Annotated in this window: 56 protein-coding genes and 1 tRNA gene (2 of these 57 cut by a window edge); 20 read left to right on the top strand and 37 right to left on the bottom strand. The window is 65.9% G+C overall.

Annotation, left to right across the window (positions count from 1 at the left end):
* Nucleotides 1–1458: the 3' portion of a class I poly(R)-hydroxyalkanoic acid synthase gene (gene phaC, locus MUB46_RS14515; RefSeq protein ID WP_261616655.1), read on the top strand. The gene continues 348 nt to the left of window position 1, outside the view; only the last 1458 of its 1806 coding nucleotides appear in the window; its start codon lies beyond the left edge, outside the window; the stop codon is at nt 1456–1458.
* Nucleotides 1459–1546: 88 nt separating this feature from the next.
* Nucleotides 1547–2389, top strand: a complete 843-nt coding sequence (locus tag MUB46_RS14510) for a DMT family transporter (protein WP_261616654.1) — start codon at nt 1547–1549, stop codon at nt 2387–2389.
* A gap of 35 nt (nt 2390–2424) precedes the next feature.
* On the opposite strand, the gene argC is transcribed toward MUB46_RS14510, so the two are convergent.
* The 4 genes from argC to MUB46_RS14490 all read right to left on the bottom strand — a co-directional run bounded on the left by argC (nt 2425) and on the right by MUB46_RS14490 (nt 5163).
* Complete coding sequence (gene argC / locus MUB46_RS14505) at nt 2425–3453, bottom strand: N-acetyl-gamma-glutamyl-phosphate reductase (RefSeq protein ID WP_261616653.1); 1029 nt, start codon at nt 3451–3453, stop codon at nt 2425–2427.
* Nucleotides 3454–3601: 148 nt separating this feature from the next.
* On the bottom strand, nt 3602–4087 hold the full coding sequence (gene rpsI / locus MUB46_RS14500) for a 30S ribosomal protein S9 (protein ID WP_261616652.1): 486 nt from the start codon (nt 4085–4087) through the stop codon (nt 3602–3604).
* Nucleotides 4088–4089: 2 nt separating this feature from the next.
* Nucleotides 4090–4554 (bottom strand): 50S ribosomal protein L13, encoded by a 465-nt coding sequence (gene rplM / locus MUB46_RS14495; RefSeq protein WP_261616651.1) that lies wholly within the window; start codon nt 4552–4554, stop codon nt 4090–4092.
* Nucleotides 4555–4749: 195 nt separating this feature from the next.
* A complete protein-coding gene (locus MUB46_RS14490) occupies nt 4750–5163 on the bottom strand; it encodes a PaaI family thioesterase (protein WP_261616650.1) in 414 nt (137 codons plus the stop codon).
* Nucleotides 5164–5339: 176 nt separating this feature from the next.
* Between MUB46_RS14490 and MUB46_RS14485 the strand changes: the two genes are divergently transcribed.
* From MUB46_RS14485 to MUB46_RS14470, 4 genes are all read left to right on the top strand, one after another.
* The gene (locus MUB46_RS14485; RefSeq protein ID WP_261616649.1) at nt 5340–5933 is read left to right on the top strand and encodes a hypothetical protein; all 594 of its coding nucleotides are present in this window, start codon (nt 5340–5342) and stop codon (nt 5931–5933) included.
* An 8-nt stretch (nt 5934–5941) separates the two neighbouring features.
* Nucleotides 5942–6775 (top strand): enoyl-CoA hydratase, encoded by an 834-nt coding sequence (locus tag MUB46_RS14480; RefSeq protein ID WP_261616648.1) that lies wholly within the window; start codon nt 5942–5944, stop codon nt 6773–6775.
* A 34-nt stretch (nt 6776–6809) separates the two neighbouring features.
* Nucleotides 6810–7346, top strand: a complete 537-nt coding sequence (locus MUB46_RS14475; RefSeq protein WP_261616647.1) for a CoA-binding protein — start codon at nt 6810–6812, stop codon at nt 7344–7346.
* Between the two features lie 102 nt (nt 7347–7448).
* Nucleotides 7449–8735 (top strand): O-acetylhomoserine aminocarboxypropyltransferase, encoded by a 1287-nt coding sequence (locus MUB46_RS14470; RefSeq protein ID WP_261616646.1) that lies wholly within the window; start codon nt 7449–7451, stop codon nt 8733–8735.
* A gap of 27 nt (nt 8736–8762) precedes the next feature.
* On the opposite strand, the gene MUB46_RS14465 is transcribed toward MUB46_RS14470, so the two are convergent.
* A complete protein-coding gene (locus MUB46_RS14465) occupies nt 8763–9893 on the bottom strand; it encodes a COX15/CtaA family protein (RefSeq protein WP_261616645.1) in 1131 nt (376 codons plus the stop codon).
* A 126-nt stretch (nt 9894–10019) separates the two neighbouring features.
* Here MUB46_RS14465 and MUB46_RS14460 point away from each other — a divergent pair, with 126 nt between their 5' ends.
* Complete coding sequence (locus tag MUB46_RS14460; RefSeq protein ID WP_261616644.1) at nt 10020–10259, top strand: DUF2842 domain-containing protein; 240 nt, start codon at nt 10020–10022, stop codon at nt 10257–10259.
* A gap of 412 nt (nt 10260–10671) precedes the next feature.
* Here MUB46_RS14460 and MUB46_RS14455 read toward each other — a convergent pair whose 3' ends face one another.
* From MUB46_RS14455 to MUB46_RS14440, 4 genes are all read right to left on the bottom strand, one after another.
* A complete protein-coding gene (locus MUB46_RS14455) occupies nt 10672–11346 on the bottom strand; it encodes a hypothetical protein (protein ID WP_261616643.1) in 675 nt (224 codons plus the stop codon).
* Between the two features lie 50 nt (nt 11347–11396).
* Nucleotides 11397–11687: a hypothetical protein gene (locus MUB46_RS14450; RefSeq protein ID WP_261616642.1), complete on the bottom strand. Its 291-nt coding sequence runs from the start codon at nt 11685–11687 to the stop codon at nt 11397–11399.
* 89 nt (nt 11688–11776) lie between these two features.
* Nucleotides 11777–12832, bottom strand: a complete 1056-nt coding sequence (locus MUB46_RS14445; RefSeq protein WP_261616641.1) for a polysaccharide deacetylase family protein — start codon at nt 12830–12832, stop codon at nt 11777–11779.
* Between the two features lie 154 nt (nt 12833–12986).
* The gene (locus MUB46_RS14440) at nt 12987–15257 is read right to left on the bottom strand and encodes a GumC family protein (RefSeq protein ID WP_261616640.1); all 2271 of its coding nucleotides are present in this window, start codon (nt 15255–15257) and stop codon (nt 12987–12989) included.
* Between the two features lie 184 nt (nt 15258–15441).
* Here MUB46_RS14440 and MUB46_RS14435 point away from each other — a divergent pair, with 184 nt between their 5' ends.
* The 4 genes from MUB46_RS14435 (at nt 15442) to MUB46_RS14420 (ending at nt 20083) form a co-directional block, all read left to right on the top strand.
* On the top strand, nt 15442–16002 hold the full coding sequence (locus MUB46_RS14435) for a polysaccharide biosynthesis/export family protein (RefSeq protein ID WP_261616639.1): 561 nt from the start codon (nt 15442–15444) through the stop codon (nt 16000–16002).
* Nucleotides 16003–16010: 8 nt separating this feature from the next.
* On the top strand, nt 16011–17141 hold the full coding sequence (locus tag MUB46_RS14430) for a glycosyltransferase family 4 protein (protein WP_261616638.1): 1131 nt from the start codon (nt 16011–16013) through the stop codon (nt 17139–17141).
* A gap of 84 nt (nt 17142–17225) precedes the next feature.
* The gene (locus MUB46_RS14425; protein WP_261616637.1) at nt 17226–18806 is read left to right on the top strand and encodes an undecaprenyl-phosphate glucose phosphotransferase; all 1581 of its coding nucleotides are present in this window, start codon (nt 17226–17228) and stop codon (nt 18804–18806) included.
* Complete coding sequence (locus tag MUB46_RS14420) at nt 18803–20083, top strand: O-antigen ligase family protein (protein WP_261616636.1); 1281 nt, start codon at nt 18803–18805, stop codon at nt 20081–20083. The genes MUB46_RS14425 and MUB46_RS14420 overlap by 4 nt, the downstream gene beginning before the upstream one ends.
* Here the strand turns inward: MUB46_RS14420 and MUB46_RS14415 are convergent.
* Together MUB46_RS14415 and MUB46_RS14410 are read right to left on the bottom strand one after the other, a co-directional pair.
* Nucleotides 20062–20865: a class I SAM-dependent methyltransferase gene (locus tag MUB46_RS14415; protein WP_261616635.1), complete on the bottom strand. Its 804-nt coding sequence runs from the start codon at nt 20863–20865 to the stop codon at nt 20062–20064. The genes MUB46_RS14420 and MUB46_RS14415 overlap by 22 nt on opposite strands.
* Nucleotides 20866–21151: 286 nt before the next feature.
* Nucleotides 21152–21229 (bottom strand) — tRNA-Pro (locus MUB46_RS14410).
* Nucleotides 21230–21407: 178 nt separating this feature from the next.
* Between MUB46_RS14410 and MUB46_RS14405 the strand changes: the two genes are divergently transcribed.
* Nucleotides 21408–21626 (top strand): hypothetical protein, encoded by a 219-nt coding sequence (locus MUB46_RS14405; protein ID WP_261616634.1) that lies wholly within the window; start codon nt 21408–21410, stop codon nt 21624–21626.
* Nucleotides 21627–21644: 18 nt separating this feature from the next.
* Here the strand turns inward: MUB46_RS14405 and MUB46_RS14400 are convergent, their stop codons facing one another.
* The 6 genes from MUB46_RS14400 to MUB46_RS14375 form a co-directional block, all read right to left on the bottom strand.
* A complete protein-coding gene (locus tag MUB46_RS14400; protein ID WP_261616633.1) occupies nt 21645–22256 on the bottom strand; it encodes a MerR family transcriptional regulator in 612 nt (203 codons plus the stop codon).
* Nucleotides 22257–22269: 13 nt separating this feature from the next.
* Nucleotides 22270–22596 carry an integration host factor subunit alpha gene (locus MUB46_RS14395; RefSeq protein WP_261616632.1) on the bottom strand — a complete coding sequence of 109 codons (327 nt, stop codon included), beginning with the start codon at nt 22594–22596 and terminating at the stop codon, nt 22270–22272.
* A 112-nt stretch (nt 22597–22708) separates the two neighbouring features.
* Complete coding sequence (locus tag MUB46_RS14390; RefSeq protein ID WP_261616631.1) at nt 22709–23686, bottom strand: beta-ketoacyl-ACP synthase III; 978 nt, start codon at nt 23684–23686, stop codon at nt 22709–22711.
* Nucleotides 23683–24747: a phosphate acyltransferase PlsX gene (plsX, locus tag MUB46_RS14385; RefSeq protein WP_261616630.1), complete on the bottom strand. Its 1065-nt coding sequence runs from the start codon at nt 24745–24747 to the stop codon at nt 23683–23685. The genes MUB46_RS14390 and plsX overlap by 4 nt, the downstream gene beginning before the upstream one ends.
* Before the next feature lie 138 nt (nt 24748–24885).
* A complete protein-coding gene (locus MUB46_RS14380; protein WP_261616629.1) occupies nt 24886–25428 on the bottom strand; it encodes a YceD family protein in 543 nt (180 codons plus the stop codon).
* The gene (locus MUB46_RS14375) at nt 25425–25988 is read right to left on the bottom strand and encodes a ubiquinol-cytochrome C chaperone family protein (RefSeq protein ID WP_261616628.1); all 564 of its coding nucleotides are present in this window, start codon (nt 25986–25988) and stop codon (nt 25425–25427) included. The genes MUB46_RS14380 and MUB46_RS14375 overlap by 4 nt, the downstream gene beginning before the upstream one ends.
* Before the next feature lie 122 nt (nt 25989–26110).
* On the opposite strand from MUB46_RS14375, the gene MUB46_RS14370 reads away from it, so the two are divergent.
* On the top strand, nt 26111–26593 hold the full coding sequence (locus MUB46_RS14370; protein ID WP_261616627.1) for an outer membrane protein assembly factor BamE: 483 nt from the start codon (nt 26111–26113) through the stop codon (nt 26591–26593).
* 114 nt (nt 26594–26707) lie between these two features.
* Here MUB46_RS14370 and MUB46_RS14365 read toward each other — a convergent pair whose 3' ends face one another.
* From MUB46_RS14365 to MUB46_RS14285, 17 genes are all read right to left on the bottom strand, one after another.
* Nucleotides 26708–28828, bottom strand: a complete 2121-nt coding sequence (locus tag MUB46_RS14365; RefSeq protein WP_261616626.1) for a sodium-translocating pyrophosphatase — start codon at nt 28826–28828, stop codon at nt 26708–26710.
* A 186-nt stretch (nt 28829–29014) separates the two neighbouring features.
* Nucleotides 29015–30232 carry an MFS transporter gene (locus MUB46_RS14360; protein ID WP_261616625.1) on the bottom strand — a complete coding sequence of 406 codons (1218 nt, stop codon included), beginning with the start codon at nt 30230–30232 and terminating at the stop codon, nt 29015–29017.
* A 59-nt stretch (nt 30233–30291) separates the two neighbouring features.
* Nucleotides 30292–31311: a thiamine-phosphate kinase gene (gene thiL / locus MUB46_RS14355; RefSeq protein ID WP_261616624.1), complete on the bottom strand. Its 1020-nt coding sequence runs from the start codon at nt 31309–31311 to the stop codon at nt 30292–30294.
* Entirely contained in the window at nt 31311–31808 is a 498-nt protein-coding gene (gene nusB, locus MUB46_RS14350) for a transcription antitermination factor NusB (RefSeq protein ID WP_261616623.1), read from the bottom strand. Before nusB ends, thiL begins: the two co-directional genes overlap by 1 nt.
* Nucleotides 31805–32269, bottom strand: coding sequence for a 6,7-dimethyl-8-ribityllumazine synthase (gene ribH, locus MUB46_RS14345; RefSeq protein ID WP_261616622.1), 465 nt, complete (start codon nt 32267–32269; stop codon nt 31805–31807). Before ribH ends, nusB begins: the two co-directional genes overlap by 4 nt.
* The gene (locus tag MUB46_RS14340) at nt 32266–32877 is read right to left on the bottom strand and encodes a riboflavin synthase (protein ID WP_261616621.1); all 612 of its coding nucleotides are present in this window, start codon (nt 32875–32877) and stop codon (nt 32266–32268) included. Before MUB46_RS14340 ends, ribH begins: the two co-directional genes overlap by 4 nt.
* An 8-nt stretch (nt 32878–32885) precedes the next feature.
* Entirely contained in the window at nt 32886–33989 is a 1104-nt protein-coding gene (gene ribD, locus MUB46_RS14335; RefSeq protein ID WP_261616620.1) for a bifunctional diaminohydroxyphosphoribosylaminopyrimidine deaminase/5-amino-6-(5-phosphoribosylamino)uracil reductase RibD, read from the bottom strand.
* An 18-nt stretch (nt 33990–34007) separates the two neighbouring features.
* Entirely contained in the window at nt 34008–34490 is a 483-nt protein-coding gene (gene nrdR / locus MUB46_RS14330; RefSeq protein ID WP_261616619.1) for a transcriptional regulator NrdR, read from the bottom strand.
* A 33-nt stretch (nt 34491–34523) separates the two neighbouring features.
* Nucleotides 34524–35837, bottom strand: a complete 1314-nt coding sequence (gene glyA, locus MUB46_RS14325; RefSeq protein WP_261616618.1) for a serine hydroxymethyltransferase — start codon at nt 35835–35837, stop codon at nt 34524–34526.
* A gap of 173 nt (nt 35838–36010) precedes the next feature.
* Complete coding sequence (locus MUB46_RS14320; protein ID WP_261616617.1) at nt 36011–36301, bottom strand: DUF6898 family protein; 291 nt, start codon at nt 36299–36301, stop codon at nt 36011–36013.
* Nucleotides 36301–37629: a L,D-transpeptidase family protein gene (locus MUB46_RS14315; RefSeq protein WP_261616616.1), complete on the bottom strand. Its 1329-nt coding sequence runs from the start codon at nt 37627–37629 to the stop codon at nt 36301–36303. Before MUB46_RS14315 ends, MUB46_RS14320 begins: the two co-directional genes overlap by 1 nt.
* Nucleotides 37630–37931: 302 nt before the next feature.
* Nucleotides 37932–38444 carry a transcriptional regulator LdtR gene (gene ldtR / locus MUB46_RS14310; protein ID WP_261616615.1) on the bottom strand — a complete coding sequence of 171 codons (513 nt, stop codon included), beginning with the start codon at nt 38442–38444 and terminating at the stop codon, nt 37932–37934.
* A gap of 122 nt (nt 38445–38566) precedes the next feature.
* On the bottom strand, nt 38567–39472 hold the full coding sequence (mmsB, locus tag MUB46_RS14305; RefSeq protein ID WP_261616614.1) for a 3-hydroxyisobutyrate dehydrogenase: 906 nt from the start codon (nt 39470–39472) through the stop codon (nt 38567–38569).
* Between the two features lie 31 nt (nt 39473–39503).
* Nucleotides 39504–39923 carry a DUF6163 family protein gene (locus tag MUB46_RS14300; RefSeq protein ID WP_261616613.1) on the bottom strand — a complete coding sequence of 140 codons (420 nt, stop codon included), beginning with the start codon at nt 39921–39923 and terminating at the stop codon, nt 39504–39506.
* Nucleotides 39924–40988, bottom strand: coding sequence for an enoyl-CoA hydratase/isomerase family protein (locus tag MUB46_RS14295; RefSeq protein WP_261616612.1), 1065 nt, complete (start codon nt 40986–40988; stop codon nt 39924–39926).
* Nucleotides 40985–42124, bottom strand: a complete 1140-nt coding sequence (locus tag MUB46_RS14290) for an isobutyryl-CoA dehydrogenase (protein WP_261616611.1) — start codon at nt 42122–42124, stop codon at nt 40985–40987. Before MUB46_RS14290 ends, MUB46_RS14295 begins: the two co-directional genes overlap by 4 nt.
* A gap of 110 nt (nt 42125–42234) precedes the next feature.
* Nucleotides 42235–43731, bottom strand: coding sequence for a CoA-acylating methylmalonate-semialdehyde dehydrogenase (locus tag MUB46_RS14285; protein ID WP_261616610.1), 1497 nt, complete (start codon nt 43729–43731; stop codon nt 42235–42237).
* A gap of 88 nt (nt 43732–43819) precedes the next feature.
* On the opposite strand from MUB46_RS14285, the gene MUB46_RS14280 reads away from it, so the two are divergent.
* The 5 genes from MUB46_RS14280 to MUB46_RS14260 all read left to right on the top strand — a co-directional run bounded on the left by MUB46_RS14280 (nt 43820) and on the right by MUB46_RS14260 (nt 50139).
* Nucleotides 43820–44743 carry a LysR family transcriptional regulator gene (locus tag MUB46_RS14280; protein WP_261616609.1) on the top strand — a complete coding sequence of 308 codons (924 nt, stop codon included), beginning with the start codon at nt 43820–43822 and terminating at the stop codon, nt 44741–44743.
* Nucleotides 44744–44979: 236 nt separating this feature from the next.
* Nucleotides 44980–46008: a porphobilinogen synthase gene (hemB, locus tag MUB46_RS14275; protein ID WP_261616834.1), complete on the top strand. Its 1029-nt coding sequence runs from the start codon at nt 44980–44982 to the stop codon at nt 46006–46008.
* A gap of 88 nt (nt 46009–46096) precedes the next feature.
* On the top strand, nt 46097–47332 hold the full coding sequence (locus tag MUB46_RS14270; RefSeq protein ID WP_261616608.1) for a threonine ammonia-lyase: 1236 nt from the start codon (nt 46097–46099) through the stop codon (nt 47330–47332).
* A gap of 155 nt (nt 47333–47487) precedes the next feature.
* Nucleotides 47488–49326 (top strand): SLC13 family permease, encoded by a 1839-nt coding sequence (locus tag MUB46_RS14265; RefSeq protein WP_261616607.1) that lies wholly within the window; start codon nt 47488–47490, stop codon nt 49324–49326.
* A 45-nt stretch (nt 49327–49371) separates the two neighbouring features.
* The gene (locus MUB46_RS14260) at nt 49372–50139 is read left to right on the top strand and encodes an arginyltransferase (RefSeq protein WP_261616606.1); all 768 of its coding nucleotides are present in this window, start codon (nt 49372–49374) and stop codon (nt 50137–50139) included.
* A gap of 16 nt (nt 50140–50155) precedes the next feature.
* Here the strand turns inward: MUB46_RS14260 and panC are convergent, their stop codons facing one another.
* The 3 genes from panC to parC form a co-directional block, all read right to left on the bottom strand.
* Nucleotides 50156–51031 (bottom strand): pantoate--beta-alanine ligase, encoded by an 876-nt coding sequence (gene panC, locus MUB46_RS14255; RefSeq protein ID WP_261616605.1) that lies wholly within the window; start codon nt 51029–51031, stop codon nt 50156–50158.
* Nucleotides 51031–51933: a 3-methyl-2-oxobutanoate hydroxymethyltransferase gene (panB, locus tag MUB46_RS14250; protein ID WP_261616604.1), complete on the bottom strand. Its 903-nt coding sequence runs from the start codon at nt 51931–51933 to the stop codon at nt 51031–51033. The genes panC and panB overlap by 1 nt, the downstream gene beginning before the upstream one ends.
* A gap of 147 nt (nt 51934–52080) precedes the next feature.
* Nucleotides 52081–54363: a DNA topoisomerase IV subunit A gene (gene parC / locus MUB46_RS14245; RefSeq protein ID WP_261616603.1), complete on the bottom strand. Its 2283-nt coding sequence runs from the start codon at nt 54361–54363 to the stop codon at nt 52081–52083.
* Nucleotides 54364–54447: 84 nt separating this feature from the next.
* On the opposite strand from parC, the gene MUB46_RS14240 reads away from it, so the two are divergent.
* Nucleotides 54448–55554 (top strand): hypothetical protein, encoded by a 1107-nt coding sequence (locus tag MUB46_RS14240; protein ID WP_261616602.1) that lies wholly within the window; start codon nt 54448–54450, stop codon nt 55552–55554.
* Nucleotides 55551–56125, top strand: the 5' portion of a protein-coding gene (locus tag MUB46_RS14235) for an FUSC family protein (protein WP_261616601.1). It continues 457 nt past the right edge of the window; the window shows 575 of its 1032 coding nt (coding positions 1–575); the start codon lies at nt 55551–55553; the stop codon falls past the right edge of the window. Before MUB46_RS14240 ends, MUB46_RS14235 begins: the two co-directional genes overlap by 4 nt.

Here is a 56125-nt window from a genome sequence, read left to right as displayed (position 1 = left end):
GCCGCGCCCGAGTGGCACCGGCACCCGATGTTCGACTTCCTCAAGCAGGCCTATCTGCTGACGGCGCGCTGGGCGGAAACGCTCGTGGAGGAGACTCAGGACATCGACGAGCACACGCGCCACAAGGCGCGGTTCTACGTGCGCCAGATCGCCAACGCGATCTCGCCGTCCAACTTCGTGCTGACCAATCCGGAGCTGCTGCAGGAAACGCTCGAGTCCAACGGCGACAACCTGGTGCGCGGCATGAAGATGCTCGCCGAGGACATCAAGCTGGGCAAGGGCGAGCTGAAGATCCGCCAGTCGGACCCGGCCGGTTTCGAGGTCGGCAAGAACCTGGCGCTCTCGCCGGGAAAGGTGGTGTTCGAGAACGAGCTGATGCAGCTCATCCAGTACGCGCCGGCGACCAAGACGGTCTACAAGCGGCCGTTCCTGATGGTGCCGCCGTGGATCAACAAGTTCTACATCCTCGATTTGAGACCGGAGAAATCGCTGTTCCACTGGCTCGTCGAACAGGGCCACACGGTCTTCTGCATCTCCTGGGTCAATCCCGACGGGCGGCTCGCGCGCAAGTCCTTCGAGGAATACATGAAGGAGGGCATCCTCACCGCGCTCGACGTGGTCTGCGACATCACCGGGGAGGACAAGGTCAATGTCGGCGGCTATTGCGTCGGCGGGACGCTGCTGGCGGCGACCCTCGCCTACCTGGCCGAGACCGGCGACACCCGCTTCGCCAGCGCCACCTTCCTGACCACCCAGGTCGACTTCACCCATGCCGGCGACCTGAAGGTGTTCGTCGACGAGGCCCAGGTCCGCGCGGTCGAGGAGGACATGGCCGATCGCGGCTATCTGGAGGGCCGGCGCATGGCGACCGCCTTCAACCTGCTCAGATCCAACGACCTGATCTGGCCCTATGTGGTCAACAACTACCTGCGCGGGCGCGCGCCCTTCCCCTTCGACCTGCTCTACTGGAACTCCGATTCCACCCACCTGCCGGCGGCGAACCACAGCTTCTACCTGCGCAACTGCTACCTGGAGAACCGGCTGTCGCGCGGCGAGATGGAAATCGCCGGGGTGAGGCTCGACCTGAAGAAGGTGAAGATCCCAGTCTACAACCTGGCGACAAAGGAAGACCATATCGCGCCGGCGAAATCGGTGTTTCTGGGCTCGCGCTGCTTCGGCGGACCGGTGCGCTTCGTTCTGGCCGGATCGGGTCACATCGCCGGCGTGGTCAACCCGCCGGACAAGAGGAAGTATCAGTACTGGACCGGCACGAAGCCGGCCGGCGAAATCGATGCGTGGCTGGCGAAGGCGAAGGAGCACCCCGGATCGTGGTGGCCGGACTGGCAGGCGTGGGTCTCCAGGCTAAGCAAGGAACAAGTCAAGGCGCGCGCGCCGGGCAACCGGAAATACAAACCGATCGAGGACGCCCCCGGCCGCTACGTCAAGGTGAAGAGCTGAACGCAGGCCTCCCCTGCGCGCAAGACATTTGTGACAGTTTGATGACGACGGTATAGGTTAGCGCGACCTCGTCTTTCGCGCTCGTGCCGTGTCCCTCTCCGTCGCCCTCCTCGTCCTGCTGTCCGCCGTGCTGCACGCAAGCTGGAACGCGATCGTCCGTATCAAGGGCGACCGGCTGGCGGTGGTGACGCTGCTGGCCACCTTCGGCGCGCTGATCGCCCTGCCCGGCGTCGTGCTCCTGCCGTTTCCCCCCGCCGACGCATGGCCGTGGCTGATGGCGTCGATGCTCCTGCATATCGGCTACAACGCCTTCCTCGCCAACGCCTACCAGCATGGCGAGCTCGGCAAGGTCTATCCGCTGGCGCGTGGCACCGCGCCGCTGATCACGCTGGTTGCGAGCCTGTTCATCGTCGGCGAGGCGCTGGGGCCGCTGAAAGTGCTCGGCGTCATCGTGCTGGGCGTCGGCATCATCGCCCTCACCTTCGACCGCGGTCTCAGGGTGCTGATGGAGGCGCCCAAGGGCGCCGTCTACGCGCTGACGACCTCGCTGTTCATCGGCGGATACACGATTTCGGACGGCCTCGGCGCGCGGACGGCCGGCGACGCGCTCGCCTATACCGCCTGGCTGTTCGTGCTCGACGGCTTTCCGCTGCTGTTCTACGCGGTGCTTGTGCGCGGGCGCGGCGTCGGCGCGATGTTCGCGGAGAACTGGAAGGCCGGGCTCCTCGCCGGCGCCCTGTCGATCGTCGCCTACGCGATCGTCATCTGGGCGATGACGGTGGCCCCGATCGCGCTGGTCGCCGCCCTGCGCGAGACCAGCGTCGTCATGGCGGTTGTGATCGGGGTCGTTTTCCTGGGCGAGAAGCTGACCACGGCGCGGATGCTGTCCGTCGCCGTGGTGCTTGCCGGTCTGGTCCTGCTCAGGCTTTGAGACGGCGCATCCGCCGTCTCACGGGCACCGCCATATCACGGAAACAGGGGAACCTGCTCCAAGCCGGTCGTCTCCGGCAGTCCCAACATCAGGTTCATGTTCTGGATCGCCTGGCCGCTGGCGCCCTTCACCAGGTTGTCGAGCACCGAGATGACGATGGTGCGGCCCGGCTGACGGTCGGCGACGACGCCGATCAGGCAGTGGTTGGAGCCGCGCACATGCCGCGTCGCCGGCACCTTGCCGTAGGGCAGCACGTGGACGAAAGGCTCGTCGGCAAACCGTTCCGCCAGATGGGCATGGATCGTGTCCGCCTCACCCTTCAGATAGGTCGTTGCCAGAATGCCCCTGTTCTGCGGCAGAAGATGCGGTGTGAAGCTCGCCACCACCGGCCGGCCGGCGGCCTTCGACAGCTCCTGATCGATCTCGCCCATGTGACGATGCCCGGCGACCGAATAGGCGTGGAAGCCTTCCGACACCTCGGTGAAGAGATTGGCTTCCTTTGCCGCCCTGCCAGCCCCGGAGGCACCCGACTTCGCGTCGATGACGATCCAGTCCGGATCGGCGAGCCCCGCCTTCAGGATCGGGATCAGCGGGATCAGCGCGGTGGCGACGTAGCAGCCGGTGTTGGCGACGATCCGCGCGCCCTTGATGCTGTCGCGATAGAACTCGGGCAGACCGTAGACGACCTGCTTCTGCAGCGCCGTCTCGGCGTGCTCGTGGCCGTACCAAGTCTTGTATGCCTCCGGATCCTCGAGCCGGAAATCGGCCGACAGGTCGACGACCTTGAGCCGCTCCGGCAGGCCGGCGATGACCTTCTGGGTGGTCGCGTGCGGCAGCGCGCAGAACACCGCGTCGACGCCCGACCAGTCGACCTCGTCGATGGTGGTCAACGGCGGCAGGTCGAGGATCGCAAGATGCGGGAAGACGTCCGCCATCGCCTGGCCGGCCTTTCGGTCGGCGGTCAAGGCGGCGATCTGCAGGGACGGGTGGCGCGCGATCAGGCGGACGAGCTCCGCTCCGGTGTAACCGCTGGCGCCGAGGATCGCGACCTTCGTCATGGTCATGTCTGTCTCCGTTTCCTGCATCGCATTCCAGGCCCACGCTCCGGTCTTGCGGGCCATGAAGCCAAGGACGATGGATTTTTCTGCCGTAAAACAAGAAGGGCGCCCCGAGGGCGCCCTTCCGATAGCCTTGCGCTGCCTGCCCCGCGGGTCAGCGCTTCGAGAACTGGAAGCTACGGCGGGCCTTGGCCTTACCGTACTTCTTACGCTCGACGACGCGCGAGTCGCGGGTCAGGAAGCCGCCCTTCTTCAGGACGGACCGCAGTTCGGGCTCGAAGTGGGTCAGCGCCTTGGAAACGCCGTGCCGCACCGCGCCGGCCTGGCCCGACAGGCCACCGCCCGTCACCGTGCAGACGACGTCGTACTGGTTCTGCCGGTTGGCCGCGACCAGCGGCTGCTGCAGCACCATGCGCAGCACCGGGCGCGCGAAGTACTTCTCGAAATCGCGGCCGTTGACCGTGATCACGCCGGAGCCCGGCTTGATCCAGACACGGGCGATCGCGTTCTTCCGCTTGCCGGTGGCATAGGCGCGGCCCTGCGCATCGAGCTTCTGCTCGTAAACCGGGGCCTCGTTCGCCTCGCCCTGTCCAAGGGCGCCGCCGAGCTCCTCGAGCGACTGGAGTTCCTGCTCGCTCATGGTCACTGGCTCCTGACGTTCTTCGAATTGAGGGAGGCCACGTCGAGGGCGACGGGCTGCTGCGCCTCGTGGGGATGGTTCGGGCCGGCATAGACCCGGAGGTTCTTCATCTGCTGACGGCCGAGCGGTCCGCGCGGCAGCATGCGCTCAACGGCCTTCTCGACCACCCGCTCGGGGTGCTTGCCGTCGAGGATCTTGGCCGCGGTGCGCTCCTTGATGCCGCCGGGATAGCCGGTGTGCCAGTAGTAGGTCTTGTTGTCGCGCTTGCGGCCGGTGAGCACCACCTTGTCCGCGTTGACGACCACGACATTGTCGCCGCAATCGACATGCGGGGTAAACGTCGCCTTGTGCTTGCCGCGAAGCCGGGTGGCGATCAGCGCGGCGAGACGGCCGACGACGAGACCGTCGGCGTCGATCACGACCCACTGCTTTTCCACCTCGGCCGGTTTCGCCGAATAGGTCTTCATGAATTCACCTGTCGGATGAAGCGTCCACCGGACCAAGGCCGAGGAGCGCATGCAAAACGACGCCTGTCCAAGGCGCCTCTATCGGGAAGGGTATGTATCTTTCGGACGGATCGCGGTCAAGTTCTTATTGCCCGGATGTCGTGAAAATTCACCAACAAACACAACGCCTTAGAAATACGGTAACATATTACCGCATTATTCGCTGGGGATCGAATAGGTCAGCACCGCATGCGACACCATCTCGTCGGAGCCTTCGGAGAAAAGCGCCACCTCGCCGACGGCGAGCCGCTTGCCGAGCTTGATGATCGTGCAGTCGGCCAGCATGTCGACAGGGGCGGGCTTTCTCAGGAAATTGATCGACAGGTTGGTGGTCACCGCCAGCGCGACCGGGCCGATATTGGCGAGAAGCGCCACATACATCGCATAGTCGGCGAGCCCCATCATCGCGGGGCCGGAAATGGTTCCGCCGGGGCGAACATGCTTGTCGTGAAAGTCCATCCGCACCACGGCGCCGAGCGGGCGCACGGATTCGATCCCGTAGGATTTTCCACCGTGCTGCATCTGCGGAAATTCACTGTCCAGAAAGGCTTCGACGTCTCGCGCCGTCATTCGCAGTGGCGTTTCGCCGACGTCCGCCATAGGATTGCCCCGCTTTGCTGTCGAAGTCGTCCGGCCCCTGCTTTGCCATGCCGGTCGGCACCGCGGCAAGGGCCGGCGGCGCCCGCGCCGTTCAAAACGATCGGATTTGAACCAGAAGAACCGGCACAGTCCAGGATCCCTATAAAATGATCGTCCTGCTCCGCAGACTCACCTTCGCGCTTGCTACGGTTACCGCCAGTTTCGGACTGCTTTCGCTTGCCGCGCCCCAGCCCGCCAGCGCGCAGACCCAGCAGCTTCCGGCACAGGTCCAGCTCACGCCGGAGCTCGTGGAGGGCTTCATCGGCAGCTATCCCGAACTGGATGCGCTCGGCCAGCAGCTCGAGGCGAAATACGGCCAGGCGGACGTCGACCCGGAGGATCCGTCGAGCGTGGTCGCCGGATACGCGCAATACGCCGATGCCCGCGCGCAGATGGAAGGCATCATCCAGAACCACGGCATCGCGTCGATCCAGGATTGGGTTCAGGTCGCCTATTCGGTGATGCTCGCCTATTCGTTCGCCGAGCGCGGCGAAGGCGGCGGCAGCGTCGACAGCGAGATGGCCGAGGCGATCGACCAGATCAAGAACGACAAGTCGATCCCCAAGGAGCAGAAAGACCAGCTCATCGGCATGCTCGAACAGCAGATGGCGCAGATCAGCCAGCTGCGCCCGCCGGCGGGCAATATCGAGGTCGTCGCGCAATACGCCGACCAGATCAAGCAGATCGCCGACTCCGAGTAGCGCGGGTCATGTCGACAGCCGAAACGATCGACAAGGCTACCGACGGATCCTCGGACGCGCCGCTGCTTATCCGCCGCGAGGATGCCGTCACCGTCCTCACCCTCAACCGGCCGGCCGCGCGCAACGCCCTGGCCGAATGCCTGCTCGACGCGCTGGCGGCCGCCTTCGCCGACCTGCACGACGACGCGGAGACGAAGACGGTCGTGCTGACCGGCGCGCCGCCGGCCTTCTGCGCGGGCCACGACCTGCGCGAGATGACCGAGGCGCGGGCGCAGGCCGACCGCGGGCGGGCCTATTTCGCGACCATCTTCGCCAAGTGCAGCGCCGTCATGCAGGCGATTGTCGCCTGCCCCAAGCCGGTCATCGCCGCGGTCGACGGCATCGCCACGGCGGCGGGCTGCCAGCTCGTTGCGACCTGCGACCTCGCGGTCGCCGGCGCCGGCGCCCGGTTCGCCACGCCCGGCGTCAATATCGGTCTGTTCTGCTCCACGCCGATGGTGGCGCTGACCCGCAACGTGTCGCCGAAGCACGCCATGGAAATGCTGCTGACCGGCGAGATGGCGGACGCGGGCCGCGCCGAGGCGATCGGTCTCGTCAACCGGGTGGTGCCCGAAGGCCAGGCCCTCGAGGCGGCGATGGCGCTGGCGCGCCTGATCGCCGACAAGTCGCCGCTGACGGTGAAGACCGGCAAGGAAGCCTTCTATCGCCAGCGCGAGATGCCGCTGGCGGACGCCTACGCGTACACCGCCCGGGTCATGACCGAGAACATGCTGGCGCGGGACGCGGAGGAAGGCATCGGCGCCTTCCTCGAAAAACGCAAACCCGTCTGGACCGGGTCGTAGTCCTCCCCCCCCTCCCATGACCTCCGCAGTGGCCATGAATCACGATCGCTATTCCGACGACTACATCCGCGGCATCCTCGACGAGTGCAAGGTCATCGCCATGGTCGGGGCCAGCGCCAATTCCATCCGGCCCAGCTACTTCGCGATGAAGTACCTCCTGGAAAAGGGCTACCGCGTCATCCCCATCAATCCCGGCCAGGCCGGCAAGGAAATCCTGGGACAGACGGTCCATGCCAGCCTCGCCGACGTTCCCGAGGCGATCGACATGGTCGATATCTTCCGCGCCTCGGAGGCGGCCGCCGCCGTCGTCGACGAGGCGCTGGCGCTCAGCCCGCTCCCGAAGGTCATCTGGATGCAACTTGGCGTACGCAACGACGCGGCCGCGGCGAAGGCGGAGGCCGCCGGACTGAAGGTCGTCATGAACCGGTGCCCGAAGATCGAGTACGGCAGACTGTCCGGAGAGATCGCCTGGGCCGGCGTCAACCGGGGTACGGTCTCCAGCAAGCGTCCCACTTTGTCCGTGGGAGGAATTCAACGTATGGCCTTGAAAAAAGATGGGAATCTTTCCTAGCAGGAATGAATTGACGCCCCTGCGGCAACTGTCCAGTATTCATATCAGTATCTGCCCGGCCCGATGTTTGCCGGCGCGGAAAAATCACCATGAGGGAAGACGATGAGCGAAGAACACGTGCCGGGCTTCAACACCCTTTCAATCCATGCGGGCGCCCAGCCCGATCCGACGACCGGTTCGCGCGCGACGCCAATCTACCAGACGACCTCCTTCGTGTTCGAGGACGTCGACCATGCCGCGTCGCTGTTCGGTCTGCAGGCCTTCGGTAACATCTACAGCCGCATCGGCAATCCGACCTGCGCCGTGCTGGAAGAACGCATTGCCGCGCTCGAAGGCGGCACCGCCGCGCTCGGGGTGGCTTCTGGCCATGCCGCCCAGGTGCTGGTGATGCACACGCTGCTGCAGCCGGGGGACGAGTTCATCGCCGGGGGCCAGCTCTACGGGGGGTCGATCAACCAGTTCAACCATTCGTTCAAGAAGTTCGACTGGCACGTGGTCTGGGCCGACTCCACCGACCCGGCCAGCTTCGAGAAGGCGGTGACGCCGAAGACCAAGGCGATCTTCATAGAGTCGGTCGCCAACCCGGGCGGCGTCGTGGTCGACATCGAGGCGATCGCCCAGGTGGCGCGTCGCGCCGGTGTGCCGCTCATCGTCGACAATACGCTGGCGACGCCGTATCTGTGCCGGCCGTTCGAGCACGGCGCCGATATCGTCGTGCACTCGGCGACGAAGTTCCTCGGCGGTCACGGCAACTCGATCGGCGGCCTGATCGTCGACGGCGGCTCCTTCAACTGGATGCGTGAAGGCCGCTATCCCACGCTTTCGGAGCCCTGCGAGTCCTATCAGGGCATGATCCTCGGCGAGACCTTCGGCAACTTCGCCTTCGCCATCGCCTGCCGCGTGCTCGGCCTGCGCGACCTCGGCCCGGCCCTGTCGCCGTTCAACGCGTTCATGATCCTGACCGGCATCGAGACGCTGTCGCTGCGCATGCAGCGCCATTGCGACAATGCCCAGGCGGTGGCCGAATACCTGTCGAGCCATCCGAAGGTGGCGTGGGTGTCCTATGCCGGCCTTGCGGGCGACCGCTATCACGCGCTTCAGCAGAAGTACTGCCCGAAGGGCGGCGGCGCGGTGTTCACCTTCGGCGTGAAGGGCGGATACGACGCCGGCGTTAAGGTGGTGTCGAGCACCAAGCTGTTCTCGCACCTGGCCAATATCGGCGACACCCGCAGCCTGATCATCCATCCGGCCTCGACCACGCACCGCCAGCTCTCCGACCAGCAGAAGACGTCGGCGGGCGCCGGTCCGGACGTGATCCGGCTCTCGGTCGGCATCGAGGACAAGGAAGACATCATCGCCGATCTCGACCAGGCCCTCGCCTCGGCCTGATCGAGCCCCTCCACACCGGCGAATTGCCTAGCCCCTCTGGATCTCCTCCAGAGGGGTTTCCTTTGCGCTGGCACCGGGCATCGGCTGTGGCGCGCCCACCGGGTGGCGCAGGCCGTAGTAATGCACGGTGGCCATGGCCAGCACGATCAGGGCACCGGCCTGGTGGGCGAGCGCGATCAAGATGGGCACGCCCATCAATAGCGTCGCGATGCCCAGACCGGCCTGCCCGAAGGTGAACCCCGCCAGATAGACCGCGCGCGCCGGCGCCGGCCCCTCGCCCGCCGATCCGAACGTGTCGATGGCGTGGAGGAAGGTCACCAGCATCAGCAGATACGCCAGCATCCGGTGGTCGAACTGCACGGTGGTAATGTTCTCAAAGACGTTCAGCCAGGCCGGCGCCTGCATCCAAAGGCCGTCGGGGATGAACCGGCCGTCCATCAGCGGCCAGGTCTGATAGGTCAGCCCCGCGTCGAGGCCGGCGACGAGGCCACCGAGCACGATCTGCAGCAGCACGAGGACGACGATCAATCCCGCGGTCGTTCGCAGGCGGCGCGGACTTATCGCCTCCGCCGGACGCTCGCGCAGGCTTTCGGCAACCCAGATCAGATAGGCGAAAATCGCCGAGGCAAGGACCAGATGGGACGCCAGCCGGTACTGGCTGACCGAGACGCGCTCGACGAGACCGCTCGTCACCATGTACCAGCCGAGCGCGCCCTGCAGGCCGCCGAGCACGAAGGCGCCGACGAGCCAGGGCACCAGCCGCCGTTCCACCCGTCGCGTCGCCAGCAACCAGACGAACGGCACGAAGAAGGCGACGCCGATCAGACGGCCGAACTGACGATGCGCCCACTCCCACCAGTAGATGGTCTTGAACTCGTCGAGGCTCATCCCCTTGTTGACTTTTTCGTATTGCGGGATCTGCCGGTACTTCTCGAAGGCGTCGATCCAGTCGGACTGGCTCATCGGCGGCAGCGCGCCGGTGACGGGCTTCCACTCGGTGATGGACAGGCCGGACTCGGTGAGCCGCGTAGCGCCGCCGACGATCACCATGGCGAGGACGAGAAACGCCATGAACCACAGCCAGTAGCGGATGAAGGGACGCGCCGCGCGCTGCCGGGGGGTAGCGGTCTCGGCCGCCGCGATGTCGGAATTCGCCATGGTTCAAATCACCGGTTGGTTCTCTTCGCCGTTGGGCCTAGTTAGACCGTGATCGACAAAGCGGCAACCGGCCGAAGCGGTGGCGTGATCTCACCTCGCCATTCGGGCCGAAAGCGAAGGAAGACGATGGGCTACCGGACAAGACGCTGGATCGGCGTGGCAGTGCTGGCGATATTCGTGCCGGTCTACGTGCTGATCGCGATGGAGGTCGGCGCGCGCTATATCGATTCCCTGAGCGGCGTGATCCAGTTCGTCTACTACCTCGTCGCCGGCTTCGCCTGGACGCTTCCCGCGATGATGCTGATCAAATGGATGCGCAAGGTGCCGCGGCCGCAGAATCGCGTCCGCGAGGATTTCAGGCTCTGAGGCCTTAACGCACCGACGACGCGCGTACGGTTACGTAGCCACTGCCCCAACTACATCACCGGCCGGCGGCCCTGTTCCTGCCCCGCCCCCAATTATCTCGACAAACCACGGTCAGGTCTGGTTGCGATGCGCCGCCAGTCCTTCAACTTTGCGAGCATGTCTTCGATTCCGGGAGCCTGCTTGTACAGGGTCCTGGAGTCATTGCTTGTCCTGGAGTCATCGCTTGGCGCGTTTCGGCCTGACCGCCGCGGGATGCAGGCTTGATGCGCGCAAGCCGGGCCTCAGTGAGCCAGAAACAATCAGACATGAACGATTCCTCCTACCTACTGGAATCGCGGGGTTCGCAGGAGGGGAATCCCAACAGCCAGTCCGTTGCAGTGCTGAAGTCGATGACAGCCATCGGATGGCCTCCTCAACCGAATCGGGAAGTCATTTCAGACTGCCAAGCCGCGTCGACCCGAGGCATCGCCCACCGCACAACACCGCCGACCCAGACGAAACCGATGAGACCGCCGAGATAGACATTCATCGTCCCGCCCGGCGCTATGAAGCCAGTCGATCCGAAGACGGTCACGGTCTCGATCGCCTGTTCAAGAAAGAATACTGAGCTGAGCCACAACAGCCATCGCGGAATGATCGGCCGGGAACCGAGCCCTAGAGCGGCGATCGCCGCGGCCATTGCCGTCGTCGATCCATTGATCAAGGGTCCCCAATAGGCGGTTATGCCGAAGATGGACCGGGCGGCAGCCGGGTCGAGGTTCTGCGGGTGAAATGCCAGTCCGGCCCAGAACCAGCCCTGAACCTGGGCTGTCAGCGCGTATCCGAGAACACCGGCAAAGAAGATATATCCATTTGCACGCGGAAGCAGGGCTGCGACCTGGCCGGCAAAGATAGCAAGGCCAAGCGAGAAAAAAGCAGACGTCCAAGCATAGATACGCGCCCTGGTGCCATTCTCTGAAAACCATTGCACGATTTCCTGCCCGCTGGACTCAATCGTCGGAAATCCGCTGCCGAGCGCAACGAAGCCGGCGACGTAGAAGGCAGCGGTGAGCAGGATGTTTATCAGCAGAATTCGTGATTGTGTCATTGGGGCATTTCTCGATCTTTATCGTCGATCCCCGTTCGACCGGATCAGAACTAATGGGTCCCGAACCTAGCCCCACGAATGGCCCTGGCAATAAACAACGCAACAACACCAAAAACGGCCACTATAATCGGGAAACCAATCAAATCCATAAATAAACCCAAAAGGCTTATATTTCCACCAGAGAGCGCATTGCCTCCAGTATTTGCTGTTACCGCATATGCCACCACAACAGACGCTATAAATATCATTATCACTGATGTTTTTATTCTCTTACCAATGACCCCATAATAAATTCCGAGGATTACCGGGACCATCGATGCAATGATGGAAAGAATGTACATTCCGCCATCCCTAATTAAATAGACCCGTCTAATTCGCATTCATTCGCAATGCCACATTGCGGCAATTATGCTGAAAGTCCAACCATGGACTACGCCGCATCGACCTTGCGGAAGCGGTTGAACAGGGCGAACGGCGCGCCCGTCAGGAACAGATCGAGATAACGCAGCGACTGGTAGTCGCCGTTCAGCGAAACGCGCGGCAGCGCGGTCAGGTGGTGGCCGTGCTCGGGGTACAGGACGCCGGGACGCGTCGTCACCGCCGTGGCGAAGCCGAGGCGGTCGGCGAGCGCGAATTCCCGCGGGCCGGCCGAGCCGGCGTCGCCGTAGGGATAGGCGAAATGGCACGGGCGGACACCGGTGTGCTCGCCGATCAGGCGGCGGCTCTCGGCCATCTCGTACTCGACCTGGGCATCACTCAGCTTGGCCAGCGCGGAATGGGTGACCGTGTGCGCGCCGATGGTCACCAGCGGATCGCCGGCAAGCCAGGCGATCTCCTCCCAGGTCATCGATAGGTCGCGCACGGCCGCGGCCATGTCGATGCCGGCGCGCGCGGCGATATTGCGGACGGTCGCCCGCTTGCCCTCCTCGTCCATGGCGCGCAGGCGCCAGTAGACCGTCTCGTAGGTATCGTATTTTTGTTCCAGCGTTTCGCAGGAAAACGTCTCGCTGCCCTCGGCGGTGGGCACTTCGATGGACCCGGCTGCCGCGATGGCGAATTCGAGCGCCAGCCACCACATCTCGGCGGTGCCGTCCGGCATGCAGGTCGCCACATAGATCGCCATGGGCACGTCGTGGCGCTTGAGGACCGGGTAGGCATGCTCGAGATTGTCGCGATAGCCGTCATCGAAGGTCAGGCAGGCGAAACGGCGATCGCTCCCCTCCCCCTGAAGCCGGGCGTGCGCCTCGTCCAGGCTGACGAGATCGAGACCGGCGGCGCGGATGCGCACGACGACGGCCTTGAGGAATTCCGGCGTGATGGTGAGAATGCGGTTCGGGGCGAAGGCCGGCGGCGCGCCCGGAACAACGTTGTGCAACGTGAAGATGATCCCGGCGCCACAGGTGAGCGGCGCCAGCGCGCGATGCGCGCCGGTATAGTACAGCGTGTCGAGGCCGGCCTTGAAGATGGCCGTCTTGCGCCGGTTCATTCCTGGGGCTCTCTGCGAGGACTCGATCCCAACGCGCCCCAAAATGCCGCGCAATTGCTAAGCATTGCTTGATGCGGAAGGCTCAAGGGTGCTCGCAGTTCGGCAGCATGCGGCCGGGCCATGCCGCCCACGCCGCCCCCATAGCGATCACGGTCTAAGCCGCCGTGCGCTCCGGATCGTCGCCGTTCTCGGCGATGGTGATCACCTCGACGCCCTCCACGCCGGCGGCCTCGAGGCGATCGCGGGCGCGACGCGACGCGGTTTCGCCGACCGCCCCGTTCGACAACAGCAGGGCGAAGTCGGCACGGGCGGCCAGCAGCCGCGCCTCGCCATGGCGGATGACGGCCGGCGCCAGCACGAACACCACGTCATAGGTGAGCCGCAGCGCCTCCAAAACGGTCTCCATCCGGTCGGAGGCCAGCAGGATCAGCGGATCGGCGACGGTCGTGCCCGCCGCGATGGCGTGGACCCGGGAATATTCGTCGCGCCGGATCACCGTCTCGAAGGCGGCGTTGCCCATCAGCAGGTCGCCCAGGCCCAGCGTCCCGTCTTCGGGTTTTTCCTCGGCGCCGGCCTTGTCGTCGGCCCCCGCCTTGTCCTCGGAGAAGGCCGTATCGACCACGACGACACGCCGCCCCTGCCCGGCGACGTCACGGGCAAGCCGCATGGCGAACGCCTTGGTGTCGGGCAGGTCGCGGACCGCTGTAACAAGTACCGTGTGGGCGATGTCACCGGACGAGTTCAGCAGGATGCGGTCGCGAATACCGTCGAGGCCCGTCTTCCTCGCCCCGCCGACGAAACCCGTCAGCGCCGGTTCTTCGGCGACCGCGCGCGGCGCCTCCTTGTCCGATTCGCGGTCCTTCGTCCGGCGCTTGCCCGGACCGGGCCCCGGGCCTGTCCCCGGTCCGGTGCCGGACGGTCCGCCGACCGGAGATCCGGCGGGACCGCCCCTGACCGGCACAGGCAGGCTCGTCGCGCCGACCGGGTATTCTCCGACCGAACGGAACAGCTCGAGGGTGATGACGATGCCGCAGGTCAGCACGAGACTGCCCAGGAAGGCGGCGAGCAGGGTCGCCAGCGTCTTGGGGAAATACGGTTCGGACGCCGGCGCGGCCCGTGAAATGAGGCGGGCGTTAGCGGGCAACGACTCAAGATCCCCGCGCGCGGTAGCGTCGCGATAGCGCGCCAGCAGCGATTCAAGCAGATCGCGTTCCGACTTGGCGTCGCGCTCGAGCGCGCGCAGCGCGACCTCGTTCTCGTTCGACTGGGCAGCCTTCGCCTTCAGGGCCTCGAGATTGGCGAGAAGGTCCTGCTCGCGCTCGGCGGCGACGGCGGCGTCGTTCTCGGCAGCGCGGGCATATTTCATCGCTTCGTCGCGAATCTGCTTGCGCAGGTCGCCGAGCTGGGCGTTGAGCTGCAGCATGCGCGGATGGCGGGGGCCGAGCGTCGTCGACAATTCGGCGATCTGGGCGCGCAACTGCACCTGCTGCGACACCAGCCCCTGGATCAGCGGCGAGTTGAGGACCTCGCTCGACTCGATCGGACCGCCGGATTCGAGCATCTCGCGGATCAGCCGCGCCTTGGCCTGGGCCTCGGACTTCAGGGCCCGCGCGACCGCAAGCTGCGACGTCAGTTCGCTCAGCTGCTGCCCGCTCAGCGTCTGCGGCTGGGTGGCGCCACGCAGCGTGGAGAACAGGCCGTGCTCGGTGCGATAGTCCTCGACCTTGCGCTCGGCCTCGTCGACCTTGGTGCGCAAGGTATCGACCTGGCTCTTGAGCCAATCGCTGGCCTCGCGCGTCGCGTCGCGCTTGGCCGTCTTCTGCATGTCGATGTACCCGTCGGCGATCGCGTTGGCGATCCGCGCGGCAAGCTCCGGGTTCTCGGACGCGAATTCGACCGCGATGACCCGCGACTGCTCGACCTGGTAGACGGTCAGGCGCTCGTAATACTTGTCGAGGACCTTTTCGTCGTTGGTCATGCCGGCCGGATCGCGCGCGATTCCGAACAAAGACAGGATCCTCGAGAATACCGACGGCGCGCTGTCCGGATTGAATTCAGGCAGCGAGCCCAGATTCAGGTCGGTGATGATCTTGCGGCTCAGGTCGGCCGACAGGAGAAGCTGAACCTGGCTGCGGATCGATTCCTGGTCGAGCAGCGTGCGTTCTTCCACCGTCGCCGACGGCCGCGTGTAGGCGGTCTCCTGATTTTCGACGAGCACCTTGGCGGTGGAGCGGTAGAGCGGCGTCACGCCCGACAGCCAGAGAACCGCAAGCGCGGTGGCGACGATCACCGGCAGGACGATCCACAACCGGGCCCGCCACAGCGCGGAGACGAGCCCTCCGGCCGAGACGCCGGACGGCATACCGCCGGCCGAAACGGGCTGGCCGGCCATCGGCATGTCGGCAAAGCGGCTTTGCGCGGGCATTTTGGATCGAATCCCCAATCAATCGTGTCCGACCTTCGATCCCATAAGGTAACTATTGTGTTAATATTTGGACCGGAGCCCCCGTAACGCCGGGCTTTCGGGCCCTGTCGAGTTAAGCTTTCTTAACCCTGCGCGCTTACCAATCGGAAACCATAATCATCGAACCCACCCCGCGGGGGCGACTTTGCGCGCGTTTCTTTCCATTGTTATTGCCATCTGTCTGGCAGCCCTGACGGGCTGCGCCAACCCACCGAAGGTCGACGAACGCTTCGTCGCCGCGCTGAACGCGCCGTACCGGCTGGATTCGGGCGACACGCTGCGCATCATGGTGTTCGATCAGCCCACGCTGTCCAATACCTATACGGTCGACAATGCCGGCAACATCTCGATGCCGCTGATCGGCGACGTCACGGCGCGCGGCCTGACACCCCAGGACCTACAGTCCTCGCTGACCAGCAAGCTGAGCGCCGGGTTCCTCCGCAATCCGTCGGTGTCGGTCCAGGTCGACGCCTACCGGCCGTTCTTTATCCTCGGCGAAGTCGGCAATCCCGGGCAGTTCCCCTATGTCGCCGGCCTGACGGCGCGCAACGCCATCGCCATCGGCGGCGGTTTCACCGCGCGCGCCAACCAGACCATGGTGGAAATCTCGCGCAACTATAACGGCACCCTGGTGCAGGCCCGCGTGCCGTTGGATCATCCGATCCGTCCCGGCGACACCGTCCAGGTCCTCGAGCGCTGGTTCTGACGGCGTCGATGGCCATCGGACCGCTGCGGATCGTCCATTGCCTGCGCGCCCCGGTCGGCGGGCTGTTCAGACATGTTTGCGACCTCGCCGAGGCCCAGGCCGAACGGGGGCACCTGGTCGGGCTGATCGCCGATGCGACCACCGGCGGCGCGGCGGCCACGGCGCGCTTCGAACGGCTGGAGCAAGTCTGCAAGCTGGGAATCACGCGGTTCCCCATGTCGCGGCTGCCCGGCCCCGGCGATCTCGCGGTGGCGCGCCGCATCGGCAGGCTGGCGGCGGAGCTGAAGCCGGACGTCCTGCACGGCCATGGCGCCAAGGGCGGCGCCTACGCACGAATCGCCGGCACGCGACTGAGACAAAGCGGGGCCAGGCCGATACGCGCCTACACGCCGCACGGCGGCAGCCTGCATTACGGCAAGCTCTCGCCTGCCGGTTTCGTGTTCCTGGCGGTCGAGCGCCACCTCGCCTCGCGCACGGACGTGTTCCTGTTCGAAAGCGAATACGGGCTCAGGACCTTCTCCGAGAAGGTCTGCCCGCCGCCGGGCATCGTGCGGGTGGTGCATAACGGCCTCGCGCCGGACGAGTTCACGCCCGTCGTTGCAGCGGACGACGCCGCCGATTTCGTGTTCATCGGAGAACTTCGCGCCCTGAAGGGCATCGACACGCTTCTCGAAGCGCTGGCACGGCTCGCGCCCGGCAGCGACGGACCGACGGCCGTCATCGTCGGGGCCGGCGCGGACGGGGACAAGCTGCGCATGGCGGCGGAAACCCTCGGGCTTGGCGCGCGCGTGCGATTTCCCGGCGCCATGCCGGCGCGCGAGGCGTTCCGGCTCGGGCGCTGCGTCGTGGTGCCGTCGCGGGCCGAATCCCTGCCCTATGTCGTACTCGAGGCCGCCGCCGCCCGCCTGCCGATCGTCGCCACCAATGTCGGCGGCATACCGGAGATCTTCGGCGCCCAGGCCGACCGGCTCGTCCCGCCGGACGATCCCGAACGGCTCGCCGCGGCGATGGGCCGTATCCTGAGCGATCGGAACCGGGCGGACGACGACGCCAGGGCCTTGTCCGAGGACGTCGCGGGGCGGTTTTCGCTTGCCGGAATGACCGACGCGATCCTGGAGGCTTACGTTACGGAGACGTGACTTTTTCGATTAAATCTTCCTAGACACTTTCGCGCTAGGAGGGGGGCAAGGTGCAAAAATCCCTCCGGCACGGACGTTTAAGTAATGAGTTCTTCGAGTACCAGGCCGATTGGCGCGCCGACCTCCGGCGCGGACGCTCCGTCCATGGAGGCGGATGCCAGCGGCAAGGCAAACGGGTCATCGACCAGGACAGGCAACAGAGCGCCGAAGCCGCTCAGCGCCGAAGCGATCAGGGTCGCGGAAGAGCGCGTCGACCCGGCCATATCGACCATCGTCATCACGGGTGTCGCCCGCGTCGTCGAATTCTTGCTGATCATCGCCGTCGGCTTCGCCGCCCAGCTCCTGTACGTCTATCCGGAAGAGGGCATGCCCGCTCTCTATCCGCTGGCGATCCTGCTCGGCGCCGGGCTGTCGATCATGGCGTTCCAGGCGGTCGACATCTACACGCCGCAGGCGCTTCGGACGTTCCTGCGCCAGAACAGCCGGCTTCTGGTCGGCTGGGTCGGCGTCTTCGCCGTCCTGGCGCTGATCGCCTTCTTCCTCAAGCTCGGCGACTCGTTCTCGCGCGTCTGGCTGGGCCTGTGGTTCTCGGTCGGTTTCCTGTCGCTCGCCCTGTTCCGTGTCGGGCTTGCCCTCCTGGTGCGGCACTGGACGCGCAGCGGCCGGCTGGAGCGGCGCGCTGTGATCGTCGGCGGCGGCGAGCCCGCCGCCAAGCTGATCGAAGCGCTGAATGCGTCTCCCGATTCCGACATCCGGATCTGCGGCATCTTCGACGACCGAAGCGACGACCGCTCGCCGGCGGTGGTTCGCGGCTATCCGAAGCTCGGCACCGTCGGCCAACTCGTCGAGTTCGCCCGCCGGACGCGCGTCGACCTTCTGATCGTGGCGCTGCCGATCAGCGCGGAGAAGCGCGTGCTCGAGATGCTGCGGACGCTCTGGGTGCTGCCGGTCGACATCCGGCTGAGCGCACACACCAACCAGCTCCGCTTCCGGCCGCGCTCCTACTCCTACATCGGCAACGTTCCCTTCATCGACGTATTCGACAAGCCGATCGCCGATTGGGACTACGTGCTCAAGTGGCTGTTCGACCGCGTGATCGGCACGATCCTGCTGATCCTGGCCCTGCCGGTGATGGCGTTGGTCGCGCTCGCCATCAAGCTCGACAGCCCGGGCCCGGCGCTGTTCCGCCAGAAGCGCTACGGCTTCAACAACGAGCTGATCGAGGTCTTCAAGTTCCGCTCGATGTACACCGAGCAGTGCGATCCCACGGCGATCAAGCTCGTCAGCAAGGGCGATCCGCGCGTGACCCGCGTCGGCCGCTTCATCCGCAAGACCAGCCTCGACGAGCTGCCGCAGCTCTTCAACGTGCTGCGCGGCGGGCTGTCGCTCGTCGGCCCACGCCCGCACGCGCTGCATGCCAAGGCCGCCGACGAACTCTATGACACGGTCGTCGACGGCTATTTCGCGCGCCACCGGGTCAAGCCCGGCATCACCGGCTGGGCCCAGGTCAACGGCTGGCGCGGCGAGACCGACACGTCGGAGAAGATCCAACAGCGCGTCAAGTTCGACCTCGACTACATCGAGAACTGGTCGGTGCTGTTCGACCTCTACATCCTGCTGCTGACGCCCTACTCGCTGCTGACCAAGAAGGAAGGCGCGTATTGACGGCACCGGCCGGCCATACGGCGCCGGTCACCGAGGCGCGGACCGATCGCTGGGAAAGGCGCGACAGGCTGCTGGTGCGCCCCATCCTGTGGGGAACGATCGCGTCGAGCTTTCTCGTTCTCTTCGAACCGTCGCCCTACGAGTTCACGTTCCTGGTGCTGTGCTGGGCGGTGCTGGTGCGCGGCGTGTCGTTCCCGCGGTTGCTGGCGCCGGCGTTCCTGTTCCTGGTCGTGGTGTTTTCCATCGGCGGAATCACGTCGGTGATCCAGGTCGCCCATGACACGGCCGCGATCCGCTACGTGGCGATCTCGATCTACCTGGCGATCACCACGATCATCTTCGCCACGCTCGTCAGTGAGGACCCGGTGGGCCGGATGGCGATCATCCGCAACGCCTATATCGTCGCCGCCGTCTGCGCGGCGACCGCGGGCATCGTCGGCTATTTCGACATCGGCGGCACCCGCGACGTGTTCACGCTCTACAATCGGGCGCGCGGAACGTTCAAGGATCCGAACGTCTACGGTCCGTTCCTGATCTTTCCGGCGCTGCTGCTCGTTCAGGACCTGCTCACCCGAAACGGCAAGCGCCTCGTCTTCGCCGCGCTGCCGCTCGCGGTGATCCTGATCGGCCTGCTATTGTCGTTCTCGCGCGCGGCCTGGGGCCACTTCATCGTCTCTAGCCTGATCATGGCAGGGCTGATGTTCCTGTTCGCGCCCTCGCCGCGCTTTCGCATCCGCATGGGAATCGGCGCCATAGCCGGCGTGATGATCTTCGCCGGCCTGATCGTCGCGATCATCGCCGTACCCCAGGTCGGTAAGGTGTTCGAGGTACGCGCCGACCTGAGTCAGAGCTACGACGTCGGCGAAACCGGCCGCTTCGCCACCCAGGCGCGCTCGTTGCCCGACGTCATCGCGCGGCCGTTCGGGCTGGGCCCGTTCGCGTATTCGAAGCGGTACAAGCAGGATCCGCACAACGTCTACCTGAACTCGGTCGCGTCGTACGGGTGGATCGGCGCGCTCGGCTACATCACCTTCGTGGTGCTGACCTGGCTGGTCGGCATCCGCTTCGCCTTCGTGCGCACACCGTGGCAGCCCTACCACTTCGCCGCGCTGGCGACCTTCCTCCCGCTATCGCTGCAAGGCTTCATCATCGACACCGACCACTGGCGGCACTTCTTCCTGATCGCCGGGCTGCTGTGGGGCATGTCGGCCGCGGCCCTGCCGTATCGGCAGGCCGCGATCGGCGCCCGGCCGGGCTACTTGCGTGCGGCGATATAGGCGTAGCTGGTCAGGAAGCGCCAGTCGCGCGCGGCCGCGACGCGGTTCATCAGGTTGTCGATCTGTCGGACAACGGGAATGCGCTCGAAATAGTCGTGGTAGTAGAACGGCACAACGACCGCCTCGCGGAAGCCAACCTCTTCCAGCATGGGCCGGAGCTTCTTCTCGCTGCCGAAAGTCCAATCGTAGTAGGCGGGAAACTTCGGATCCTCGTCGTCGGTGCGATGCGGGTAGAGCATCTTGACGATCTTCTGCGACACCCATTCGGGGATCGCCATGTTGGCCACGTAGGGCAGCGCGTAGAGCGTCGGCACGAAGGCGATGGCGACGCCGCCGGGGGCCAGGATCTCGTTGAGGTTGGACCACGCGCGGCGGCCGTCCTTGACGTGCTCGAACACCATCCGCGAGAAGGCGAGATCGTAGGATCCGCGCTGCACGCCGGTGTCGGTCAGATCGCCGGCTATATCGAAACGGGCCTTCGCGAATTCCTCTGGACCGTTGTCCAGTTCCTCCTGCGAGATGTCGTTGATCGTCAGCTCGATTCCGAGCGCGGCCGCCTCATCGGGCGTGAACAAGGGATCGCGGCCGCCGCCGATCTCGACCAGCCGGCGCAGCCCGAACGCGCGGGACAGGGCCTCGATCGTCGGCTTGTAGTTGTCCCAGGCCCACTCGGAGCGGACATCGGGATCGAGCCTGGCAAAGAACCCGCCCAGCGACGTCTCGTCCCCTGCGGCGCGGCCGGCGGACAGCCGTGTCGCGGCGATCGGTTCCACATGCGTCATGGTATCGGGTCCTTGGTTGGGCACCGTTCACGGCGCGGCCTCATCTCAACGTGACCCTACGCAGATACACCGGCGACAACTAACAGATTGCAAACGCTTGGTTAATCGACGCGAAACCGGTGCTCGTCCGCGCCTGAACGCGAACCAAAGGCTGAACTTAACGTGGGTGATTTCGTAGGTGGATTGCAGGGCTATAGGCGCTGATGTTCGCCTTTCGCATCTCCTAAGAGATGCCTGCTCGCCAAAACCAATGGATTGGAAAAACCAAGGGAAGAAAAGGGTTTGATGGTCGGAGCGGGGAGATTTGAACTCCCGACCCCTTGTCCCCCAGACAAGTGCGCTAACCGGGCTGCGCTACGCTCCGACTGCCATCAAGGCCCTGCCCTTCTAGCGGTTCGCGACGCTTGCCTCAAGCCCGTCTCGCGATGCAAGGCCTCGCAATACACAGATGACGGTCTTCCAGGCTGCTTTCAAGCGTGCGGATTGGCCAAGCGGCACGTGCGACGCTAGGCTCGAACGCACGCAACGACGGGAGAACGCCGATGACCGATCACCCGCACCACCTCTATTCCGCCTGGGAGGACGCAATCAAAGGCCTCGACGAGGCCGTCGAGGCGTTCCGCACCGCCGTTGGCGGAATACCGGGCGATCTCGACGACAAGGATATCGCCGTTCTTGCCGGCGAAGTGTCGAAGCGCAAGAAGGCGGCGTACGAAGCGTGGGAAACCTATGTCAACGCCGCCGGATTCGGACGGATCTGAGATCCCGGCGGCACACGATCAGGTCGCCGATTCGAGAAGACGCTTGCATTCGATCAGCTCGAACAGCGCCGCCTTGAGCTGACGGATCTCCTCCGGGGCCAGGCCGGCGCGGGGCGCAGGCGCCGCGGGCGCGGAGGCGGGGTCGCCCGCGCGGGGCTGCGGTGCCGCGGCCGGCGGCGCCTGCGGCGGTGCGGGCGCGCGGGGCTCGGCAGAGGCGGTCTGGGCCACTGGAGGCTGGGCTACTGGAGGCTGCACCGGGGGCCGCGGCGCCGGGCGCGGCCGCTCCACGGGTTCCGGTTCGGGCAATGCGTCAACCGGCGCCTGCGGCGGGGTCGCCTCCGCCGACTCGGCCTCGCCGATCTCCCAGATCGACGCGACGTGGCGGACGCCCTGCTCCTTCAGAATCCGCTGGACACCCTTGATGGTGTAGCCCTCGCCATAGAGGAGATGGCGAATGCCCTTCAGCAGATTGACGTCCTCGGGACGATAGTAGCGCCGGCCGCCGCCGCGCTTCATCGGCTTGATCTGCGCGAAGCGGGTCTCCCAGAAGCGCAGGACGTGCTGCGGCACGTCCAGCTCCTCGGCCACTTCGCTGATCGTGCGGAAGGCCTCGGGCGACTTTTCGGTCATGTCGGGATCCGGCTCAGTCCGCTGTGTCGGATATGTCGGATATGTCGGCGCCGTTGTTGATGCGCTGCTTCAGGACGGCACTCGGCTTGAAGACGAGGACGCGCCGCGGCTCGATCGGCACTTCCTCGCCGGTCTTGGGATTGCGGCCGATGCGCTCGCCTTTCGCGCGCACGACAAAGGAGCCGAACGAAGACAGCTTCACCGTCTCCCCCTGCTCCAGGCAATCGGCGATCTCTGAGAGCACCAATTCGACCAAATCGGCCGATTCCGTCCGCGAAAGGCCTACCGTCTGATAGACCGCCTCGCAGAGATCCGCTCTCGTGACCGTCTTTTCCCCCATCTGCGTACGCTCCACATAACCGCCGCCGCGTCGGCTACGTCCCTGAACCGAAAACGCTATTAGCTCTAACGGCGCGGGTCAACCAACACAATCGGCAAAGTATCTTGCTGCGTCACCAGCGCAACAGTGCCGCACCCCAGGTCAAGCCGCCGCCCATCGCCTCGAGCATGACAAGTTGACCCTGTTTCAGACGTCCATCGCGTTTGGCAATGTCGAGCGCCAGCGGAATCGAGGCCGCCGACGTGTTGCCGTGCTTGTCGACCGTGATGACGACCTTGTCCTCCGGCCAACCGAATTTCCGGGCCGTCGCATCGATGATGCGCTTGTTGGCCTGGTGCGGCACGAACCAGTCGATGTCCTGCGCCGCCTTGCCAGCGTCGGACAGGGCGCCGTCGATCACGTCCGAGACCATGCCGACGGCATGGCGGAACACCTCGCGGCCCTGCATGCGCAGATGGCCCACGGTTCCCGTCGACGACGGACCGCCGTCGACATAGAGCTTGTCCTTGTGGCGACCGTCGGAGCGCAGGCGCACCGACAGGACGCCGCGCCCGTCCGGATTGGCGTCGTCCTCGACCGCCTCGAGGACGATGGCGCCGGCGCCGTCGCCGAAGAGGACGCAGGTGGTGCGGTCTTCCCAGTCGAGGATTCGCGAAAAGGTCTCCGCCCCGATCACCAGCGCCTTGCGGGCATTGCCGGCGCGCAGCATCGCATCGGCGGTGGCCACGGCATAGACGAAGCCGGAGCAGACGGCGTGCACGTCGAAAGCCGACCCGTGCTCGATGCCGAGATTCGCCTGCACCGTGACCGCGGTCGCGGGAAAGGTGTTGTCGGGCGTGGCGGTCGCCAGCACGATCATGTCGATCTCGCCGGGCGCGATCCCCGCATCGTCGAGCGCCGCGCGCGCGGCATGGGTGGCGAGGTCGGAGGTGACTTCGCCGTCAGCCGCGATGTGGCGCTCGCGAATGCCGCTGCGCTGGACGATCCATTCGTCCGAAGTGTCCACCATGCGCGATAGCTCATCGTTGGTCATCACGCGCGCCGGGAGATAGGACCCGGTGCCGCGCACCACGCTACGCAAGACTTTCACGAATCGACCACCTCGGCTTGTTCTGCAGCGACGACGGCCCTGTCGCGGTCGTAGTGACCGAGGCCGTCCTCGATTTTCTTCATAAGTCCGTTCCGGGACAGGTGATAGCCCAGCGCGACGGCGGCGGAATAGCCCTCCGCGTCGGTACCGCCGTGGCTCTTGATGACCATGCCGTTGAGCCCGAGGAAGACACCGCCGTTCGACTTGCGCGGGTCCATCTTTTCCTTGAGCGTGTCGAAGGCCGCCTTGGCGAACAGGAAACCGATCCGGCTCAACAGGCTGCGGCGCATGCCCTGGCGCAGGTACTCGGCGATCTGCTTGGCGGTGCCCTCGGCGGTCTTCAGCGCGATGTTGCCGGTGAAGCCCTCGCAGACCACGACGTCCACGGTGCCCTTGCCGATATCGTCGCCCTCGATGAACCCGGCATAGTCGATCGGGATATTGCCTTCGCGCAGGATCTGGCCGGCGGCGCGGATGTACTCCAGGCCCTTGACCTCCTCGACGCCGATGTTGAGCAGGCCGACCTTCGGGCGGTGGACGCCGAACAGGGCCCGCGCCATCGCCTCGCCCATGACGGAGAAACCGACCAGCTGCTCGGCGTCCGAGCCGATCGTGGCCCCGACGTCGAGGACGATGCTCTCGCCGCGCAGGGTCGGCCAGATCGCCGCCAGGGCCGGGCGTTCTATGCCGGCCATCATCCGCAGGCACAGTTTCGACATGGCCATGAGGGCGCCGGTGTTGCCGGCCGATACCGCGACATCGGCCCTGCCCGCCTTGATGGCCTCGAGCGACAACCACATGCTGGAGCGCCGGCGGCCGTGACGGAGCGCCTGGCTCGGCTTGTCGTCCATGCGCACGGCCACGTCGGTGTGCTCTATGGTCGATACCGCCGCCAGGGCCGGGTGCGCGTCGAGAACCGGACGAATCATGGATTCGTCGCCGAAGAACAGGAACTCGCTGTCGGGATAGCGTTCCCGCGCCAGCGCGCAGCCGGGAATGACTACGGACGGGCCGAAGTCACCACCCATGGCGTCGATCGAGATGCGTACCGGAGAGACCATCAGGCTTTATGCGCGAAGACCGTTTTGCCGGCCACTGCCGGAGCAGCAACCCTCGGCGCAAGAGGCCCCGGACAATAGCGGTTTAGGCCGTTGAAACAACCGCTTTCTTGCCACGCCTTCCATCCCCGGTGGAACCGCTCAGTTCTCATCGTGCTTGTCACGCAGAGCGGCCAGTGAAGCAAATGCGCCACTTTTCGCCTCCTCTTCGTCGTTGCCCGCCTTGTTTCGAAAGATGGCACCCGGTTTCCGCGGATAGGGATCGAGACCGAGCGCGAGATATTCGCTGACCAGGGCGCCGACATCGACGCGGTCGTGAACCAGCGGTTCGACGTCGATATCGTGGATTTCCGCCGCTTCGGCGGTCTCTTCTTCCGGCCTCGGCGCGACATCGGGCGCGAAAAACGATTCCACGTCCTCGTGAACCGGATTCTCGAAGGGCTCCAGCGAGACGACGCAGGTCTGCACGATGCGGGCATCGACGGTGCCGCGCACGGCAAGCCCGCGGCCGCGCCAGTGCGTCACCGTCAAGCGGGCCGACATCGACAGGACCGAGGGGCTGTCGAGATATCGCGCGATCGCGGCACGCTCGTCCTCCGTGGCGTCGATCGTCACCGCCAGGCCACCATCGGGAACCTCGTCGCGCGTAACCACGACGCTTATGGGATACGATTTCGAGGTCATTCTGCCCTTTCCCGATCCTCGACCGCAGACGTCGGGATCGCGGGCCAGTCTATCCGCCCGGCGGCAAGCGCGTCACCGGAAGTTTTCATCAGCGCCTCCGCGCTGGCGACGACATAGGCCGCCATGGCATCGAGGCTGGCCTGCGCGGCCGGTCCCGCGAACAGGTTCCGCTCGAGTGCGGCTTCCAGTCCTTCCGCACCGGCCGCATCCAGGGCCGCGTCGTAGACGCCCGCACGGCCGTAGAATGCCTCCACCATCGAGCGGATGCGCTTGGGCACCGCCATGTCGCTGACGCCCATCTCGCGCAGGTTCCGGTCCATGTCATCAAAAAACAGGTCGATCAGGGCCTGGGCACGCGACCGACCCTCTGCGCCCTCCCCGCGCAGGCGGCGCATGACCAGGACGACATGCAGCACGATCATGTCGAAACGGCCTTCGGCGGTGTCGGCGATGCCGATGCCCTGATAGAATGCCGGCTGCCGCGCCTGTGCCACGATTGCACCATAGAGGCCATAGGGACGGTCGTCCGATCGGATACGTTGGAGCAGCTTACGAAACATGTCCGGCGTCCTTCCGCGCCTCGGGCGCTCGTGTCAACGGGTTGCATTCGGCTGACCTCCGAGCTAGGTCAAACGCCCGCCGCCGGTAATTGCACGGTTGTGCTCCTGGGAACAAGAACACGATGCGACATCCTGAATCTGAACGGTTTCCGACCCGCGCCACACTTCGCGGCCGGCTCCTGATCGGCGCAGCGCTCTGTGCCGCCGTCGTCGGCCTGTCGGCGTGCACCACCTTCACCACCGTCCAGCGGCACGGATACATCGTATCGCAAGACCAGCTCGACCAGGTACCGGTCGGCTCCTCCAAGGAGCAGGTCGACTTCGTGCTCGGTACGCCGTCAACGACCGCGACCTTCGGCAACGAAGTCTACTACTACATCTCGCAGACCACCGAAACGACCGCGTTCCTGGCCCCCAAGACGACCGACCAGGGGATCCTGGCGGTCTACTTCGATGAGGACCGGCGTGTCGAGCGCTTCGCCAATTACGGTCTGGAGGACGGGCGCGTGGTCGACTTCATCGCCCGCAAGACGCCGACGACGGGCGCGGAAGCCTCGTTCCTCAAGCAGATCTTCTCCTCGGCCGTGGGCGAGGAGATCGAATAGCGTCCGGCGGCGCCGGGCCTTCGCCCCTACGCACCCGATCGCGACCCCGATCGCGAAATAAAAAAAAGCCCCGCGGAGGCAACCTCCGCGGGGCTTCGTTTTCGTGTCGGGCCGTCAGTGCGCCAGGACGGCGAGCAGCAGCAGCGCGACGATGTTGGTGATCTTGATCATCGGGTTCACGGCCGGACCGGCAGTGTCCTTGTAGGGATCACCCACCGTGTCGCCCGTCACCGCGGCCTTGTGGGCTTCAGAGCCCTTGCCGCCGTGATGGCCGTCCTCGATGTACTTCTTGGCGTTGTCCCAGGCGCCGCCGCCAGCCGTCATGGAGATGGCGACGAACAGGCCGGTGACGATGACGCCGAGCAGCATGGCGCCGAGCGCCGAGAAGGCGGCCGACTTGCCGGCGATCCAGTCCACCACGAAGAAGACGAACAGGGGCGAGAGCACCGGCAGCATCGAGGGGATGACCATCTCCTTGATGGCAGCCCGGGTCAGAAGGTCGACGGCGGCACCGTAGTCGGGACGCTCCGTGCCCTCCATGATGCCCGGCTTCTCGCGGAACTGACGGCGCACTTCCTCGACGATCGCGCCGCCGGCGCGGCCGACGGCCATCATGCCCATCGAGCCGAACAGGTACGGCAGCAGGCCGCCGAAGAACAGGCCGACGACGACGTACGGGTTCGATAGCGAGAAATCGAGCACAACGCCCTCGAAATACGGGAACTCCGCCGGATTGCCGATGAAGTAGTTCAGGTCCTCCGTATAGGCGGCGAACAGCACCAGCGCGCCGAGGCCGGCAGACCCGATGGCATAGCCCTTGGTCACCGCCTTGGTGGTGTTGCCGACCGCATCGAGCGCGTCCGTGGTCTTGCGCACGTCCTCGGGCAGATCCGCCATCTCGGCAATGCCGCCGGCGTTATCCGTGACCGGGCCGAAGGCATCAAGCGCAACCACCACGCCGGCCAGCGCCAGCATCGTGGTGACCGCGATCGCGATCCCGAACAGGCCGGCCAGCGAATAGGTCACGATGATGCCGGCGATGATGACGATCGCCGGAAGGGCGGTCGCTTCCATCGACACGGCGAGGCCCTGGATCACGTTGGTGCCATGACCGGTGACCGAGGCGTTGGCGATCGACTTCACCGGGCGATAGGTGATGCCGGTGTAGTACTCGGTGATGAAGATGATCAGCGCCGTGACGACGAGGCCGGCGATACCGCACAGGAACAGGTCCATGCCGGTGAAGGACAGGCCGCGGCTCGTCGTCAGCACCGTGTCCATGCCGAAGAAGTACGACGTGATCGGATAGAGCACGATCGCCGACAGGATGCCGGTCCCGATGAAGCCCTTGTAGAGCGCGCCCATGATCGACTGGTTGGAGCCGAGACGGACGAAGAAGGTGCCGATGATCGAGGTCACGACGCAGGCGGCGCCGATGGCCAGCGGATAGAGCATCGAGGCTCCGAGGACCGCGGAGCCAGCAAAGAAGATCGAGGCAAGCACCATGGTGGCCACGACCGTCACCGCGTAGGTCTCGAACAGATCGGCGGCCATGCCGGCACAGTCGCCGACGTTGTCACCGACATTGTCGGCGATGGTGGCGGGATTGCGCGGATCGTCCTCCGGAATGCCGGCTTCGACCTTGCCGACCAGGTCGCCGCCGACGTCGGCCCCCTTGGTGAAGATGCCGCCGCCGAGCCGGGCGAAGATCGAGATCAGCGAGGCGCCGAAACCGAGGGCGACGAGCGCGTTCACGATCGTGCGGTCCTCGAGCGACAATCCCATGACCGAGGTCAGGATCAGGAAGTAGATGGCCACGCCGAGCAGCGCCAGACCGGCGACCAGAAGGCCGGTGACGGCGCCGGAGCGGAACGCGATCGCGAGGCCCGCGGCAAGGCTCTGGCTGGAGGCCTGGGTCGTGCGCACGTTGGCTCGTACCGATACGAGCATGCCGATAAAGCCGGCGAGGCCCGACAAGATCGCCCCGATCGCGAAACCGATCGCGACAGGGATCGAAAGAAGCCAGGCGACGATGACGAAAATGACGATACCGACGATACCGATAGTCGTGTACTGGCGCGTCAGGTAGGCCTGAGCCCCCTCCTGAATGGCACCAGCGATTTCCTGCATGCGCTGATTACCGGCGTCCGCCGCCATGACCGACTGAATAGCCCAAACGCCATAGACGATCGACAGGGCCCCGCAGGCGATAATCACCCAGATAGCCATAGTCATATGCCCAATCCTGTTTGACTGATTGTCTTCGAAGATGAACGGGCGCGCTGCTTCGCCGAATTGCCGTCTGAACTGTACAAAGTCTCCGCCCCCGTGACCTATGGTCGCGGCGACCATTGCCAGAAAAGCGCTGACTTAGCAACCGAGCGGAAGGTCTTACAAAAGCGGAAGGTCTTATAAAACAGACTATGCGGTAGGTCGCCGATCACCGGCCCACCAAAGCCAGGCCAGCGCGACGAAACACAGGGCGACGACTGGAAAGATCACGATATTCAGCGTGTTCCAGCCGTAGGCATTGAGGATCGCCCCGGCGGCGAGCGACGCCACCGCCTGGAAACCGAAGACCAGGAAATCGTTGAGACCCTGCACGCGCGTGCGTTCCTCGGGTTCGTAGGTCTCGGTCAGCATCGCGGTCGCGCCGATGAAACCGAAGTTCCAGCCGACCCCGAGCAGGATCAGCGCCCCCCAGAAATGGGCGAGCGAGATGCCCATGATCGCGACGATGCCGCAGCCGACCAGCAGCAACAGGCCAACCGCGATGACCCTTTCATGGCCGAACCGCGCAATCAGCGTGCCGGTGAAGAAGCTCGGCGCGAACATGGCGATGACGTGCCACTGGATGCCAAGCGTCGCGTCGGTCTGGCTGTGGTCGCAGGCGACCATGGCGAGCGGCGTGGCCGTCATCACCATGCTCATCAGTCCGTAGCTGGCGATCGCGCAGATGACGGCGACGAGGAAACGCGGCTGCGAGACGATCACGCGCATCGGACGGCCGCCATGTGCCGCCTCAGCAACTATCGGCTTGGGGATCCTCAGGAATCCCAGGATGACGATCACCGCGCAGGCCAGCACGATCTGCGCCAGGAAGGCGCCGGCGAAGGGGATCGGCGCCAGCGCGTCCTTTGTGAAGATGACGATCTGGGGACCGATGATACCCGTGATGACGCCACCGGCAAGCACCCAGGAGATCGCCTTTGGCCGGAACGCCGCGCTGGCGGTATCGGCGGCGGCGAACCGGTATTGCTGGACGAACGAGCCGCCCATTCCGGTGAGGGCCGTCCCCATGCACAGGAGCCAGAACTGACCGGAAACGACGGCGTAGGCCGCGGTCGCGCCACCTATCAGGCCGCCGAGCGCGCCGATCTGAAAGCCCGGACGGCGGCCGATCATGCGCATCAGATGCGCGGCCGGAATGGAGCCCATCGCCACGCCGATGATGTAGAAGGCGACCGGAAGCGTGGCCAGCGACTTGTCTTCGCCAAGCAGGTAGAAACCGGCAAGGCTCGACATCGCGACGACGATCGGCGCGGAGGCGCCTCCGACCGCCTGCGCGGCGGCCAGCACCAGCGCGTTGCGCCGCGCCGCACCATCGTCGAACTGGTCCGTGATCGAGATGCTGGTCATGACTTCCCCGGATCGGACACGCAAAACGACACGCCGATGCCCAGACGTCAACCAACAATTCAGGGACCCGAATATGTCGCTCCGACATGGCTGAAGGCGCGATGGCCGAATTGCATCGGCGCGCCTTCGGTATCCAGGAAGACGGGGCGCTCTCCGCCTTCGACGACTTCTCCGATATTCCGGACGGGAACTCCCGCCTCGGCCGCCGCCGCCTCGAATGCGGCGGCGTTATCCGGGGAAACCATGCAGAGGATCTCGTAATCGTCGCCGCCGGTCAGGCACAGCGCCAGGAGCGCCGGATTGTCTTGGACCGCCGCGGCCGCCGCTACGGACAGCGGGACGGTTCCCGCCTGAATACGCGCGGAGACGCGGGAAACGGCGCACAGTTTGTCGAGGTCGCCAACAAGGCCGTCGGACACGTCCAGGGCCGCCGTCGCGAACCGGGCCACGGCCGGCGCCAGGACGACGCGCGGCTGCGGCAGGCGATAGCGCGCGCGCAGGAAGGCCCGTTTGTCGTCGTCCAGGCCGGAGATCCTCGGATCGTCCGTGGCGACCAGGAGCCCCAATGCCCCGTCGCCGATGGTGCCGGAGACATAGACGCGGTCGCCGGGCCTCGCGCCGGCACGGCGCACCATGCCGCCCTTTTCGACGCTGCCGAAGGCGGTTATCGAGACGAGAAGCGTGTCGGCGCGGATCGTGTCGCCGCCATAGACGGAAATCCCGTATTCCTCTTGGTCTGCGGCGAGCCCTTCGGCGAAGTCCCGCACCCAGTCTTCCGTCCAGTCGGGACCGAGCCCGAGCAGCACCAGATAGCCGTCCGGCGTCGCGCCCTTGGCGGCGAGATCGGAGAGGTTGACCCTGAGCGCCTTGCGGGCGACCACGCCGGCGGCCTCGCCACTCAGAAAGTGGTGGCCTTCGGCGATGCCGTCCTTGGTCAGGACGAGATCGGTTCCCGGAGGCGGCGAGAACGCGGCGGCGTCATCGAGCAGCTGAAAGGCGCCTGGCGCCGTCGCCAAGGGGCGAAAGTAGCGCGCGATCAGGCCGTGTTCGTCGCCTTCCGGCGCACCGGGACCGCTCATCAGCCCCCGCTTCCGGCGAGCTCCTTCGCCCGTTCGCGCCGTGCGATGGAATCCAGGATCGCATTGACAATGCCGGGCTCGTCGCCGTCCTCGAAGAAAGCCTTGGCGATGTCGACATACTCGCTGATGACCACACGCGGCGGCACGTCGCGGCGCTCGATCAGCTCATAGGCGCCGGCGCGCAGCACGGCGCGCAACGTCAGGTCGACGCGCTTCAGCGGCCATCCCTTCTCGAGATGCGTGTTGACGTCGGTGTCGATGCGCCGCTGGAGCTTGACGACGCCCGAGACGAGATCGCGGAAGAACTTCACGTCGGCGCCGATCAGCTTGTCGCCCTCGATTTCGCCGCCGAGCCGATGGGCCTCGAATTCGGCCAGCGTCGCTTCGAGGCCGGAGCTTGCGACATCCATCTGGTAGAGGGCCTGAACGGCGGCGAGACGGGCGGCGCCTCGTTTGTTGGCCTTGGAGACCGGTCGTTCGACGCGCGCGGTATTCACCGGTTGTCACCCTGTAGGCTGCGGCGGACGCCGATCATGGCCAGCGCGGCGCGCGCGGCGAAGCCGCCCTTGTCGCGACCGTCGATCGCGGCACGCGCATGGGCCTGCTGGGCATTCTCGACCGTCAGGATACCGTTGCCCAGGGCGAGCCGGTGCCCGACCGCGAGATCCATCACCGCGCGGGCGGAATCGTTCGCCACGATATCGTAGTGGCTCGTCTCGCCGCGGATGACGCAGCCGAGAAGCACAAAGCCGTCATAGGCCGCGGGCTCGAAGCGCTTGCCAGCCTCGACGGCCATCGCCAGCGCCGCGGGGATCTCCAGCACACCCGGCACCCAGATGCGCTCGACGCGCGCATCCGCCTCTTCCAGGGCAGCCATTGCGCCCGTGCGCAGGCTCTCGGCGATATCGGGATAGAACACCGCCTCGATGATGAGGATGCGCGGTCCGTCGTTGGTCATTTGTCTTCCGTTTCCTTGAGCCGGGCGACATAGCGCGCCATCAGGTCAACCTCCAGGTTGACCTTGTCGCCGATGCCGCGTTCGCCCCATGTCGTAACTTGCAGCGTATGTGGAATGAGCGTCACCCAGAAGCGATTTTGCTCGACGCCGTTGACGGTGAGCGATGTTCCGTCGAGGCAGACCGAGCCCTTCTCGGCGATGAACCGATGCAGCGGCGCGGGCGCCTCGAAGGTGAAACGGGTCGCCTCCCCGTCGGCCTCACGGCCGATGATCGGCGCGACGCCGTCGATATGGCCGGTGACGATGTGGCCGCCGAGCTCGTCGCCCTGCCTGAGCGAGCGCTCGAGGTTGATGCGCGTTCCCGGCTTCCAGCCACCGACCGTGGTGCGCGCCAGCGTCTCGCCCGTCACGTCGACGGTAAAGACGGTCCATCCGTCCGCCTCGGTCGCCACCGAGGTCACGGTCAGGCACGGTCCGCCGCACGCGATCGAAGCGCCGAGCGCGATCGAGTCGGCGGGGTAGGAACAGCGAATGGCAAACCGGCTGACGCCGTCGTCGTCCTGCCGCGAAACCACCTCGCCCCTATCGGTCACGATACCCGTGAACATCCGCGCTCCTAACCCGTCCGTATGTAGGTCGACATCACGTCGTCGCCGAGCGACACCCGGTCGACGGGCCTGTATGCCCCGTTCGCGCGGATCGCGGCAAGGGCCGGTCCGGCCGGCACCCCATTCGCTCCGATGTCGACCGCTCCGTCGTAGATCACGGCCTCGTCGATCATGCCGGCGTCCGCAAGGCTCGTGGCCACCGTCGCGCCACCCTCGACGAGTACACGGGTGATGCCGTGCTCCGCCAACACGTCCAACGCGGCGCCGATGCCGCCGTCCGACGGCAGCAAGACCGCGCCACGCCGCTCGAGCCCCGCCCTTCGGGCCGGGTCGGCTGTCTCGCGCGACATCAGCCAGACCGGTGTTCCTCCGGCCTCGTCGAGCATTTTCGCCGTCACCGGCAAGCGCAGATCGGTATCCAGCACGATCCGCACGGGCGACCGGTCCTGCATTCCCGGCAGCCGGCAGGTCAGCGCCGGGTCGTCGGCGAGCGCCGTACGAATGCCGATCAGGATGGCGTCGTTCGTCGCGCGCAGCATGTGGGCCGATGCCCGGGCGCGCGGCCCCGTTATGGCGACCGGCACACCGCCGGGCCCGGCGATCATGCCATCACGGCTGACGGCGAGCTTCAGCGTGACCCAGGGCCGGCCCTCGCGTACCCGCGTGAAATGACCGACATGGACCGCGCGGGCTTCGTCCGCGCCGATGCCGACCACGACGTCGATGCCGGCGTCGCGCAGCGCCGCGTGGCCGTGACCGCTCACACGGGCATCCGGATCCTCGACCGCCGAAACCACGCGCGTCACCCCCGCCGCGATCAGCGCGTCGCTGCAGGGCGAGGTACGTCCGTGATGGGAACAGGGCTCGAGCGAGACATAGCAGGTCGCCCCACGCGCGCGATCGCCGGCTTGCGCCAGCGCCTCGGTCTCGGCGTGCGGGCGCCCGCCCTTGCGCGTCCAGCCGCGGCCGATGATGACCGGGCCGGCGGCCTCATGGCGTACGATCAGGGCGCCGACCGCCGGATTGGGCCAGGTGCGCCCCAGTTCACGGGCGCCCAGCCTTATCGCGGCGGCCATCAGGCGCGCGTCGAGATCGGAAGAGTATTCGACCATCGGGATTTCCCGCGGGCATCACACCGCGGAGTCGTCCTCCATATCGCCGCCATGCCCGGACAGCGCATCGACAAACTCCTCGAAATCCTTGGCTTCCCTGAAGTTCCTGTAGACGGACGCGAACCGGACATAGGCGACGTCGTCGAGCGAGCGCAGGCCCTCCATGACCAGCTTGCCGATCGTGTCGGACGAAATCTCGCTCTCGCCCTGGCTTTCCAGCCGGCGGACGATGCCGCTGACCAGCCGCTCTATCCGCTCTTCCTCGACCGGGCGCTTGCGCAAGGCCACCTGTACAGACCGGACCAGCTTGTCGCGATCGAAGGGAACCCGGCGGCCCGTCTTCTTGAGCACCGTCAACTCACGCAGCTGCACCCGTTCGAACGTGGTGAAGCGGCCGCCGCAATCGGGACAGACGCGACGGCGACGGATCGCGGCCGAGTCCTCCGTCGGCCGCGAATCCTTCACCTGCGTCGCCAGGCTTCCGCAATAGGGACAGCGCATTCCTGTCCTCCGCCCTTCCGTTGGCCCGTGCGGTCAGTCTTCGTAGATCGGGAACCGCCGGCACAGGTCGAGCGCGCGGGCGCGCACCGCCTCCTCCACCGCGGCGTTACCGTCTTCGGCATTCGCCTTGCGAAGCCCCTCCAGCACGTCGACGATCATAGCGCCGATGTCGCGGAATTCCGCAACACCGAAGCCACGCGTGGTGCCGGCCGGGCTGCCGAGGCGGACGCCGGAGGTGATCATCGGCTTTTCGGGATCGAACGGAATGCCGTTCTTGTTGCAGGTGATGTGCGCGCGGCCGAGGGATTCCTCGGCGACCTTGCCGGTCAGGCCCTTGGGGCGCAAATCGACCAGCATCAGATGGGTGTCGGTGCCCCCGGACACGATGTCGAGGCCCGCCCCCTTCAGGTGATCGGCAAGCGCCTTGGCGTTGTCGACGACATTCTGCGCATAGACCTTGAACTCGGGCTTCAGTGCCTCGCCGAATGCAACGGCCTTGGCGGCGATCACGTGCATCAGCGGCCCGCCCTGCAGGCCCGGGAACACGGCCGAATTCACCTTCTTGGCGATGTCCTGGTCGTTGGTCAGCACCATGCCGCCGCGCGGCCCGCGAAGGGTCTTGTGGGTGGTGGTGGTGACCACGTGGGCGTGGGGGAACGGGCTGGGATGCACGCCCGCGGCGACGAGCCCGGCGAAATGGGCCATGTCGACCATCAGATGGGCGCCAACCGCGTCCGCGATCTGCCGGAACTTCGCGAAATCGAAGATGCGCGGATAGGCCGAGCCGCCGGCGATGATGATCTTCGGCTTGTGCTCCTCGGCCAGGCGCGCGACCTCGTCCATGTCGACCTGCTGGTCGTCGCGGCGCACCGTGTAATGAACGGCATTGAACCACTTGCCAGACACGTTGACCGGCGATCCGTGGGTCAGGTGTCCGCCCGCCGAGAGGCTGAGCCCCAGAATGGTGTCGCCCGGCTTGGCGAGCGCCATGAACACGGCCTGGTTGGCCTGCGAGCCCGAGTGCGGCTGAACGTTGGCGAACGCGCAGCCGAACAGGCGCTTGGCGCGGTCGATCGCGAGGTTTTCGGCGACGTCGACAAACTGGCAGCCGCCGTAGTAGCGCCGGCCGGGATAGCCCTCGGCGTATTTGTTGGTGAGAACCGAGCCCTGAGCCTCGAGAACGGCGCGCGAAACGATGTTCTCGGATGCAATCAGCTCGATTTCGTCGCGCTGACGACCGAGTTCGCCGCGAATCGCCTCGGCCAGTTCGGGGTCGGCATCGGCAACGCCGGCGCCAAAGAAAGCGCGGCTCGCGGACGTGAAATCGGACGGCTGGTTCACCGACATTGGCAGAATTCCCGGTTCTCGAGGGTGAGAGGAACGTCGCCGGCCGCGACTAGATCGGCCGGCGATCTCGCCTGCGCAATACCACAGCTTGTAGGGACGGCCAACCGAGGATGCGGCGCAGGGAGACAGCGGAACCGGTCCGCGAAGCGTCGCGAACCAGACAGGCGTTCAGGCTAAGCGTATCGGGAACCGTCGGGTTTCCCGGTCGGATCGGGACGGCTGGTGCCGTCGTCCGCCGATGCGGCAAGACGCCGCTTCAACTTCCGCACGGCCAACTGGCCGATGTCGTCCTGCGAGACATTGGCGGGACCGAAAACAACGACCTCGACGCCCGTTTCCGCATCGATCGCGGCCACGCGCATCTGGCCGCTCAAAAGGCTGTATTCGAGGTAGATCTCGCCCCTTTCCGGGGCGGCGGACCCACGGCGCGCCGGCGTGCCGGCGCCTCCGCGGCGAACGGCCATCAGATATCGGACGCCAGCGGCGCGCCAGGACCGTCCTGGTCGTAGATGTCGGGACGGAAATGCACGACGCCATCGGACGTGGCCCAGGCGGTGATGTAGGCGAAATAGATCGGCGTCGCCTTTCTCAGGCTGACGTCGATGCGTTCGCCCGAGCGCACCACCGCGTCGATCTTGGTGCGCGACCAGTCGCCGTTGGGCTGCAACAGCCAGTCGACGAGCTGACGGACGTTCTGGACGCGCACGCAGCCTGATGAATGGAAGCGGGCGTTCTGGCCGAACAGGGTCTGCTGCGGGGTATCGTGCAGGTAGACCGCGTGCTGGTTGGGGAAATTGATGCGGATCGAGCCCAGCGAGTTCTGGTCGCCCGGATCCTGCTTGAGCATGTAGTCGACGGCCTCGTTGGTGTTCCAATCCACCTGCGAGGGGTCGAGCTCGTCGCCCTTGCCGTTGAGAATGCGGATCTTGTAGCGGGTCAGATAGTCGGGATCCTCCCGCATCTTCGGGATGATGTCCTTGCGGATGATGCTCTTGGGCACCGTCCAGTAAGGATTGAAGCTCACGTAGAGGACTTTCTTGGTCAGGATCGGGGACTGACGATCCTTGCGGCCGACGACGGCGGTGTGGCGCGAGGCGACAGTGCCGTTCTCCACCGCTTCCACTTCGGCGGCGGGGATGTTGACCATGACGTAGCGGTCGCCGAGATCGGCCGACATCGCCTGGACCCGCACGAGATTGGTGCGGAGCTGGGTGATGCGGACGTCGACCGGCACGTTCAGCTCGGCCAGCGTCTCGTCGCGCACCATGCCGTCGGGCAGCAGGCCATGACGGGCCTGGAAGCGACGGACGGCGGCCTCGACATAGGTATCGAACGTGTTCGACACGCCGGCGGCGGCATTCAGATCACCGGAGGCGATCAGACGCGCGCGCAGCGCCGCGACGTTCTTGTGCGACAGGCCGACACGCAGGACCTGGCCGCCGGGGACCTGGCCCCAGCCGCCGCGTCCGGCAATTGCCATATAGGTGTCGATGGCGGTCTGGATGTTCGCGACGGTCTGTGCGCTCAGGGTCGGCTGCCGCGAGTCGAAGGTGAAGCTCAGCGTATCCGACGAGGGATCGAAGCGGTCGCTCCACTCCGCGCCGCCCTTGTCGAAGGTCGGCAGCGACGGATCGGACTGCTGACTGACGGCGACGCGCGTGTTGCTGTTGCTCTTCGATAACAGGGAATCGAACCACGTGCCGTTTCCGGCATTGTTCGCCAGTGCCGCGGCAGGCGCCGCGAATACGGTCCCGGCCAGTGCCAGTCCGAAAAGTCGGTCGTGCAGTTTCATCGCCATCCGCACCCGTGCCGCAAGTAGGGTTCCGGGCCCCCGGCTCGCAAACAACGGCGCGTCAGACGCGCCCGCGAACCTCGTTCGTACAATACCCGGTCTGTAACACTTCGAGGGTTAACGAACAACAACCCATCTTGGCTGGAATATGGCGACTAGACTTCGTTTCGCATAGTCGATCGGGAAAAATCGCAGGTCCGATCCTCGCGGACCCGATCAACACTGCCCGGCTACACGCGCCAAAAGCCCCGGCACGCGGCCGGGGCCTTCGACAGGAGAGCGGCCGGCAGCCGGCCGATCCCTCAAAGCCGATAGAGGATCTGGTCGGTCCAGAAGCGTTCCAGCTTCTGCAGGGACCGGTTGAGACGGTCGAAATCATCGCAGCCAAGGCCGCCGACCTTCTCGATGGACCTCAGGTGGCGGTCATAGAGAGAGGCGATGATGTTGTGCACTTCCTGGCCCTTCTCGGTCAGGGAAATCCGCACGGAACGCCGGTCCACCGTCGAACGCTGGTGATGGACATACCCCCCCTCGACCAGCTTCTTAAGGTTATAGGACACGTTCGAGCCCAGATAATAACCGCGGGTGCGCAGTTCACCCGCCGTCAACTCGGAATCGCCGATATTGAACAACAGCAGCGCCTGGACGCTGTTGACGTCGGCCCGGCCCTCGCGGTCGAACTCGTCCTTGATAACGTCGAGAAGCCGGCGATGCAGGCGCTCGACCAAGGTCAACGCCTCGAGATACCGCGGCTTAAGCTCTTCATCTTCTGCGGAGTGTCCCGCCACCACCTGATTGGCGATTGCTACGCTCATCTGACTGCCTCACTGTTCGACTATGTGGTGTTCCCCACTTGTCGATCAGCCTAAACGGAGCAGACTAAGATGGCCTTAAAAGTCAGGCTTAATTTTCTAGAAAATTGAAATTTCCGAATGATTTACCTTTTACCTCGCAAGAACTTGACGACCCCGGAGAAGTCCAGACCACCGTTTCCTTCTCCTGCAAACAAACCGTAAATCTGTGCCGCTTCGGCACCGAGCGGCGTGTTGGCGCCCGAACTGTTGGCCGCATCCTGGGCCAGCTTCAGGTCCTTCAGCATCATGTCGGCGGTGAAGCCGGCCTGATAGTCCCGGTTGGCCGGAGACGTCGGAACAGGCCCGGGAACCGGGCAATAGGTCGTCAGCGACCAGCACTGGCCAGACGCGGTGGAGGAGATGTCGAACAGCTTCTGGTGGTCGAGACCGAGCTTCTCGGCCAGCACGAAAGCCTCGGATACGCCGATCATCGAGATGCCGAGGATCATGTTGTTGCAGATCTTCGCCGCCTGGCCGTTGCCGGCGCCGCCGGCGTGGACGATCGTCTTGCCCATCCGATCCAGGAACGGCCGGGCCTGATCGAACGCCGCCTCGGGGCCGCCGACCATAAACGTTAATGTTCCCGCCTGGGCGCCCCCGACGCCGCCAGAGACCGGGGCGTCGATCATGCCCATGCCCGCGGCCTCGGCGGCAGCCGCGACCTTGCGGGCGGTGGCCACGTCGATGGTCGAGGAATCGATGAACAGCGTCCCCTTGGCGGCGGCCGCGATCAGGCCCCCCTCGCCTGATTGCGCGTCGCCGAGATAGACCGCTTCGACGTGGCGGCCGGCGGGCAGCATGGTGACGACGACCTCGGCGCCGGACACCGCGTCCGCGGCCGAACCGCAGGGCGTGCCGCCGGCTTCGGCCAGGCGCGCCTTCGCGTCTTCGGAAAGGTCGAAGCCCTGCACCGCATGACCGGCCTTGACCAGATTGGCGGCCATCGGCCCGCCCATGTTGCCCAGTCCGATAAAGCCTACCGTCGCCATCGCTTCCTCCCTTTATAGGTCCGCGACACGCCTATTCTTCCGGCATGCGCAGGATTTCGCCCGTATTTTCCGGCGTGCCCGTCCACCAGGCCAGCCCGACATAGACAAGGATCGTCATGGAGTGGAACGCCACGATGAGCCAGGCCGAGCCGAACAGATCGGCGAAGCCGATATGCATCACGAGTTCCGCGACCGCGGAGAACAGCCAGGCCGCCACGCCCCAGGCCGCCCCGCACCACAATCCGACGGCGGCGACGACCTGCAGGAGCGCGAAATAGACCGTGGCGACCTGCACGTGGGCCGGCATGGTCTCGAAGCCGGGGCCGAGCACGCCGATGATCCGCGCCCAGTGCATCAGGCCGTTGACGAAATAGAAGAAAGCCAGCGAGCGCAGATACCAGAGCAGGACGGTCGGGGCGAGCGGCGCCGCCTTGGCGAACTGAAGCGGCATCTAGACGCGATCCAATCCGGTCAGATCGAGCTCGTCCGCGCCCAAGGGCGCGAAAACAGCATCGACGTCGGCGTCGGAGACATCCGACAGGCTGTCTGGGCGCCATTTCGGCGCGTTGTCCTTGTCGATGATCACGGCGCGTACGCCCTCGAAGAAGTCGTGCCCCTTCAAGACCCGGGCGACGACGCGGAATTCGGTACGCATGCAGTCCTCGAAATCGGCTTTGGCGCCCACCTGCATCTGACGGAGCGCAATCTTCAGGCTCGTCGGAGACTTGGTGCGGATCGTGGCCGCGGCCTTCACCGCCCATTCGGCCTGCGCGCCGGTCTCCGAGTCGAGCCGGGACAGTATCGCCTCGACGGTCGCGCCGGAGAAGCAACGATCGATCAGCGATTGCAGCTCGGGAACCGTGGTGCCGGACGGCGGCTGAGAAAACGATTCAAGGATCTCATCCAAGTTACTGGGATTGCATAGGGCTTCGGTGAGCGCCGCGAACCTGTCCGAAGCGACCGCATGGGTCGCGACCCCGGTCTCGACCACATCGGCCTGCCCCAACCGCGCGCCGGTGAGCGCAAGCCACGTGCCGACCTTTCCCGGCAGGCGCGGCAGGAAGTAGGTGCCGCCGACATCGGGAAACAGGCCGATGCCCGTTTCGGGCATGGCGAACATCGTGCGTCCGCCCGCGACCCGATGACTGCCATGCACGGAGATACCGACACCGCCGCCCATGTCGATGCCGTCGATCAGGGCGACATAGGGCTTGGGATAGCGCTTGATGTAGGTGTTGAGGCGATATTCTTCCGCGTAGAAGGTCAGCGCCATGGGATCGCCCGCCCTTCCCCAGTCGTAGAGCTGGCGGATATCGCCCCCGGCGCAGAACGCCTTCTCGCCAGCGGCGCGGACGACGACGCGCTCGATGTCGGCATCGTTCGCCCATTCGATCAGCTGCGGATGCAGCGCCCGGACCATGTTCAGCGTCAGCGCATTCAGCGCCTTCGGCCGGTTCAGCGTGACCAGGCCGGCGCAGCCGCGTTTCTCGAACAGAATTTCGGGTTCGCCCGTCACCGTCCGAATATCTCCCGCGCCACGATCAGGCGCATGATCTCGTTGGTTCCCTCGAGAATCTGGTGCACCCGCAGGTCCCGCACGATCTTCTCGATCCCGTATTCCGACAGATAGCCGTAGCCGCCATGCAGCTGCAGCGCCTGGTTGGCGACGTCAAAGCCGATATCCGTCACGTATCGTTTGGCCATGGCGCAGAGTTTGGTCGCGTCCGGCGTCTTCGCATCGAGCGCCGAGGCGGCGCGCCACAGGAAGGTCCGCGCCGCTTCCAGTTCGATCGCCATGTCGGCGACGCGGAACTGCAGCGCCTGGAACTCCTTGAGGTGCCTGCCGAAGGCGGAGCGCTCGCCCATGTAGCCGACCGCCTTGTCGAGGGCCGCCTGAGCGCCGCCGAGGGAACAGGCGGAAATGTTGAGCCTGCCGCCATCCAGGCCGGCCATGGCGATCCTGAAGCCGTCGCCCTCCTGCCCCAGCCGGTTCTCGACGGGAACCCGCGCGCCCTCGAAGATGACGGCGCGTGTCGGCTGGGTATTCCAGCCCATCTTCACCTCGTTGGCGCCGAACGACACGCCGGGCGTGTCGCCGGGGATCACCAGCGTCGAGATGCCCTTGGGCCCGTCGGCGCCGGTGCGCACCATCGCCACATAGACGTCGGTCTCGCCGCCGCCGGAGATGAACTGCTTCTGGCCGTCAAGAACGTAGTGATCGCCATCGCGCACCGCCCTGGCGCGCAAAGCTGCCGCGTCCGAACCGGCGCCGGGCTCGGTCAGGGCGTAGCTGGCCAGCAGCTCCATCGAACACAGGCCGGGCAGCCACTTCTGGCGCTGCTCGTCGTTGCCGAAGGCGTCGACCATCCACGCGGCCATGTTGTGGATCGAGATATAGGCGGCGGTGGACGGACAGGCGGTGGCCAGCGCCTCGAAGATCAGCGCGGCGTCGAGCCGGGTCAGGCCCGAGCCGCCGACATCCTCGCGCACATAGATGCCGCCCATGCCGAGCGTGGCGGCGGCCCGCAGCGCGTCGACGGGGAAATGCTTCCGGCGGTCCCACTCATCGGCATGGGGCGCGAGTTCGGCCCCCGCAAAGTCGCGCGCCATATCGCGGATTGCCGTCTGTTCCTCGCTTAGAGAGAAGTCCATGGCCTCCCCGCCTTCGGTCCAGCCCGTTTCTCGTCATGGCCTGTTTATCGCCCACGCCATGCCCGGGCTCGCCCCGGGCATGGCGTGAAGAAAGCGAGGCCGCGCCTGCCTCAGCGCATCGTCGGGATGACGAACTCCGCGCCGTCCTTGATTCCGGACGGCCACCGCGACGTCACGGTCTTGGTCTTCGTGTAGAAGCGGATCGAGTCCGGACCGTGCTGGTTGAGATCGCCGAAGCCCGAGCGCTTCCAGCCGCCGAAGGTATGATAGGCCAGCGGCACCGGGATCGGCACGTTGATGCCGACCATGCCGACATTCACCTTCGAGGCGAAATCGCGGGCGGCATCGCCATCGCGGGTGTAGATCGCGACGCCATTGCCATACTCGTGGTTGGTCGGCAGCGCGGCCGCCTCCTCGTAGTCCTTGGCGCGGACGACGGAGAGAACCGGGCCGAAGATCTCCTCCTTGTAGATCGTCATGTCCGAGGTCACCTCGTCGAACAGGCAGCCGCCCATGAAGAAGCCGTTCTCGTAGCCCTGCATGGTGAAGGCACGGCCATCGACGGCGAGCCTGGCGCCTTCCTTGACGCCGAGATCGACATAGCCTTTCACGCGCTCGAGCGCCGCCTTGGTGACGAGCGGGCCGTAGTCGGCATCGACGTCGCTGGACAGGCCGATCTTCAGGCTCTCCACCCGCGGGATCAGCTTGTCCATCAGCGCGTCGGCGGTCTGCTGACCGACGGGCACGGCCACAGAGATCGCCATGCAGCGCTCGCCGGCGGACCCATAGCCGGCGCCGATCAGCGCGTCGACGGCCTGATCCAGATCGGCGTCGGGCATGACGATCATGTGGTTCTTGGCGCCGCCAAAGCACTGGACGCGCTTACCGTGGGCCGTGCCGGTCGAATAGATGTACTCGGCAATGGCGCTGGAACCGACGAAGCCGATCGCCATGATGCGCGGATCGGTGAGGATCGTGTCGACGGCCTCCTTGTCGCCGTTGACGACATTGAACACGCCGTCCGGCAGGCCGGCCTCGCGGAACAGCTCGGCGATCCGCATCGGCACGGAGGGATCGCGCTCCGAGGGCTTGAGGATGAAGGCGTTGCCGCAGGCGATCGCCGGAGCGCATTTCCAAAGCGGGATCATCGCCGGGAAGTTGAACGGCGTGATGCCGGCGACGACGCCGAGCGGCTGGCGCATCGAGTACATGTCGATGCCGGGGCCGGCGCCCTCGGTGAACTCGCCCTTGAGCAGGTGCGGGATGCCGCAGGCGAACTCGACGACCTCGAGGCCGCGCTGGATATCACCCTTGGCGTCGGGAATGGTCTTGCCGTGCTCGGACGACAGGAGCGCCGCCAGGCTCTCCATCTCCGCCTGACAGAGCTGCAGGAACCTGAACATCACGCGGGCGCGCTTCTGCGGGTTCTCCGCCGCCCAGGCGGTCTGCGCCCTGGCCGCGTTATCGATGATCGACTCGACCTCGGCCTTGGACGCCAGCGCCACCTTGGCCTGAACCTCGCCGGTGTTCGGATCGAATATCTCGCCGAAGCGGCCAGACGTGCCGTCCACGGTCTTGCCGCCGACGAAATGGCCAATTGTCCTCATGGTCGTCTCCTGATGCTCCCTGTTGCACGCAACATATCTGATTAAATCAGCACGACCATCGGCTTGTTTGCCCATCGGTTGTGCGATTATGTACATACGCATGTCGCTCGACTGGAACGATCTGCGCTACTTCCTTTCGGTCGCCCGCACCGGGCGCCTGACCGAAGCCTCGCGGCGGCTCGGCACCGACCATGCCACCGTCTCCCGCCGCATCAAGGCGCTGGAGGGCGCGCTCGATGCCCGGCTGTTCGAACGCTCGCCGCGCGGCTACGCGCTGACGGAGGCCGGCGAGCGCCTGCTCGCCCATGCCGAACGCATGGAGAGTTCGGCCGCACGCATGCAAAGCGAAATTGCGGGCGAGAACATGACGCTGGGGGGCGCGGTCCGGGTCGGAGCGCCCGACGGCTTCGGCACCATCTTCCTGGCGCCGCGTATCGGCACCCTGAACCGGCGCTATCCGGAACTCGACCTGCAGATTGTCGCGATGCCCCGTGTCTTCAGTCTGTCCAAACGGGAAGCGGACATCGCGATCGGTCTCGCCCGGCCCACCGAGGGCCGGCTGGTAACGCGCAAGCTGACCGACTACCGACTGCACCTCTATGCGTCCCGTTCCTATCTCGACGAAAACAACCCGATCGAAAGTCCGGCCGATCTGAGCGACCACGTCGTGATCGGCTATATCCCGGACCTGATCTTCACGCCGGAGCTCGACTATCTGCCCCAGGTGTCGTCGCAAATCAAACCCCGGCTGACGAGCTCCAATCTGATCGCGCAGATGCGCGCGGCGCGTGCCGGCGCGGGGCTGTGCATCCTGCCCGATTTCATGGCGCTGGAGGATCCCGGCCTTGTCTCGGTCCTGCGCGACGAAATCGACCTTGTCCGCACGTTCTGGCTGATCCTGCACGCCGATCTCCACGATATCGCCCGCGTCCGGGCCGTCGCCGATTTCATCGTCGCGGAAGTGGAGGCCGCGCGGGACTTATTCATGCCCGACAATCCGTCAATCGCGTGATCACCGGACGCCATTGCGTGCTGCCCATGCGTGACTGTCCGATCGAGCCGGGAAATGACGTGGAAACGCCAAGTCCTGCACCAATGCGGACCGAGCATCGAAGGCTTGGGACGATGCGCCAATCCGTCGTTTTGAGCGAGCGCGGAGCCCGTGATAGGTATCCCGTCCGAGACCCATTCCAGATTTCATTCGCGGAGAGAATATCGATGGCCAAACGCGAGGACACGCTGACAGGCATGGCGGGCGGCGCCCACGGCGATGTCGCGGAGGGCCGTGCGGGCACGACGGCGCGGGCGATCCGGCCACGCCGCAACCGCCGTTCGGACTGGGCGCGACGGCTGACGCGCGAGACCGTGCTGACCACCGACGACTTGATCTGGCCGCTCTTCGTGGTCGAGGGAAAGGGCGTGCGCGAGCCGGTCGCCTCCATGCCCGGCGTGGTGCGCTACTCGGTCGACGAGGCGGTGACGGCCGTCGCCGAGGCGGCGAAGCTCGGCATCCCCGCGATCGCGCTGTTCCCCTACACCAACCCGAAGCTGCGCGACGAGCGCGGCTCGGAAGCGATCAATCCGGACAATCTGGTCTGCCAGGCCTGCCGCGCGGTGAAGGACGCGGTGCCGGAGATCGGTATCGTCACCGATGTGGCCCTCGATCCCTATACCAGCCACGGCCATGACGGCCTGATCGAAGACGGCCGGATCCTCAACGACGAGACGGTCGAGGTGCTTGTCGAGCAGGCGCTGACCCAGGCCAGGGCCGGCTGCGACGTCATCGCTCCCTCCGACATGATGGACGGGCGCGTCGGCGCGATCCGCGCGGCGCTGGAGGCCGAAGGCATGGTCGACACGCAGATCATGGCCTACACGGCGAAATACGCCTCGGCCTTCTACGGCCCGTTCCGCGACGCGGTCGGCTCGTCGGGGACGCTGTCGGGCGACAAGCGCACCTACCAGATGGACTACGGCAATTCGGACGAGGCTCTGCGCGAGGCCGAACTCGACATCGCCGAGGGCGCCGACATGATCATGGTCAAGCCCGGCATGCCCTATCTCGATATCGTGCGGCGCCTGAAGGACACCTTCGCCATACCGACCTACGCCTATCAGGTGTCGGGCGAGTACGCGATGCTGTGCGCCGCCTTCGAGCGCGGCTGGCTCGACCGTGACAAGTGCGTGATGGAGACGCTGACCGGCTTCAAGCGCGCCGGCGCCGATGGTGTGCTGACCTATTTCGCGCTGGAAGCGGCGCGGAAACTGAACGGCTGAGGCGGCCCTCCCGGCGGTCCACAGTGGTCGGGATCCGACATCGGTTTCCGGCTGGACGTCGGCTTGAGCCGGCTTTACCACGGACGCCATGAGCGCCGAGCTGCCGATTTCCCTCGAAGACGTCGCGGCGGCCGCGGAAACGATCCGCGGCCACGTGCTGCGTACGCCGCTGGTCGCCGCGCCGCGGCTGTCTGCCATGAGCGGGGCCGAGGTCTTCGTCAAATACGAGAACCTGCAGGTCACCAACGCCTTCAAGGAGCGCGGCGCCCTCAACAAGCTGGCGGCGCTCACGGACGACGAGCGCGAACGCGGCGTCGTCGCGCTGTCGGCGGGTAACCACGCGCAGGCGCTCGCCTGTCACGCCAGGCGACTCGGCATTCCGGCAACCATCGTCATGCCGCGCACCACGCCCTTCACCAAGATCGCGAGCACCGAGAGCTTCGGCGCGCGGGTCGTGCTGGAGGGCGAGACGGTCGGCGAATGCGGCGCCGTCGTCGATGCGCTGATCGCCCGTGAGGGCCTCGTCCTCGTCCATCCCTATGACGATCCCCTCGTCATGGCCGGCCAGGGCACCATCGGCCTGGAGATGCTGGAGGACCAGCCGGACCTGGACTGCCTGATCGTGCCGATCGGCGGCGGCGGGCTCGTGTCCGGGATCGCGGTCGCGGCGACGGCGGTGAAGCCCGGCATCGAGGTGGTCGGGGTGCAGGCGGCGCAATACGCCTCCATGGCCGCCGCGCTCGCCGGCAAGGAGGCGGCGTGCGGCGGCGACACGCTGGCCGAAGGCATCGCGGTGAAGGCGGTCCCTCAGACCGCGGTCTCCATCCTGACTGCGCTTGGCGTAGACGTGATGGTCGTCGACGAGGCGGCTATCGAACGGGCGATCTACGCCTATCTGGTGCGGTTGAAGACGCTCGCCGAAGGCGCCGGCGCCGCCGGGCTGGCCGCGCTGCTGTCGCAGCCGGGGCGGTTCGAGGGCCGCAAGGTCGGACTGGTGCTGACCGGCGGCAATATCGATCCGCGGCTCTTGTCGGCCATTACCGTCCGGGCGCTGGAGCACGAGGACAGGGTCGTCACCTTCCGCGTTACGGTGCGCGACCGGCCCGGCGAACTCGGCAGGGTCGCCGACATCTTCGGCCGCGAGGGAGCGAACATCCTCGAGGTCTCGCACCAGCGCCTGCTGCTCGACGTGCCGGCGATGCGGGCGACGACCGACATCACCATAGAAACGCGCGACGGCGACCACGCCGATCGCATCCGCCGCCGGCTCGAAGCCGAAGGCATGACCGTGACGCGGCTGGCGCCGCTCCAGCATCGCGGCTGACACCGAAGACCAAGGCGAATGAAATTGCTTTCGACCGGCCCCGAAGGGGATGTCGTTCCATCAGGAGCGCTATTTACGAAATCACGGGGCCTTGGTTCGCCCTGCCCGCTTCGTCATGATGCGCGGCCAGTCGGCCGCGGGGAGTAAGCGCGCCTATGGAAGATTTCCACATGTGGGCGACGTTCGCGGTGATCCTCGCCGCGATCGTGGCCTACGTGACCGAATGGGTTCCCCTGGAGGTGACGGCGGCCGGCGTCATCGTCGCGTTCCTGTTGATTTTCCAGATTTTCCCCTACGTCGGGCCCGACGGCACGCCGCTGCTCGGGACGGAAGTGCTGTTGTCCGGCTTCGCCAATCCGGCGCTGTTCACTGTGCTGGCCCTGCTCGTCATAGGCCAGGGCCTGTTCCAGACGGGAGCGCTCGACGGCTTCGCCACGCGGGTTGCGCAATGGGGCAACGGACGGACGGCGGCGACGATGGCGATCGCCCTGATGGTGACCGCTGCCCTGAGCGCGTTCATGAACAACACCCCCGTCGTCGTCCTGATGTTGCCGGTTCTCGGCGTCATCGCGATGCGCGCGCGCCTGTCGCCGAGCAAGGTGATGATCCCGCTGAGTTTCATCTCGATCCTCGGCGGCATGACGACGTTGATCGGCTCGTCCACCAACCTGCTGGTCGCCGGCCTCGCCGAAGATCTCGGTCAGCCGGTCATCGGTTTCTTCGACTTCACGGTGATCGGCCTGCTGGTGGCCGTGGTCGGCGGCGTCTATGTGATCGTGCTGCTGCCGCGCATCCTGCCCGCGCGCGCCACCATGCTGCAGGAGGTCGGCGGCGGACAGGGCAAGCAGTTCATCGCCCAGATCCCGGTCGGCTACAATCACCCGCTCATCGGCTGCAAGTCGGTCGCCGGCATGTTCCCGGCCCTCAAGGACATGACCGTGATCATGGTCCAGCGCGGCGAACATCCGTTCCTGGCACCGTTCGAGGACGTGACGCTGCGGGCCGGCGACGTGATCGTGGTGGCGGCGACGCGCTCCGTTCTGGCGGATGCGCTGAAGGGCACCAAGGCCCTTCTGACGGCCGAAGCCGTGAGCTCCCTGGACGGCTCGGAAAGCACCGAAGCGCCGCATGTCGAAGGCCCGATCACACTGGCCGAGGCGATCGTCGCCCCCGGTTCGCGACTGATCGGCCGGACGATCGAACAATCGGCGCTGCGCGCGATGACGGGCTGCATCGTGCTCGGCATCCAGCGGCAAAGCCGCATGATCCGCATGCGCATGAGCGATATCCGCCTGGAAGCCGGCGATGCGCTGCTGATCACCGGATCGCGGGCCCAGGTCGAGGGCCTGCGCCTGTCGCGCGACGTGATCCTCCTCGAGTGGTCGACGGCCGAAGTCCCGCTCACCGAACGAGCCGGCCGGGCGCTGGCGATCTTCCTCACCGTCGTCGGGCTGTCGGCAAGCGGCGTCTTGCCGATCTCGATCGCCGCGATCACCGGCGCGCTCGGCATGGTCGCCGCCGGCTGCCTCAACGTCCGGCAGGCCGCGCGCGCGTTCGACCGGCGAATTTACCTGCTGATCGGCTCGTCGCTTGCCATGGCCGCCCCGCTGGAGGTCACCGGGGGAGCGCGCTTCATCGCCGAAGCCGTCGTGGGCCTGCTCAACGGACAATCGCCGGCGGTGGTGCTGTCGGCGCTGTTCCTGCTGATCGCGGTGATGACCAACGTCCTGTCGAACAACGCGACGGCGGTGCTGTTCACGCCGATTGCCATTTCAACCGCCCAGCAGATCGGCGCCGATCCCTTCCCCTTCATCGTGACCGTGATCCTGGCCGCCAACTGCTCCTTCGCCACCCCGATCGGCTACCAGACGAACCTCCTGGTGATGACGCCGGGCCACTATCGTTTCGCCGATTTCCTGAAAGTGGGCATCCCCCTCGTGGTTTTGATCTGGCTCGCTTTCTCGCTGCTCGCGCCGTGGTATTATAATCTCTGAAAAAGGGGGCACGGACGTAGAGGCGAAGCGCGACGGATCTGACAATTGAGCGAGTTCGGACGCGAAAATCCACAGTTCTACCTGACCGCGCCGACGGCCTGTCCGTATCTTCCGGGCAAGTACGAGCGGAAGGTGTTCACCCATCTCGTCGGCGAGAAAGCCTCGGCACTCAACGACATTCTGACCCAGGGCGGGTTCCGCCGCAGCCAGAACATCGCCTATCGGCCGGCCTGCGAGGCCTGCAAGGCCTGCGTCTCCGTTCGCGTCCGGGTCGACGAGTTCCAGCCGTCGAGAACGTTCCGGCGAATCATAAAGCGCAACGCGGATCTCATCGGCGAGGAATTGCCGCCGCAGCCCTCCGCCGACCAGTACGCCCTGTTTCGCGATTATCTCGACATGCGCCACGCCGAAGGCGGCATGGCGGAGATGACGGTGCTCGACTACGCGATGATGGTCGAGGACACCCATGTGGAAACGCGGGTTATCGAATACCGCCGGCGGGGCCCCGATTCGGGCATCCGGGGACGCGGGCGCGGACCGCTGATCGCCGTCGCCCTGACCGACGTGCTCTCCGACGGGCTGTCGATGGTCTATTCGTTCTTCGATCCCGACATGGCCGACCGTAGCCTCGGCACCTTCATGATCCTCGACCACATCGAGCGCGCGCGAAAGGCGGGGCTGCCCTACGTCTACCTCGGCTACTGGGTGAAGGGGTCACCGAAGATGGGATACAAGATCCGCTTCGCTCCGCAGGAGCACCTGACCGGCACGGGATGGCTGCGCGTCGAAGGCGAAGACGACGCGCAGGACTAGCCGGCGCGCCCGGGGATCAGGCGGCCGTAGACACCGCGTTCTCAGCCGACGCCGGGTCCAGAACGATATTGTCGATCAGCCGCGTCTTGCCGATGTAGCCGGCGACGCAGATCGCGACCGGGCGGTCGATATCACCGGCCACCGCCTCGAGCGTGCCGGCATCGACGATCTCCAGGTACTGCACCGAATCCATGGCCGACAGCGGCGCGCGGACAAGCTCCAGCAACGGTCCGGCACGGCGCTCGCCTTTCTCGAAAGCGGCCCGCGCGGCGAAGAGCCCCCGGCTGATGCAGCGGGCGCGTTCGCGTTCGTCGGCGGCGAGATAGGCATTGCGGCTGCTCATCGCGACACCGTCCTGCTCGCGGACGGTGTCGACGGTCACGACCTCCAGCGGCATGTCGAGGTCGCGGGCCATGCGGCGGACGACGGCGACCTGCTGGAAATCCTTGCGGCCGAAGAAGGCCTTGTCCGGCTGGACCATGTTGAACAGCTTGGCGACGACCGTCGCGACGCCGCGGAAATGGCCTGGCCGGAAGGCGCCGCACAGGGGCTCGGCCAGCGGGCCGGGCTCGACGTAGGTCTGAAACCCTTCCGGATAAATCTCGCCGACATCGGGCATGAAGACGAGGTCGACCCCGGCCTCCCGGCAGAGATCGAGGTCGCGGTCGGGATCGCGGGGATAGCTCGAAAGATCCTCGTTCGCGCCGAACTGCGTGGGATTGACGAAGATGCTGACCACCGTGACGTCGCACTCCGCGACGCTCTCGCGCACCAGGCTCAGATGCCCCTCGTGCAGATAGCCCATGGTCGGGACAAGGCCGATGCGCTTGCCCGCCCGACGCGAGGCGGCGAGCCGCTCCCGCAAGGCGGCGACGGTGGTCACGGTTTCCATCAGGCCACTCCCCCGACCGTCCGCTTCGCCGGCGGCTGCCAACTGGCGACCGCGTCGCGCGCGGCCTCCGGCAGGCGGTAGGTTTCCGCCTCGCCGGGGAATGCGCCGGCGCGAACGTCTCCGGCCCAGCGGCCGAGCGCCCCCTGCAGCACCGAATAGCCCTCGACATAGGTGCGCACGAACTTCGCCCGGTGGCCTTCGAGGAGACCGAGAATATCGTGAAGAACCAGCACCTGGCCGGAACAGGTCGGGCCGGCGCCGATGCCGATGGTCGGAATGTCCAGCGTATCGGTCACCCGGGCGGCGAGATCGGCGGGAATGCCCTCCAGCACGATCGAGAAGCAGCCGGCTTCCTGCAGCGCGATGGCATCGTCGAGGATGGCGGTGGCCTGCTCGGCCTCGCGGCCCTGCACCTTGAAGCCGCCCATCCGGTTGACGCTCTGCGGCGTGAGCCCGAGATGGCCCATTACCGGAATCTCGCAGTCGACGAGCGCGCGAACCATGTCGATCCGGCTCGCGCCGCCCTCCAGCTTCACGGCGGCGGCGCCGCGGCGGATGAACTCGCCGGCATTGCGAACGGTGTCCTCGGCGCCGAGGTGGAAGCTCAGGAACGGCATGTCGGCGACGATGAGGGCGCGCGGGTTGGTGCGCATCACCGCTTCCAGATGATGGCTCATCATCGCCATCGACACCGGCAGCGTGTTCTCGAAGCCGAGACAGACGTTGCCGACGCTGTCACCGACCAGAATCATGTCGACGACGGGATCGGCGATGCGCGCGGTGACGGCGTCATAGGCCGTCGTCATGACGATGCGCCGGCCTTCGGTCTTCAAACGATGAAGCTGCGGAATTGTGACGCGGGGCGCATCGGCGCCCGGCGTCGGTCCACTGACGTGGCTCATAACGACAGAGTACTCCTGTACGTGCCCCCAATACACGTACGCAGACGACGAGGCGCCGTCCGCGCCCGCCCGGTATATCGAACGCCGCGCACCCACTTCAAGGCGCGAATGCGCGCGCAGTCGCCGAAACACATGCTTTTACAGCGCTTATTCGCTCAAAACCGCGCGGCCGAACTTGTTGGTCTTCGGGAAGCCCTTGGGCGGCAGGCGGCCGGCCTGGGCACGCGCGCCGCGCCATTCGTCGAGATCCATGACGGTCCAGGTGCGGCCGGAGGAATCGATCCAGCTCAGACCGTCGGCCAGCGTGAACACCTTGACGTCGGACAGGCCGCCGTCCCTGTAGCGCTGCAGGCGAACGCCCTTTCCGCGAGTCATTTCAGGGATCTCGGTCAGCGGGAAGAGAATCAGCTTCCGGTTCTCGCCGATCACCGCCACCGTGTCGCCGCTCACGGGCACGCAGATACGCGCCTCGTCCGGCGCCTTGACGTTGAGGACCTGCTTGCCCTTGCGGGTATTGGCGACGATCTCGGCCTCGGGCACCACGAAACCGCGCCCATCGGTCGCCGCGACCAGCAGCCGGCGGGCGGAATCGTGGACGAAGGCGGCGACGATGTCGTGGTTCTCGCCGATATCGACCATCAGCCGCACAGGCTCGCCATGGCCGCGTCCGCCGGGCAGCTTGTCGGCGCCGAGCGTGAAGAAACGGCCATCGGTGGCGAACAGCAGAATCTTGTCCGTCGTCTGGGCGTGCAAGGCGAACTTCAGCCGGTCGCCGCTCTTGAACTGCAATCCGGCGGTATCGCCCTGATGGCCCTTGAGCGCGCGAATCCAGCCCTTTTCCGACAGGACGACCGTGACCGGCTCCTTCTCGATCAAGGCCTCCTTCAGCTCTTCCAGCGCATCGGCACTGGGCAGAGCGCCGACATCGCCGATCTCGGTTCGGCGCCGGCCGAGCGCGGTGTCCGGCCCGAATGTCTTGCGGACGTCCTTGATCTGCTCGCCGACCCTGGCCCACTGCTGGTCCTCGTCAGCGACGAGATCGCGCAGCTCCGCCTGCTCCTTGGACAGGGCCTCGTGCTCGGTACGGATCTCCATTTCCTCGAGCTTGCGCAACGACCGCAGGCGCATGTTGAGGATGGCTTCCGCCTGGACGTCGGTGAGCTTGAAGGCCTTCATCAGCTCGGTCTTCGGCTCGTCCTCCTCGCGGATGATGCGGATCACCTCGTCGAGGTTCAGGTAGGCGACGAGATAACCACCGAGCACTTCGAGCCGGTGGGCGATCTTGGCGAGGCGGTGGTTCGACCGGCGGATCAGCACGTCGCGGCGATGGTCGAGCCACTCGCGAAGAACGTCGGCGAGGCTGTGCACCATTGGCACCCGGCCGGCGCTCAGGACGTTCATGTTGAGCGGGAACCGGTTCTCCAGATCGGTGAGCTTGAACAGCGATTCCATCAGCAGCGCGGGATCGACGGTGCGGTTCTTCGGCTCGAGCACGATGCGGATGTCTTCCGCGGATTCGTCATGGATGTCGGCGAGCAGCGGCAGCTTGCGCGCCGTCAGCAGCTCGGCGATCTTCTCGATCAGCCGGCTCTTGGGCACCAGATACGGGATCTCGGTGACGACCGCGATCCAGGTGCCCCTGCCCTGATCCTCCGTATGCCACTTGGCGCGCACCCGGAACGAGCCGCGACCGGTGCGATAGCTCTCGACGATGGATTGGTGGCTCTCGACGAGCACGCCGCCGGTCGGGAAATCGGGCCCTTTGACTTTCTTTACAAGGGTTTCGACCGACGCATTGGGAAATTGAATCAGGTGCAGCGCGGCATCGCACAGCTCGGCGGCGTTGTGCGGCGGGATCGAGGTGGCCATGCCCACGGCAATCCCCGAGGAGCCGTTTGCCAGCAGGTTTGGGAAGGCGCCGGGCAGGACGATCGGCTCGCTTTCCTCACCGTCGTAAGTATCGCGGAAGTCGACCGCATCCTCGTCGATGCCGTCGAGCAGAAGCTGGGCGACCTCGGTGAGCCGCGCCTCGGTGTAACGCATCGCCGCGGCGTTATCGCCGTCGATGTTGCCGAAATTGCCCTGTCCCTCGACGAGCGGGTATCGCACCGAGAAATCCTGGGCCAGACGCACCATCGCGTCGTAGATCGCCTGATCGCCGTGGGGATGGAACTTACCCATGACGTCGCCGACGACGCGCGCGCACTTCTTGAATCCGGCATTCGGATCAAGTTTCAGAAGCCGCATCGCGAAGAGAAGCCGCCGGTGCACGGGCTTCAGCCCGTCGCGCACGTCCGGCAGCGCACGGTGCATGATCGTCGACAGCGCGTAGGACAGATAGCGCTCCTCGAGCGCCTGGCGCAGGTCGATCGGCTCGATACCGCTTTCGGGGCCGCCCTCGGTCGGCGGCGGGGGCGTGTTCTTGGCCATGGTTACGAGTTAGCCGAAGCCTCCGAGTCTGGAAAGGAAATCTTCGCGCAGCGGGCGTTATAGTCGCATCTGGGAGGGCCTTACGTGGCGGCGGATGTGGACGAACGCAAGGGGATGGGCGCAAGGCTGGCGAACCGGCTTCGCAGCATGGACCCGTACGGCACCTATCTCCGGTTCACCGGCTATACCTGCCTGATCGCCGGACTGGCGGCCCTCGGCGGATTTGTGCTCGCCAGCCCGATCGCCACGCCGCACGACGCCGCCTTCGCCGGTGTCTTCGCCGCACTTTTCACGGGGTTCGCGCTGATGTTCGCGCGTCCGGACGCCGAAACCGGTTCTTTCCGGGCGATCCTTGCGATCGACATCGCCGTTGCGGGCTGCGCGGCACTCGGCATCGCGGTCGCGCCCTATCACGGGCTCGCGCAGGCGCTCGTGATCCCGATCGCTTTTTTCGGTTTCTACGTCCGGCGCTGGCCGGAACCGCTCCCCAGCGCGGGATTGCTCGGGACGCTCGGCTACGTGATCGTGCAGGTTCTCGCTGCCCACGTGTCGCAAGGCGTGCTGGCGGCGGGCCTGCCGCCGACGCTGGCGGGCCTGGCAATCGGATACAGGTTCCTGCCGCGCCGTGCCTTCCGCACGGGCCTCGCGCGCTCGGTGCGGCGGCTTCGCGACGAGATTCCAATGGTGTTGCGGATACATGTGCGCGACGCCGAACAGGCCCGCGCAACCGTCCGGCGCATCAATGCCCTGCTCATGGACGCCAATAGCGCGAGGCTGCTCGCCGATCAGTTCGATCCCGGCCGCACACAGCAGCATCTGGATCTTCTGCACACGGCGGCAATCCTCGCGCGCGTCTGGGAAAACGCCGCCGACAACCTTCAGGAAACGCGTCGTGGCGGCCCCAAGGTGCCGAAAGCGGCGATCACGGCCATTGCGGCAGCGGAAGACGCGGTGGCGGTGGCCTTCGACCGTCCCTCTCCGGATGCGGACGCGCGCGCCGTCACGGCACTCGGCAGGCTAGAGGCAACCATCGCAGAAGCGATCGACGCCGACGGTTCCACTCCCGATCAGGCGATCTTCGGGCCGTTGAACGTCAAACTGACCCTTTCGCACCTCCTCGAGGCGCGCCGCCGCCTCGACGCCGAGCTCGCGATGGGAATGCCTGAGCCGTCCGAAGGGCTGCCGGCATGACGGGACGAGGCCTTCTTCCGAGCACGCGACTTGCGGTCCAGGTGGCCGCCGCCGTCCTCCTGTCGATCGTGATCGTGAACGTCATTGCGCTGGAACGGCCCTTCTGGGTGATCCTGACCGCGATCGTCGTGATGGTCGGCACGGTCGGCGAGACGCTGACGAAATCGATGGACCGCGTCGCTGGAACGCTGGTCGGGCTCGTCACCGGCGTCGTGATCTACTGGGCCGCCGCCCGGGCGGACCTGCCCGGTGTCGTGCCGTTGCTGATCTCCGGACCGGCCATCGTGTTCTTCCGGTTCGCCAGCTACCGGCTGATGATCATCGCCCTGACGGTCCTGCTCGTCTGCCTGTTCAGGATCGGCGGCACGAGCGATGCGCTGCTGGTCGCCCGCCTTGTCGATACGGCAATCGGTGCCGCGATCTCCGCGATCGTCTCGATTGCCGTTCTGCCGATCCCGACCCGCGGCCCCGCGACGGAGACGGTCCATACCTACGTCGCCGCGCTGAAGACGATCGTCCAGGAGTCGCTTCAGGCCGTCGCTCAGGAAAAATGGAGCTCGGCCATCGACGC

Source organism: Microbaculum marinisediminis, assembly GCF_025397915.1.
Classification (GTDB): domain Bacteria; phylum Pseudomonadota; class Alphaproteobacteria; order Rhizobiales; family Tepidamorphaceae; genus Microbaculum; species Microbaculum marinisediminis.
This window is presented reverse-complemented; position numbering and strand designations above follow the sequence as displayed.

Coding starts and splice junctions, on each gene's coding strand:
- MUB46_RS14460 (WP_261616644.1), top strand. CDS start 10,020: ATGGGCTACCGGACAAGACGCTGGATCGGCGTGGCAGTGCTGGCGATA.
- panC (WP_261616605.1), bottom strand. CDS start 51,031: ATGGAAACCGTGACCACCGTCGCCGCCTTGCGGGAGCGGCTCGCCGCC.
- MUB46_RS14395 (WP_261616632.1), bottom strand. CDS start 22,596: ATGGGGGAAAAGACGGTCACGAGAGCGGATCTCTGCGAGGCGGTCTAT.
- panB (WP_261616604.1), bottom strand. CDS start 51,933: ATGAGCCACGTCAGTGGACCGACGCCGGGCGCCGATGCGCCCCGCGTC.
- rpsI (WP_261616652.1), bottom strand. CDS start 4,087: ATGAGCGAGCAGGAACTCCAGTCGCTCGAGGAGCTCGGCGGCGCCCTT.
- MUB46_RS14315 (WP_261616616.1), bottom strand. CDS start 37,629: ATGAAACTGCACGACCGACTTTTCGGACTGGCACTGGCCGGGACCGTA.
- argC (WP_261616653.1), bottom strand. CDS start 3,453: ATGACCATGACGAAGGTCGCGATCCTCGGCGCCAGCGGTTACACCGGA.
- parC (WP_261616603.1), bottom strand. CDS start 54,363: ATGGCCAAGAACACGCCCCCGCCGCCGACCGAGGGCGGCCCCGAAAGC.
- MUB46_RS14265 (WP_261616607.1), top strand. CDS start 47,488: ATGGAAGATTTCCACATGTGGGCGACGTTCGCGGTGATCCTCGCCGCG.
- ribD (WP_261616620.1), bottom strand. CDS start 33,989: ATGGTCGAATACTCTTCCGATCTCGACGCGCGCCTGATGGCCGCCGCG.
- plsX (WP_261616630.1), bottom strand. CDS start 24,747: ATGGTCTCTCCGGTACGCATCTCGATCGACGCCATGGGTGGTGACTTC.
- MUB46_RS14425 (WP_261616637.1), top strand. CDS start 17,226: ATGAGTTCTTCGAGTACCAGGCCGATTGGCGCGCCGACCTCCGGCGCG.
- MUB46_RS14400 (WP_261616633.1), bottom strand. CDS start 22,256: ATGACCGAAAAGTCGCCCGAGGCCTTCCGCACGATCAGCGAAGTGGCC.
- MUB46_RS14290 (WP_261616611.1), bottom strand. CDS start 42,124: ATGGACTTCTCTCTAAGCGAGGAACAGACGGCAATCCGCGATATGGCG.
- thiL (WP_261616624.1), bottom strand. CDS start 31,311: ATGAGCGGTCCCGGTGCGCCGGAAGGCGACGAACACGGCCTGATCGCG.
- MUB46_RS14340 (WP_261616621.1), bottom strand. CDS start 32,877: ATGTTCACGGGTATCGTGACCGATAGGGGCGAGGTGGTTTCGCGGCAG.
- hemB (WP_261616834.1), top strand. CDS start 44,980: ATGGCGGGCGGCGCCCACGGCGATGTCGCGGAGGGCCGTGCGGGCACG.
- ldtR (WP_261616615.1), bottom strand. CDS start 38,444: ATGAGCGTAGCAATCGCCAATCAGGTGGTGGCGGGACACTCCGCAGAA.
- MUB46_RS14285 (WP_261616610.1), bottom strand. CDS start 43,731: ATGAGGACAATTGGCCATTTCGTCGGCGGCAAGACCGTGGACGGCACG.
- MUB46_RS14405 (WP_261616634.1), top strand. CDS start 21,408: ATGACCGATCACCCGCACCACCTCTATTCCGCCTGGGAGGACGCAATC.
- MUB46_RS14320 (WP_261616617.1), bottom strand. CDS start 36,301: ATGGCCGTTCGCCGCGGAGGCGCCGGCACGCCGGCGCGCCGTGGGTCC.
- MUB46_RS14480 (WP_261616648.1), top strand. CDS start 5,942: ATGTCGACAGCCGAAACGATCGACAAGGCTACCGACGGATCCTCGGAC.
- MUB46_RS14450 (WP_261616642.1), bottom strand. CDS start 11,687: ATGTACATTCTTTCCATCATTGCATCGATGGTCCCGGTAATCCTCGGA.
- MUB46_RS14370 (WP_261616627.1), top strand. CDS start 26,111: ATGCGACATCCTGAATCTGAACGGTTTCCGACCCGCGCCACACTTCGC.
- rplM (WP_261616651.1), bottom strand. CDS start 4,554: ATGAAGACCTATTCGGCGAAACCGGCCGAGGTGGAAAAGCAGTGGGTC.
- MUB46_RS14365 (WP_261616626.1), bottom strand. CDS start 28,828: ATGACTATGGCTATCTGGGTGATTATCGCCTGCGGGGCCCTGTCGATC.
- ribH (WP_261616622.1), bottom strand. CDS start 32,269: ATGACCAACGACGGACCGCGCATCCTCATCATCGAGGCGGTGTTCTAT.
- MUB46_RS14455 (WP_261616643.1), bottom strand. CDS start 11,346: ATGACACAATCACGAATTCTGCTGATAAACATCCTGCTCACCGCTGCC.
- MUB46_RS14440 (WP_261616640.1), bottom strand. CDS start 15,257: ATGCCCGCGCAAAGCCGCTTTGCCGACATGCCGATGGCCGGCCAGCCC.
- MUB46_RS14445 (WP_261616641.1), bottom strand. CDS start 12,832: ATGAACCGGCGCAAGACGGCCATCTTCAAGGCCGGCCTCGACACGCTG.
- MUB46_RS14490 (WP_261616650.1), bottom strand. CDS start 5,163: ATGACGGCGCGAGACGTCGAAGCCTTTCTGGACAGTGAATTTCCGCAG.
- MUB46_RS14280 (WP_261616609.1), top strand. CDS start 43,820: ATGTACATACGCATGTCGCTCGACTGGAACGATCTGCGCTACTTCCTT.
- MUB46_RS14380 (WP_261616629.1), bottom strand. CDS start 25,428: ATGACCTCGAAATCGTATCCCATAAGCGTCGTGGTTACGCGCGACGAG.
- mmsB (WP_261616614.1), bottom strand. CDS start 39,472: ATGGCGACGGTAGGCTTTATCGGACTGGGCAACATGGGCGGGCCGATG.
- MUB46_RS14470 (WP_261616646.1), top strand. CDS start 7,449: ATGAGCGAAGAACACGTGCCGGGCTTCAACACCCTTTCAATCCATGCG.
- MUB46_RS14465 (WP_261616645.1), bottom strand. CDS start 9,893: ATGGCGAATTCCGACATCGCGGCGGCCGAGACCGCTACCCCCCGGCAG.
- glyA (WP_261616618.1), bottom strand. CDS start 35,837: ATGTCGGTGAACCAGCCGTCCGATTTCACGTCCGCGAGCCGCGCTTTC.
- MUB46_RS14270 (WP_261616608.1), top strand. CDS start 46,097: ATGAGCGCCGAGCTGCCGATTTCCCTCGAAGACGTCGCGGCGGCCGCG.
- MUB46_RS14300 (WP_261616613.1), bottom strand. CDS start 39,923: ATGCCGCTTCAGTTCGCCAAGGCGGCGCCGCTCGCCCCGACCGTCCTG.
- MUB46_RS14475 (WP_261616647.1), top strand. CDS start 6,810: ATGAATCACGATCGCTATTCCGACGACTACATCCGCGGCATCCTCGAC.
- MUB46_RS14375 (WP_261616628.1), bottom strand. CDS start 25,988: ATGTTTCGTAAGCTGCTCCAACGTATCCGATCGGACGACCGTCCCTAT.
- nrdR (WP_261616619.1), bottom strand. CDS start 34,490: ATGCGCTGTCCCTATTGCGGAAGCCTGGCGACGCAGGTGAAGGATTCG.
- MUB46_RS14485 (WP_261616649.1), top strand. CDS start 5,340: ATGATCGTCCTGCTCCGCAGACTCACCTTCGCGCTTGCTACGGTTACC.
- MUB46_RS14430 (WP_261616638.1), top strand. CDS start 16,011: ATGGCCATCGGACCGCTGCGGATCGTCCATTGCCTGCGCGCCCCGGTC.
- MUB46_RS14360 (WP_261616625.1), bottom strand. CDS start 30,232: ATGACCAGCATCTCGATCACGGACCAGTTCGACGATGGTGCGGCGCGG.
- MUB46_RS14415 (WP_261616635.1), bottom strand. CDS start 20,865: ATGACGCATGTGGAACCGATCGCCGCGACACGGCTGTCCGCCGGCCGC.